Source organism: Actinomadura chibensis NBRC 106107, assembly GCF_001552135.1.
Classification (GTDB): domain Bacteria; phylum Actinomycetota; class Actinomycetes; order Streptosporangiales; family Streptosporangiaceae; genus Spirillospora; species Spirillospora chibensis.
In genome coordinates this window covers 1-42,927 of record NZ_BCQP01000033.1, presented here as the reverse complement: position 1 = coordinate 42,927, position 42,927 = coordinate 1, and the positions used below count along the sequence as shown (strand labels likewise).

Below are 42,927 nucleotides of genomic sequence, written 5' to 3'. Positions count from 1 at the left end.
GGCCGCCGCTGGCTGGACGACCTGCCCCGGACCGCCGCCGCCGTCGCCCGCGACTGGGACCTGCGCGTCGGCGCGCCCTTCGCGCTCAGCTACCACTGGGTCGCGGAGGCGACCACGGGCGACGGCGCCCCTGCGGTCCTCAAGCTGGGCCCGCCCCAGCCGGGCCACCTCGCGCACGAGGCGGCGGCGCTCACGATCTTCGCCGGGCGCGGCGCGGTCCGGCTGCTCGCGCACGACGCCGAGCGGGGCGCGCTGCTGCTGGAACGCGCCACGCCGGGGACGCTCGCGCGCGACCTCGTCCCGCAACAAGACGAAAAGGCCACCGCCGCCGTCATCGAGGTGATCCGCCGCCTCCACCGGAAGCCGCCGCCTGACTGCGCCCTCCCCGACCTGGCGGAGACGGAGGGCCCGTCGTTCGCCGAGCACCTGGCCCGCTTCCCCGGCGACGACCCGCTCCCCCGGCATCTGGTCGAACGGGCGGCGGGACTCTTCGCCGAGCTGTGCGCGGACGGCGAGCGGGTCGTCCTGCACGGCGACCTGCACCACGACAACGTCCTGCGGGCCGAGCGCGAGCCGTGGCTCGCCATCGACCCGCACGGCTACGTCGGCGACCCCGGCTACGACACCGGCGCGCTCCTCTACAACCCCGACCCCGGCGACGGCGGCGAGGAGAAGCTGAAACCGCTCCCGGCCAGGATCGAGCAGCTCGCGGACGGACTCGGCATGCCGAGGGAGCGGGTCGAGGCGTGGGGGTTCGTCGTGTCCGTCCTGTCCGAGGTGTGGACGACCGAGGACGGCGGCGCCCCGGACGGCGGTCCGCTCGCCGTCGCGTTCCACCTTCTCCCCCGGCTGACCTGAGGAAACGTCCCGGGACGACCGGGCGAAGGTCAACCCCCGGGGCGGCGCGGACTCTGGAACGGTCCGTCCCGGGCAAGCGGCGTTTCAAGAAGTCCATACCTGGGCCAGAGTTTCTTTAGTGCCGGTCCGGACGATCTTCTGGGGGTGATCATTGAATCGCCCTGGAGCTTCGACGAGCACGACGCCGCGCTCGACCGGCTGGCGGCGCGGGAGAACTTCCCGGTCGCGGCGCGGCTGCTCCCCGCACGGCACCGGGCCGGGCTGCGCGCCCTCTACGGGTTCGCGCGGCTCGTCGACGACATCGGCGACGAGGCGCCGCCGGAGCAGCGCGCGAAACTGCTCGGCCTCGTGGACGACGACCTCGACCGGGTGTACGCCGGCCGGACGCCGGCCCTGCCGCAGCTCCGCCGGCTGGCGCCGGTGGTGCGGGCGCACCGGATCCCGGCGGACCCGTTCCGCGACCTGATCCGCGCCAACCGGCAGGACCAGGCCGTCCACCGGTACGAGACGTTCGAGGAGCTGATCGGGTACTGCGCCCTGTCGGCCGCCCCGGTCGGGCGCGTCGTGCTGCGGCTGTTCGGCGCCGACCGGCCGGGCCTCGTGGCGGCGTCCGACGACGTGTGCGCCGCGTTACAGATCATCGAGCACTGCCAGGACGTCGGCGAGGACCACCGGGCCGGGCGGACCTACCTGCCCGCCGAGGACCTGCGCCGGTTCGGCTGCGCCGAGGACGACCTCGGCCGCCCGGTCACGCCGACGCGGCTGCGCGGCGTCCTCGCGCTGGAGGCGGGCCGCGCCCGCGCCCTGCTGGACGGCGGGTCCGCGCCGCTGATGGCCGGGCTGACCGGGTGGGCCCGGGTCGCCGTCGCGGGCTACGTGGCCGGGGGGCACGCGGCGCTGGACGCGCTGGAGCGCGGCCGCTACGACGTCCTCGCGCACCGGCTCCGGCCCCGCCGGGCCGGGCTCCTCGCCGGATGGGCGCGGGGGTTGGGAAGGGGATGGCGATGACGGTTTCGGAGGTCCGCGCGGGCGCCGACGGGGTCCAGGACGCCTATCGGCACTGCGAGCGGGTGGTCCGCGAGGAGGCCCGCAACTTCTCCTACGGGATCCGGCTGATGCCGGGCCCGAAGCGGCGGGCGATGAGCGCGGTCTACGCGTTCGCGCGCGGCGTCGACGACATCGGGGACGGCCCCGAGCCCGCGTGCGTCCGGCTCGACCTGCTGGACCGGTCGCGGCGGCGCCTCGCGACCGTCCAGGACGTGCTGCGCTCGCGCGCGGACGCCCGGGCGCTGGAGGGCCACCCGGTGCTGATCGCGCTGGCGGACGCGGCGGCCCGCTACCCGATCCCGCTGGAGGCGTTCGACGAGCTGATCGACGGCTGCGAGGACGACGTCCGCGGCGCCGACTACAAGACGTTCGACGACCTGCTGCGCTACTGCCAGCGCGTCGCCGGGACGGTCGGCCGCCTCTCGCTCGGCGTGTTCGGCTCGGACGGCAGGCAGCGCGCGGAGGGCCTCGCCGACTCGCTCGGCGTCGCGCTCCAGCTCACCAACATCCTGCGCGACCTGCGCGAGGACCGGCTCGCCGGGCGGATCTACCTGCCCGCCGAGGACCTGGAGCGGTTCGGCTGCACGCTCGCCCTGGACGACTCCGGCCGGTTCACCGACCCGCCCCGGCGGCTGGACGAGCTGGTCGCCTACCAGGCGGACCGGGCGCGGGCCTGGTACGCCGAGGGGCTGCGGCTGCTGCCGCTGCTCGACCGGCGCAGCGCCGCCTGCACGGCGGCGATGGCGGGCATCTACCGGCGGCTGCTGGAGAACATCGCGGCCCGCCCGTCCGCCGCGCTGAACACCCGGCTGTCGCTGCCGACGTGGCAGAAGGCCGTGGTGGCGGCGCGGGCGATGTCGGGGGTGGAGCGGTGAGCGTCGTGATCGTGGGCGGCGGCCTCGCCGGGATCAGCGCGGCCGTCGCGCTCCAGGAGTCGGGCGTGCCGGTGACGCTGGTGGAGTCGCGGCCGTGGCTCGGCGGCGCCACCCATTCGTTCGCGCGCGGCGACCTGCGGGTCGACAACGGGCAGCACGTGTTCCTCCGGTGCTGCACCGCCTACCAGGGGCTGCTGCGCAGGCTGCGCGCCGAGCACCTGGTGGAGGTGCAGGAGCGGTTCGACGTCCCGGTGCTGCGCCCCGGGACCGAGCCGGGGCGGCTGCGCCGCTCCAACCTGCCGAGCCCGCTGCACCTGCTGCCCGCCCTCGCGCGGTACGCGCCGCTGCCGGTCACCGACCGGGCGCGGGCCGTCCGCGCGGCGGCGGCGCTGCGCCGGCTCGACCCGGACGACCCGGACCTCGACGGCGTCGCGGCCGGGACGTGGCTCGCCGGGCGCGGCCAGCGGGCGTGGGCCCGGCAGGCGCTGTGGGGGCTGTTCCTCACGTCCGCGCTGAACGCCGAGGTCGACGACGCCGCGCTCGGGCTGTCGGCGATGGTGTGCCGGCGGGCGCTGTTCGGCCGTCCGGACGCCGCCGACATCGGGGTGCCGCTCGTCCCGCTGGACGAGCTGCACGGCGGGCCCGCGCTGCGCCGCATCGCCGAGATGGGCGGGACGGTCCGGCTGAAGGCGAAGGTCGAGGCCGTCACGACCGACCCGAAGGTCGTCGTGGACGGCGTCCCGATGGCCGCCGACGCGGTGGTGCTGGCGGTGCCGCACGAGGCGGCGGCGCGGCTGCTGCCCGCGCAGGCGCTGCCCGACCCGCTGCGCTGGGACGAGCTGGACGCCAGCCCGATCGTGAACGTCCACGTCGTCTACGACCGCAAGGTGCTGCACGGCCCGGCGATCGGCAGGGCCCGCGTCCCGAGGCACGCCCCGTTCGCCGCCGCCGTCGGCTCGCCCGTGCAGTGGGTGTTCGACCGGACGGCCGTGAGCGGCCTGCACTCCGGCCAGTACCTCGCGGTGTCGCTGTCGGCGGCGGACCGCTGGATCGACATGCCCGCCGCCGAGCTGCGCGCCCGGTTCCTGCCGGAGTTGCGGCGGCTGCTGCCCGCCGCGCGGGACGCGAAGGTCCGGGAGGTGTTCGTGACGCGGGAGCGCCGGGCGACGTTCCGGCAGCGTCCCGGCACGGCCGCGGCCCGGCCGGGCGCGGCGACGCGGGCGCCCGGACTGTTCCTCGCCGGCGCGTGGACCGACACGGGCTGGCCCGACACGATGGAGGGAGCAGTGCGCAGCGGCCTGACCGCCGCGCGGCTGGTCCGTCGCCACCTGGAAGGGGTGAGGGACCGATGACCGCCGTTCCGGTCTCGATGACCGATGTCCGCGAGCTGGTCGACGGGGCGCTGCGCGCCGCCGTCGGACGGCTCGACCCGCGCACCTACCGCGTCGCCGCCTACCACCTCGGCTGGACCGACGAGGAGGGGCACCCGCGCGACGCGCCCGCCGGGAAGGCGCTGCGCCCCGCGCTGGCGCTGCTGTCCGCGCGGGCCGCGCTGGCGCCGCCGGAGAGCGGCCTGCCCGGCGCGGTCGCGGTCGAGCTGGTGCACGCGTTCTCGCTGCTGCACGACGACATCATGGACCGCGACCGGACGCGGCGGCACCGGCCCGCCGCGTGGACCGTGTTCGGCGAGCCGTCGGCGATCCTCGCCGGGGACGCGCTGCTCGCGCTCGCGCTGGAGGTGCTGCTCGAAGCGCCCGGCCAGGGCTCGTCGCGGGCGGCGCGGGCGGTGGCGGTGACGACCCGGCGGCTCATCGCGGGCCAGTCGCTCGACATGGACTTCGAGACGCGCCGGCAGATCGGCGTGGACGAGTGCGTCGCGATGTCGTCGGACAAGACGGCCGCGCTGATCGCCTGCTCGTGCTCGATCGGGGCCGTCCTGGACGGCGCGCCCGACCCGCTGGCGGCGGCGCTGGAGGCGTTCGGCGCCGACCTCGGCATCGCGTTCCAGCTCGTCGACGACCTGCTCGGCCTGTGGGGCGACCCGGCGGCCACGGGCAAGCCCGCGCTGTCGGACGTCCGGTCCCGCAAGATGTCGCTGCCGGTCGTCGCGGCGCTGAACGCGGACGGCCCGGAGGCGAAGCGGCTCGCCGAGCTGTACGCGCAGCCGGAGCGGACCGAGGACGAGCTCGCCGCGATCCCGCCGCTGGTCGAGGCGGCGGGCGGGCGCGCGTGGGCCGAGCTGGAGGCCGAGCGCCGGATCCAGCGGGCCGCCGAGCACCTCGTCACCGCGCGGCTGCCGGACGCCGTCCGCGCCGAGTTCCTGCACATCGCCGACTTCATCACCCGCCGGGACCACTGAATGACAGCGACCGAGCAGACACCCGACACCTCCGAGAGCACCGCGCCCCGGACGGCGGCGAACGCGCTGGACGCCGCCCGCGAGCACCTTCTCCTCCTCCAGTCGCCGCAGGGCTGGTGGAAGGGCGAGCTCCAGACCAACGTCACGATGGACGCCGAGGACATGCTCCTCCGCGAGTTCCTCGGCATCCGCACCGAGGACGACACCCGCGAGGCGGCCCGCTGGATCAGGTCGCAGCAGGCCGCGGACGGCGCCTGGGCCAACTTCCACGACGGCCCGCCCGACCTGTCGACGACGGTCGAGGCGTACGTGGCGCTGCGGCTCGCGGGCGACCCGCCGGACGCCGACCACATGCTCCGCGCCGCCGCGCACGTCCGGAGCGCGGGCGGCATCCCCGCGACGCGGGTGTTCACCCGGTTCTGGCTGGCGATGTTCGGCCGCTGGCCCTGGGACGAGCTGCCCGTCGTGCCCCCCGAGATGATCTTCCTGCCGCGCTGGTTCCCGCTGAACGTGTACGACTTCGCGTGCTGGGCGCGGCAGACGATCGTGCCGCTGACCGTGGTGGCGGCGCTGCGTCCCGTCCGGCCGCTGCCGTTCGCGCTGGACGAGCTGTACCCCGGCTACGACGCGCCGCGCCCGCGCGCCCGCGTCCGGCCCGGCTGGGACATGGCGTTCCAGACCCTCGACCGGGCGCTGCGCGGGTACGAGCGGCGCCCGGTGAAGGGGCTGCGGCGGGCCGCGCTGCGCCGCGCCGCCGAGTGGATCGTCGCGCGCCAGGAGCGGGACGGCTCGTGGGGCGGCATCCAGCCGCCGTGGGTGTACTCGCTGCTCGCGCTGCACCTGCTCGGCTACGGCGTGGACCACCCCGTCATCCAGCGCGGGCTGGACGGCCTCGAACGGTTCACGATCAGGGACGACCGGGGCCGCCGCCTCGAAGCGTGCCAGTCGCCGGTGTGGGACACCGTCCTCGCGATGACCGCGCTGTCCGACGCGGGCCTGCCCGCCGGGCACCCGGCGCTGGAGCGGGCCGCGGGCTGGGTGATCGGCGAGGAGGTCAGGGGGCCCGGCGACTGGTCGGTGCGGCGTCCCGGCCTGCCGCCCGGCGGGTGGGCGTTCGAGTTCGACAACGACGTCTACCCCGACGTCGACGACACCGCCGAGGCGGTGATCGCGCTGAACCGCGTCCGGCATCCGCTGGCCGAGCCCGCGATCGAGCGGGGCGTGCGCTGGATGGCCGGGATGGCGTCGAAGGACGGCGGGTTCGCCGCGTTCGACGCCGACAACACCCGCGCGCTGTGCCGCAGGCTGCCGTTCTGCGACTTCGGCGAGGTGATCGACCCGCCGTCCGCGGACGTCACCGCGCACGTCGTGGAGGCGATGGCGCACCGCGGCATGGCCGACTCGCTGCTCGTCAAGCGGGCCGTCGTGTGGCTGCTCAAGGCGCAGGAGCCGGACGGCTCGTGGTTCGGCCGGTGGGGCGCGAACCACGTGTACGGGACGGGCAGCGTCGTCCCCGCGCTGGTCGCGGCCGGGGTGCGCCCCGACAAGCCGGCGATCAGGGACGCGGTCGGCTGGCTGGAGCGCCACCAGCGCGACGACGGCGGCTGGGGCGAGGACCTGCGGTCCTACCGCGACCGGTCGTGGGTGGGGCACGGCGCGTCCACGGCGTCGCAGACGGCGTGGGCGCTGCTGGCGCTGCTCGCCGCGGGCGAGCGCGGGGAGGCCACCGAGCGCGGCGTCCGCTGGCTCGTCGACCACCAGCGCCCGGACGGGACCTGGGACGAGGACCACTTCACCGGCACCGGGTTCCCCGGCGACTTCTACATCAACTACCACCTGTACCGCCTGGTGTTCCCCCTCAGCGCGCTGGGCCGCTACCTGAAGGGGTCGTGAGAGATGGCGATGCCACTGCGCCAGAGCCTCCGCATCGGCGCGTACGTGCTGCGCAACCGGCTGGCCGGGCGCAAGCGGTTCCCGCTGCTCGTCGAGCTGGAACCGCTCTACGCGTGCAACCTGGCGTGCGCGGGCTGCGGGAAGATCCAGCACCCGGCGGACGTGCTCAAGCAGCGGATGCCGGTGGAGCAGGCCGTCGCCGCGATCCGCGAGTGCGGCGCGCCGATGGTGTCGATCGCGGGCGGCGAGCCGCTCATGCACCCGCGGATCGGCGAACTGGTCGCCGAGCTGGTCAAGATGAAGCGGTACGTGTTCCTCTGCACGAACGCGGCGCTGATCCCGAAGAAGATCGACATGTTCGAGCCGTCGCGGTACTTCGCCTGGGCCGTCCACCTGGACGGGCTGCGCGAGCGGCACGACGCGTCCGTCTGCAAGGACGGCGTGTTCGACCAGGCCGTCGCGGCGATCAGGACGTGCCGCGAGCGCGGCTTCCGGGTGACGACGAACACGACCGTGTTCAACACCGACACCCCGAAGACCGTGATCGACGTGCTCGACTTCCTGAACGACGACCTGCGCGTCGACCAGATGATGATCTCGCCCGCGTACGCCTACGAGAAGGCGCCCGACCAGGAGCACTTCCTCGGCGTCCAGGAGACGCGGGAGCTGTTCCGCAAGGCGTTCGCCGACGGCCGCCGCAAGAAGTGGCGCTTCAACCACTCGCCCCTGTTCCTGGACTTCCTTGAGGGGAAGGTCGACTTCCCCTGCACGGCGTGGGCGATCCCGTCGTACTCGCTGAAGGGCTGGCAGCGTCCCTGCTACCTGATGGACGACGGCTACACCGCCACCTACCAGGAGCTCCTCGACACCACCGACTGGGACTCCTACGGGCGCGGCAAGGACGACCGCTGCGCCAACTGCATGGCGCACTGCGGCTACGAGCCCACCGCCGTCTTCGCGACGATGGGCTCGCTCAAGGAGTCGCTGCGCGCCGTCCGGAGCATCTGACCGCTCTCCGGTCACCGCGGGTCACTCGGGTTCGTCCCTCAGTTCCTCGATGATGTCGCGGACGGCGTCCATCAGCGCGTCCGCGTCGTCGGTGAGGCCCGGGTCGAGCGAGAGTCCGAAGCACAGGTCGCGGTCGACGCCGAGGCCCGCGATGGCGAGCGGCGCGCCGGGCGCCAGCGGGACGATCGGGAACACGGCGGTGAGCGGCGCGCCCGCCAGCCAGAGCTGCTTGTCCGGGCCGGGGAGGCTCGACACCGTCCCCTGGAGGAACCGGCCGCTGTAGGACATCCGGGCGAAGCGGGCGTGCAGCGGGGCGGGCATGACCCGTCCGGCCTGCCACATCACGAACCAGGCGGCCTGCGCGCGGGTGCCGGAGCGCAGCACCCGGCCGCGCCGCGCGATCTCCGCGAGCCGGTCGGGCTCGGTCATCTTCCCGATCGGCAGGTCCACCATGACGGCCGTCGTGTGGTTGCCGACCATGGCGCTGCCCGGCGGCCGCATCATCAGCGGGACGGCGACGCGGCACGTGCCGGGCCTGCCGTCCTCCTCGCTGACGACCCGGTTCAGCGCGCCCGCGACCGCGCACAGCACGACGTCGGTGACGCGGGCGCCGTAGCGGCGGCCCACGTCCCGCACGGTCTTCAGCGGGAGCTGCATCGTGCCGTAGCGGCGGTCGGACGTCCCGCTCGCGGGCAGCGGCTCCGGCTTCGACACGGCGGTGGCGAGCTGGCCGAGCCCCACCACGGTCGCTAGCGCCTTCTGGAACGGCTTGCGCGGGAACTTCGCGCCGAGGTTGTCGGGCGGGGGCTCCATCAGGTACATCGCCTGCGCGACGATCCCGACGCCGTCGGCGACGACGTGGTGCATCAGGTACACGACGGCGGTGCGGCCGGGCTCGGCGCCCTGCACGACGACCATCCGCCACGGCGGCCGGTCGAGCGGCAGCGCCTCGGACTGGATCTCCGCGACCAGCGCGCGCAGCCCGGCCATGCCGTCGACGTGCCGCTCGGGGACGTGCCACTCCCAGTCCACCGTGTCGTGGTCGGCCCAGACGGGACGGCGCCAGCGCCCCCGTCGGACGAGCCGCTGCCGGAACCGGGGCAGCCCGTCCAGCCGCTCCTGGATCACGCGGATGAGATCGTCCCGATGGACGGGTCCGCGCTCGGTGTCCAGCATGATCACGCCACCGGCCTGCTGCGGCGCGGCGGGGGTCTCCACGGCGAGGAAGAACGCGTCCGGGCCCTGGACGCGGGCGGACGGCGCGCGGCCGATGCGGTCGGCCGCGTACACGGCGGCGGCGACGAACGGGACGGCGGCGGCCGCGTCCAGGATGTAGTGGTTGGCGGTCGCGAGGATCACGTACAGCGTGACGAGGACGTGCGCCGCGTTCACCACCTGCACCCAGCGGCGCGCGTTCACCCGGGCCAGCTCGACGCCGACCCACAGCGTCCAGCCCATGTGCAGGGACGGGACGGCGGCGAACTTGTCGGCGTGCTCGACCAGCGGCGAGCCCCACGACCCCCACGTCCTTCCGAGCAGGACCGTGTCGACGAACCCGAGGTCGGGCATCAGGCGCGGCGGCATGACCGGGTACAACGCGAAGCAGGTCAGCCCGCCGAGGTTGAGCAGGATGAACCCGTTGCGTGCCGTCCGGTACCGCTCGGGATGGCGGAGGAACAGCCACACCAGCAGGGCCAGCGCGCTCGCGATGTAGGTGATCGCGTACTCGTAGTTCGCGAGGACGCGGAGCACCGACTGGTCGGCGAGCCACCCGTTGAGCGTGGGCTCGACGTCGAGGTGGAGCGACTTCTCCAGCCGGAAGATCGCCTCGCCGTGGGCTCGGGCCGCCGCCGTCCTGCCCTGCTCGGGGAGCCGCGTGACCAGCGCGTACAGCGAGAACAGCAGCAGTCCGGCGAGCAGTTCCCGGCGGACGCGGAGCGGGCGGCGCGCCGCGTCCGCCGGGGCCAGCACCGCGTCGCGCGCGGTCACCGCTTCGTGTGTGCCCATGGCCCTCCCTTTACCGCTGTTACCCAGGATTCCTGGCGATCAGACGGCGATGACGGGATTTATGGATCATGCCCGGGTCCGGCGCGCGGCCCCGGACCCGGCTACGAGACAGCATCCGGCAGGGACGGGCCCGGTGGGAACCATCTGGCGCGACAGTACGTCTTCGATATATCGTTGTCGTATCGCGAGAACTCATAGAGAGATCTCAGAAGGCAGGTGGAGAACATGGGGCACATGCACGGCCGGGGCCCCTGGCGCGACTTCCCGTTCGGCGCCCTGTTCGGCGGCGGACCCGGCACCCACGGGCCCGGCGGGCCCGGTCCCGGCGGGCCGTGGGGGCCGTCGTCCTTCGGCTTCGGGCCGCGGCCGCCGTGGGCGCGCGGGCGCGGCGGCCCGTGGGGGCGCGGCGCCAAGGCGCGCAAGGGCAACGTGCGGGCGGCGATCCTCGTCCTGCTCGCCGAGGAGCCGCGCAACGGCTACCAGATCATCCAGGAGATCAACGAGCGCAGCGGCGGGGCCTGGAAGCCCAGCCCCGGCGCGGTCTACCCGGCGCTCCAGCAGCTCGCCGACGAGGGCCTCATCGCGGGCGAGGAGTCCGGCGGGCGCCGCTCGTTCCGCCTCACCGACGAGGGCCGCGGCTACGTCGAGGAGCACGCCGACCGGCTGGCCGAGCCGTGGGCCGAGATGACGCCCGAGTTCGGCGAGGGGGTTCCCGAGCTGTTCAAGCAGGCCGCGCAGACGGGGGCCGCGGTGATGCAGATCGTCCACTCCGGCTCCGCCGAGCAGGTCGAGCAGGCGCGGATCGTCCTGTCTGGGGCGCGCCGCGACCTCTACCGCATCCTCGCCGACGACGCGCCCGACGACGCCGACGACGGCGGCGGGCCGACCGACGCCGGGCCGACCACCAGGGAGTGAGCAATGGCACGCCAGGATGACATCCGCGTCGGGGACGCCGAACGCGACGCGGTCACGCTCGCCCTGCACGACCACTTCGCCGCGGGCCGCCTCGACCGCGCCGAACTCGACGAGCGGCTGGAGGCCGTGCTGTCCGCCCGGACGCGCGGCGACCTGCGGGCGCTCGTCCGCGACCTGCCGTCCCCCACCGGCCTGCCCGATCCCGAACCGGCGCCCGCCGTGTCCTGGGAGCAGGGCGCGGCGGTGATGTTCGGCGGGCCGGGGCACCCCGCGTGGAAGCGCCATCACCGGCACCTGTCCCGGCGCCACCGGCACGGGCCGCACTTCCCGGTGTTCCCGCTCATGCTCGGGGTGTTCCTGGTGCTCGCCTTCACGGTCGGGCCGGGCGCGGGGGTCCTCGCCGTCCTGCAGATCGCGCTCGTGATCTGGGTGGTGAAGGCGGTCGTGCTGGCGTTCGGGACGCGGCGGTCGCGGCACCGCGCGTGACCACGGCGCCCGCGCCGTGACCGCCGTGGCGGGCGGGCTCAGCGCAGGCCGGCGTCCCGGGCGAGGAGGCCGGCCTGCGTCCGGTTGGCGCAGCCGAGCTTGTCGAGGAGGCGGGAAACGTGGCCCTTCACGGTGGCCTCGCTGAGGTGGAGGCGGCCCGCGATCTGCGCGTTCGACAGCCCCTCGCCGAGGCAGCCGAGCACCTCGGTCTCGCGTCCGGTGAGGCCGCCGAGCAGGTCGCGGGTCCGGGCGCGGCCGTCCGCGCGGGCGCCCGCCGTGCCGAGCAGCCGCGTCGTCGCGGCGGCCGACAGCACCGTGTGCCCGTCGGCGGCGACCCGGACGAGCTTCACGAGGTCCTCCGGCGGCGTCGACTTCAGCAGGAACCCCGCCGCGCCCGCGCGCAGGGCCCGGATGACGTACTCGTCCGCGTCGAACGTCGTCAGCGCGACGACCACGGGCGGGGAGCGCAGCGCGGCGACGCGCTCGATGGCGGCGAGGCCGTCCACGCCGGGCATGCGCAGGTCCATGAGCACCACGTGCGGCCGGTACCGGACGACCGCCTCGACGCCCGCCGCCCCGTCGTGCGCCTCCCCGACGACCTCGACGTCGTCGGCCGCCCCGAGGATCGTGCGCAGGTGCGCGCAGACCATGGGCTCGTCGTCCACCAGCAGCACCGTGATCACGGAGCGCCCACCGGCAGGTAGGCGGGCAGGGACGCCTCGACGCGGAAGCCGTCCGGGTCGGGGCCCGCCGCGAAGGTCCCGCCGATCAGCTCGACGCGCTCGCGGAGCCCGGCGAGGCCCGTCCCGGAGCCGCTGGCGGCGAGGTCGGCGTCCGGCGCGCCGGACGGCGCCGTGTTCCGGACGGTCAGCGTCACCCCGTCGGTGCGGTAGCGGACGTCCACCCGGACGGCCGCGCCCGGCGCGTGCTTGCGCGCGTTGGTGAGCGCCTCCTGGACGACCCGGTACGCGGTGCGCCCCACGGCGGGCGACGCCGACGGCGGGTCGCCGTGCTCGGCCAGCTCGACCCGGACGCCGACCGACGCCGACTCCGCGACCAGCGCGGCCAGGTCCGGCAGCGGCCCGTGCGCGGCGGCGGGCGGCTCGCCGGGGCCGCGCCGCAGCAGGCCGATGACGTCGCGCAGCTCCTCGAGCGCCTGGCACCCGGCGCCGCGCAGCTCCTCGGCCGCCGCGCGGGTCGCCTCGTCCGGGGCGCGGACGCGCAGCGCGCCCGCCTGCAGCACCATCAGCGTCACCCGGTGCGCGACGACGTCGTGCATCTCGGCGGCGAGCCGGGCGCGCTCCTCCGCGCGGGCCCGCTCGGCGAGCAGGTGCCGCTCCCGCTCGGCGCGCTCGGCCCGCTCGGTGAGGCCCTGCACGGCGCGGCGGCGCGCCGCCGCGTACATGCCGAGCAGCGCGGCGCCCACCACGATCGCGACGCTGCGGAACACGAGGGCGTTCACGGTGCCGGTCTCGGCGGCGGCGAACCGCCGCATCGCCGCGTCGGGGAGGACGTCGTCCAGGCAGCCGATCGGGACGAGCAGCGCCGCGACCGGCAGCCCGCGGACCCAGACGGGCCGCCCGCCCTCGCGCGGGAACGCCATCGCCGCGTAGGCCGCGAGCGGCGCGGTCGGCGGCCACCACACGGCCGCGCTGAGGGCGTGGTCGGCGTGGACGCGCAGCAGCGTGCCGGGCGCGGCCAGCTCGACGAGCCAGTAGAGCGCGGCGAGCGCGGCGGTCAGCGCCGCGACGGTCATCGGGGCGCGGCGGCGGAACGCCAGCGCCAGCGCGGGGACCAGCATCAGCGCGAGGGTCGCGCCGCCGTGCCAGCGGACGATGGAGCCCGGCGCGGCGACCGTCCACCAGGTCACGTAGATCCCGGCGAGCACGACGGCGGCGTCGGCGGCCAGGTCGCGGGGGCGGCCGTCCGGGCGGAGCCGCCCGGGCAGCCGCGCGAGGACGGGACGCGGCGATCGCATGACCACACCGTACGCACCCGTCCGCGCGCGGGCACCCCTACGAAAGTCGCGTCCGGGGGCCGTTCGTCGCGGGCGGACGCGACGTTCCGCGCTGCCGCCGCCCGGCCCGCGCGGGCTGGAATCGGCGGCATGATGCTGAAGCTCGTCCTGCGCGGCCTCGCCGCGCACCGCGCCCGGCTACTGCTGTCCGGGGTCGCGGTGGTCGCCGGGGTCGCGTTCGTCGCCGGCACGCTGATCTTCTCCGCCACACTGGACCGCTCGTTCGACCGGGCCTTCGCCGACCTCGGCCGCGGCACGGACGTGGTCGTCCGGGCGCACCGGGCGTTCGAGCCGGGGCTCGGCGAGCGGGCGGCGGAGCGGCCCGTCCCGGCGGCGGTGCTGGACGCCGTCCGGCGGGCGGACGGCGTCGCCAAGGCGCACGGGGTCGTCACCGGGTTCGCCGCCGTCCTCGACCGGCGCGGGCGGATCGCGGGCGCGGAGCCGCAGACCGGCGTCGCGTGGGACGGCGACCCCGACCTGTCGCTGCCGCGCCTCACCGCCGGGGCGCCGCCCGCCGCCGCCGACGAGGTCGCCGTGGACGTCACCACCGCCCGCGCGGCCGGGTACCGCGTCGGCGACCAGGTCGCGGTCGCGCTGGCGTCCGGGACGCGGACGTTCCGGCTCACCGGCCTGTTCGAGGTCGGCGACTCGGCGCTGAGCGACCAGCTCTCGATGACCGCTTTCGCGCCGGACGCCGCGGGCCGCCTGCTGTCGGACCACCCGGGGGCGTACGCGCGGATCGTCGTCCACGCGGACGGCGGCGTCCCGCAGGAGCGGGTCCGCGACGCGGTCGCCGCGACGCTCCCGCCCGGGTTCGAGGCGATCACCGGGCGGCAGGCGATCGCCGAGCAGTCCGACTCCTTCAAGGACATCCTCACGGCGCTGCGGACGTTCCTGCTGGCCTTCGCCGTGATCGCGGTGTTCGTCGGGTCGTTCATCATCTTCAACACCTTCGCGATGCTGGTCGGCGGGCGGGTGCGGGAGCTCGCGCTGCTGCGCGCGGTCGGCGCGTCGCGCGGGCAGGTGACGCGGTCGGTGCTCGGCGAGGCGGCCGGGGTCGGGCTGGCCGGGTCGACGCTCGGCCTCGCGGCGGGCGCGGGCGTCGCGGCCGGGCTGGCGCGGCTGACCTCCCTCCTCACCGGCGGGGAGCCGCTGCCGTTCGGGACGCTGGTCGTGCCGCCGTCCGCCGTCGTCGCCTCGTACGCGGTGGGGACGCTCGTCACGCTGGCCGCCGCCGTCGTCCCGGCGCGCCGCGCGGCGGGGGTGCCGCCGGTCGCCGCCCTCCGCGAGGGGGCGGTCGCGCCCCGTCCGCTGCGCGCCCGGACGCTCGCGGGCGCGGCGGCGCTCGCCACGGGCGGCGGCCTGATCGCGGCCGGGCTCGCCGCGCACGACAAGGCCGCGCTGACCCTCGCGGGGGCGGGGTCCCTGGCCGTGTTCGCCGGGACGGTCGCCGTCTCGCCGGCGCTGAGCCGTCCGGCCGTCCGGGCGCTGGCGTGGCCGGTCGCGCGGTTCGGCGGGAGCACCGGCCGGCTCGGCGGGCGCAACGCGCTGCGCGACCCGCGCCGGACGGCGGCGACCGCGTCCGCGCTGACGATCGGGCTCGCGCTGATCGCGGCGGTGTCGGTGCTCGTCCAGTCGATGGCGGCGTCGGCGGACCGGCAGCTCGCCGCCGGGCTCACCGCCGACTACCAGGTCACCGGGCGGAGCCAGATCACGCCGATCCCGGCGGGGGCGACCGGCGCGGTCGCGGGGGTCGGCGGCGTGCGGGCGGCGATCCCGATCCGCACCGCCCGGCTCAGGCTGGGCGGCGCCGTGCGGACGGCGGCGGCGGGCGACCCCGGCGAGCTGCTCGGCCACTTCCGCCTCCCGTTCCAGGAGGGCACGCGCGCCCCGCGCGGGGACGAGCTGCTCGTCGGCCGCAGCGTCGCGAAGGCCCAGGGCTGGCGCGTCGGGACGGCGGTCCCCGGCCAGTACCAGGACGGGACGCGGCGCACCTTCCGCGTCGCGGGCGTCTACGCGGACCGCCCGTCGGTGACCCCGTCCGCGCCCAGCATGATCATCGGGTGGGACGGCTACCGCGCGCACGACCCCGACGCCCCGATCGACCGCATCGAGATCGACGGCGCGGGCGCCGACCGGGCCGCCCTGGAGCGGGCGCTCGCCCCCTGGCCGAACCTCGAACTGAAGGACCGCGCCCAGGTCAGGGCCGACGCCGCCGGGCAGATCGACCTGTTCCTCGACCTCGTCCTCGGGCTGCTCGTGCTGTCGGTCCTCGTCGCCGCGCTCGGCATCGTCAACACGCTCGCGCTCGCCGTGTCCGAGCGCACGCGGGAGATCGGCATGCTCCGTGCGGTCGGGATGCAGCGCGGCCAGCTCCGCCGGATGATCCGGTACGAGGCGGTCGTCGTCTCGCTGTTCGGCGGGGTCCTCGGCGTCGGGACGGGGATCGTGCTGGGGATCGTCCTGCAGCGGGCGCTGGCCAGGGGCGACGGCGGCATGGAGGTGCTCGACGTCCCCTACGCGCGGCTCGCCGCCTACGTCGCTGCGGCGGCGGTGCTCGGCGTCGCCGCCGCCGTGTGGCCCGCCCGCCGGGCCGCGCGGATGGACGTCCTGCGGGCGATCGGGACGCAGTGACGCGGCGTCAGGCGGCGACGAGCGCGCAGCGGTCCGGGACGGCGGCGCGCAGCGCGCCCAGCCCGCGCGCGATCAGCGGGTCGTCCCGGCTGCCCCGCCGCACGCAGGTCAGCACCCGCCGCTTCGGGACGCCGTCCCCCGACAGCGGCACCCGGACCACCGGCTGGTCGGACGGCCCGGCGGCCAGCCGGGGCACGAGCGACACGCCGAGCCCGTTCGCGACCAGCGCCCAGATCACCGACCAGGTGGTGGCGTTGTGCGCGATCCGCGGCGTGAACCCGGCGGCCGCGCAGTACGTCATCACCTGCTGGTGGTGGGCGCAGGCCTCCGGCTGGACGCTGATCCACGCCTCGTCCGCCGCGTCCTCCAGCCGGACGCCGGTCCGCGGCGCGAGGGGGTGCCCGACCGGGACGATCAGGTCGAGCGCCTCCTCCAGCAGCGGCTCCCGGTCGAAGCGCGGGTCGCCGGGCGGGGGCGCGTCGGGGGTCGGCTCGATGACCGCGATGTCGGTCTCCCCGGCGGCGAGCAGGCCCATGGCCACGTCGGTGTCGCACTCGCGGACCTCGACGACGAGGGCCGGGTCCGCGCGGCGGAGCGCGCCCGCGGCCGGGGCGATCAGCCCGCCGACGGCCGTCGTGAACCCGCACATGCGCAGCGGGCCGGTGACCCCGGCGCGGTGCGACTCCAGGTCGGCGAGGGTCTCCTCCCACTTGGCGAGCAGCCCGTCGGCGTGGACGATGAGCAGCTGCGCCGCCGGGGTGAGCCGCACCTTGCGGCCCTGCGGCTCCAGCAGCGGCACCCGCAGCTCCCGCGCCAGCTCGCGCAGGTGGTGGGACACCGCCGACGGGGTGAGGTGCATCGCCTCCGCCGCGGACGTGACCGTCCCGTACTGGTGGACGAGCCGGAGCATGTGCAGCCGCCGCAGGTCAATCATGTAACCATCTTGCACGGTCGGATGAGGAAATCTGAAATGGACGGCAACGGTCGACCGGCCGCAGACTGCTCCCATGAGCGAGCAGAACACGATCCTGTCCCGGCACCTGACCAGCGACGGCGTCGTCGTCTGGGTCCGCTGCGCCTGCGGGCGGCTCCGGATGGAGCTCCTCCCGAACGCGGGCGGGCGGCCCCTCACCGCCGGCCCCTGCCCGCACTGCGCCGTCAGTCCCGGTCGAGCGTGACCTCGTAGTGGAGCGTCCGGTAGCCCTTCATCCGGTGGAACAGCGGGACCGCGAACCCCTGCAGGAACGGGTGCTTGCGCGCCAGCATCCCCCGGACCGGCCGGGCCTCCTCCTCGCTGAGCAGCCGGACGCGCCCCCGCACCGCCCGGCCGGTCACCTTGCCCCTGGTGGTGCTCGGCGCGATCTCCACCTCCGGGTTGCGCGCCAGGCGCTTCGCCTTGAACGCCTTGTCGTAGGTGCGGAAGTAGGCGTGCTCGCCGCGCACGACGATGCTGACGGGAGTGCCGACCGGCGTCCCGTCCCTGCGGTAGGACGTCAGCATGACGGCGCGCTGCCTCCGCAGGCCGTCAAGCGTCGATGTGGTGGTCATGCCCTTGAGACGGGACGGCCCGCGCGGTTTGTGACATCGGGCCGCGGTCGGTGACATCAGGCAGGGCGGAGCGCGGCGGCCTCGGCGGCGAGCGCGCGGACGCGGTCGAAGTCGCCCGCGCGGACCGCGTCCCGCGGGGTGAGCCACGTCCCGCCGACGCAGCCGACGTTGTCCAGGGCGAGGTACTCGGCGGCGTTCCGGGGCGTCACGCCGCCGGTCGGGCAGAACCTCGCGCGGGGCAGCGGCCCGGCGAGCGCCTTCAGGTACGCGGGCCCGCCCGCGGGCCCGGCGGGGAAGAACTTCATCGCGGTGACGCCGTCCTCCAGCAGGGCGATCGCCTCGGACGCGGTCGCGACCCCCGGCAGGAACGGCAGGCGGGTCGCGAGCATCGCGGCCCGCAGCCGCTCGGTGCAGCCGGGGCTGACGAGGAACCGGGCCCCGGCGGCGGCGGACCGCTCCGCGTCCTCGGGCCGGACGACCGTGCCCGCGCCGACCACCGCGTCCGGGACCTCGGCGGCGATCAGCGCGATCGCCTCCAGCGCCGCCGGGGTGCGCAGCGTGACCTCGATGGCGGGCAGCCCGCCGGCGAGGAGCGCGCGGGCGAGCGGGACGGCGGCGTCCGCGTCGTCCAGCACCACGACCGGGATCACGGGCGCGAGGTCGAACAGCTCATCGGCGATCATGCGGGCTCCAGGTCGGTCGGATGCGAGGTGGCCGTGGCGGGCGGGGCTTGCGGGTCGGGCAGGCTCTGCGCGAGCCGGGCGGCGGCCCCGGCGAGCGCCGGGGCCGGATGGACGATCAGCGCGGTCGGGATGCCGCGCATGTACTCCTCCAGGGGTGGCTTCCCCTCGAAGCGCTCGCGGAACGCGCTGCCGCCGAGCACGTCGGCGACGCGCGGCAGGATCCCGCCGCCGAGGTAGACGCCGCCGCGGGCGCCGAGCGTCAGCGCGACGTTCCCGGCGAGCGAGCCGAGCAGCGCGCAGAACATCCCGAGGGCCTCGGCGCAGCGCGGGTCGTCGCGGCGCTCGGTGATCTCCTCGGCGGTGAGGCCGGGGGCGTCCGCGCCGTCGAGCGCGGCGAGGTAGCGGTGGATGCGGGCCAGGCCCGCCCCGGACAGCAGGTACTCGGCGGTCGCCGTGCCCTTCACCTTGCGGAGGAGGCGCGCGACGTCCAGTTCCCGGTCGGTCGCGGCGGGGACGTCGACCTGCCCGCCCTCCCCGGCCAGCGGCACCCACCCGGACGGCGTCGGGACGAGCCCCGCGACGCCCAGCCCGGTGCCCGGCCCGACGACGGCCTTCGGCGCGTCCGGGCTCGGGCTCCCGCCGCCGATCGGGACCAGGTCGTCCCCGCCCAGGCGCGGCAGGGCGAGGGCGAGCGCCTCGAAGTCGTTGAGGACGTCCAGGTACGGGACGCCGAGCCGGGCCCGCACCTCCTCCGGCGTGCCCTTGGGCCAGCCCGCGTTGGTGAGGTGGAACGTCCCGCCGGCGACCGGTCCGGCGACCGCGAGGCACGCGGCGGTCGGCCGGACGTCCGGCGCGTACCGGGCGAGGTAGGCGGCGGCCGCCTCGGCGAGCCCGGCGTGCTCGCGGGTCGGCAGCGACCTGATCCGGTAGGGGGCGCCGTCCGGGCCGTCGACCAGCGCGAACCGGGCGTTGGTGCCGCCGACGTCGGCGATCAGCCAGGCGCCGCGCGGCCCGGTCACGCGAAGACCCCCGCGCCGCGCTCCGCCGGGCCGACGGCGTGGCGGAAGGCGCGGAACAGCTCGCGTCCCGTCCCCCAGGTGTCGGACGCGGTGTCGGACAGGGTGTCGGACGCGGGTTCGCGGGCGGCGAACTCCTCGTCCGGGACGAGGACCTCCAGCACCCCCGCGTCGGCGTCGAGCCGGACGAGGTCCCCGTCGCGGACGCGGGCGAGCGGCCCGCCCGCCGCCGCCTCCGGCGACACGTGGATCGCGGCCGGGACCGCCCCGGACGCGCCGGACATGCGGCCGTCCGTCACCAGCGCGACGCGGTGTCCGCGGTCTTGAAGGACGGACAGCGGCGGCGTCAGCCGGTGCAGCTCGGGCATGCCGTTGGCGCGCGGCCCCTGGTTGCGGACGACCGCGACGACGTCCCGGTCCAGCTCCCCGGCGGCGAACGCGCGCTGGAGGTGTTCCTGCGAGTCGAACACGCGGGCCGGGGCCTCGATCGTCCGGTGCTCGGGGCGCACCGCCGACACCTTGACGACGGCCCGGCCGAGGTTGCCCCGGACGGTGTGCAGTCCGCCGTGGGTGTCGAACGGGTCCGCGACCGGGCGCAGGACGTTCCGGTCGCCCGACTCGCCGGGGGCCTCCCGCCATTCGACCGTGCCGCCCGCGAACTCCGGCACCCGGCGGTAGGCGGCGAGGGTGGCGCCGCCGACCGTGCGGGCGTCCTCGTGCAGGAGCCCGGCGTCGATCAGCTCGCCGATGAGGAACGCCGTGCCGCCCGCCGCGTGGAAGTGGTTCACATCGGCCGTCCCGTTCGGGTAGAGGCGGGTCAGCAGCGGCGTCACGGCGGACAGCTCGTCGAAGTCGTCCCAGGTCAGCTCGATCCCGGCGGCCGCGGCCATCGCGACGAGATGCAGCGTGTGGTTCGTCGACCCGCCCGTGGCGAGCAGCGCGACGACGCCGTTGACGAAGGCGCGCTCGTCCAGCAGCTCGCCGACCGGGGTGTACTCCTCGGCCAGGTTCGTGAGCTTCAGGACGCGCCGTCCGGCCGCCTCGGTCAGCGCCTCCCGCAGCTTCGTGTCCGGCGGGACGAAGCTCGCCCCCGGCAGGTGCAGGCCCATGACCTCCATGAGGAGCTGGTTGGAGTTGGCCGTCCCGTAGAAGGTGCAGGTGCCGGGCGAGTGGTAGGACGCGGCCTCGGCCGCGAGCAACTGCTCGCGGCCGATCTCGCCCGCCGCGAACCGCTTGCGGACCTTCGCCTTCTCCCCGTTCGGCAGCCCGGACGCCATCGGCCCGGCGGGCACCAGGATCACCGGCAGGTGCCCGAACGACAGCGCCCCGATCACCAGCCCCGGGACGATCTTGTCGCACACGCCGAGCAGCAGCGCCCCGTCGAACATGTCGTGGGACAGCGCCACCGCCGTCGCCATCGCCACCACGTCCCGGCTGAACAGCGACAGCTCCATGCCCGCGCGGCCCTGCGTGATCCCGTCGCACATCGCGGGGACGCCGCCCGCGAACTGCGCCGTCCCGCCCGCCGCGCGGATCGCGCCCTTCAGGACGTCCGGGTAGTCCTTCAGCGGCTGGTGCGCGGACAGCATGTCGTTGTACGCCGACACGATCGCGATGTTGGGCGTGACGTCGCCGCGCAGCCACAGCTTGTCCTGGACGCCGCAGGCCGCGAAGCCGTGGGCGAGGTTCGCGCAGCCCATGCCGCCGCGCGCGGGGCCCTGCGTCCGGGCGTCCCGGATCCGGGCCAGGTAGGCGCCGCGCGACCCGGCGCTCCGCGCGGCGACGCGCCGGGTCACTTCCGCCACCACGGGATGGACAGCCATAGAACGCTCCAGACCAGGGGGTTCGCTTCTCCGGATGGTCAAGCTACCGAGACATACGTAACGCACACAAGCCGACTTTTGAATATCTGCTTACAAAAGCCTGGCAGTTGCGCGACCTGGACGTACTGAATACGGGCGTGCTTGACTGGCCGGATGCCGCGCCCCGTCACGCGTCCGTCCACCGCAGGCGACCTGCTCCGGCTGATCCGGGAGGACGGCGTCGCCACCCGCGCCGAGCTGGGGCGGATCACCGGGCTGTCCCGCCCGGCGGTCGCGTCCCGCGTCGCCGCCCTCATCGCGCGCGGCCTCGTCGTGGAGCGCGCCGACGGGCCGTCCACCGGCGGGCGGCCCCCGGCCCGGCTGGAGTTCAACGCGGCGGGCGGGACCGTCCTCGTCGCGAACCTCGGCCAGTCGCGCGGCCAGCTCGCAGTGTGCGACCTCGCCGGGACGGTCCTCGCCCGCGCCGACGGGCCCCCGGCCGACACGTCCCCCGGCAAGACGCTCCCCCGCCTGCTGGACGAGTGGGAGGCGCTGCTCGCCGCGTCCGGGATCGGCGCGGCGACGGTGCGGGGCGTCGGGCTCGGCGTCCCCGACGCCGTCGAGCACGCCCCGGGACGCTGGGACGGCGTCGAGGTCGGCCCCCCGATCGCCGCCCGCTTCGGCGTCCCCGCCTACCTGGACAACGAGGTCAACGCCGCCGCCCTCGGCGAGCACCGCGCCCACCCCGGCGTCGACGACCTGCTGTTCGTCAAGGTGTCCACCGGCATCGGCGCGGGGCTGATCGCGGGCGGCCGGATCCAGCGGGGCGCGCTCGGCGCGGCGGGCGAGCTCGGCCACGTGCCGGTCTCCGCGCCCGTCCAGGCGCCGTGCCGCTGCGGCAACGTCAACTGCGTCGAGGCGATCGCCGGGGGCGGCGCCCTGCTCGCCCGCTCCCCCGCCGACGACCTGGCCGGGCTCGCCGCGCTGGCCCGCGCCGGCGACCCCGCCACCGTCGCCCTCCTCCGCGACGCCGGACGCCGCATCGGCGAGGTCGTCGCCACCGCCGTCAACCTCCTCAACCCGGCGGTCGTCGTCCTCGGCGGCGACCTGGTCGGCGCGGACGAGCCGCTGATCGCGGGCCTGCGCGAGGTCGTCTACCAGCGCTCCACGGCCCTCGCCACCCGCAGCCTCCGCATCGAGCCCAGCCGCCTCGGCGAGCAAGCGGGCCTCACCGGCTGCGCCGCCATGGCCCTAACCCACCTCCTCTCCCCCGCCGCCATCGACGCCGCCGTCTGACCCATGCCCGGCGCTTGCCGTCCGGCGATGGAGCCGGGATACCGCCGGGGCCGCTTGACCTCAAGTTTGGTTGAGGAAGAAGACTGGGCGTCCGATGAAGGGGGGACCCGGCATGCGGGTGATCGAAGTCAGGGAGTTCGGCGGGCCTCGGGTGCTGGAGGTCCGGGACGCGCCGGATCCGGCGGCCGGCCCCGGGCGGGTCGTGGTCGGCATGGACGCCGTGGACACCCTGTTCGTGGAGACGCGCATCCGCGCGGGCCTCGCCAAGGAGTTCTTCGACGTGCGGCCGCCGTACGTGCCGGGGGGTGGCGGGGCCGGTGTCGTGACCGCCGCCGGTCCGGACGTGGACCCCGCCTGGGTCGGACGGCGCGTCGTGGTCTCCGTCGATGGCGGCGCCTACGCCGAGCGGGTCGCCGTCCCGCTGGACGCCGTGGTTCCCGTCCCGGACGGGGTGGGCCAGAACGAGGCGGCGGCGCTGCTGCACGACGGCGTCACCGCGCTGTGCGTCTTCGAGGCCGCCGGGGTCAAGGCCGGGGAGACCGTCCTCGTGGTGGGCGCGACCGGCGGGATGGGCGTGCTGCTCGTCCGGCTCGCGCACGCGGTGGGCGCCCGGGTCGCCGCCGCGGCGCGCGGCGCGCGCAAGCTGGAACTGGCCCGCGAACTGGGCGCGGACATCGTCCTCGACTACTCCGAGCCCGGCTGGGCGGACGAGATCCGCGGGCAGGCCGACACCGTCTTCGACGGGGTCGGCGACCGGATCGGCCTCGCCGCGTTCGGCGCGACCGCCGACGGCGGCACGTTCTCCGCCCACGGCGCGACCCTGGGCGGCTTCACCGCGGCCGACCCGGAAGAGGCCGGACGCCGAGGCATCACGCTCCGCGGCATCCAGGACGTCCAGATCGGCAGGGACGAACGGATCCGCCTCCTCCGCAAGGCCCTGGCGAAGGCCGCCGAAGGCGTCCTCGGCCCCGTCATCGGCCAGACCTTCCCCCTCGAACGCGCCGCCGACGCGCACACGGCGATCGAGAACCGGACCGTCCTCGCCAAGACCCTCCTGCTCCCCTAGCCCATCGGGACCAACCCGTAGGGAGCCCGCTGACCTGGGCGGCGTGATCTCGAAGCGCGAAAGGGTGGGGTTAGCTCCACCTTCGGATGGGGGTTTTCCCTTCGGGCGAGGGGTGGTTGGGGCCAGTGCTTCCTGGAATGTCGGACGCGAAGGTTGTCATGGACGGCGAGGCGACCGATACGGGGAGGACGAATGGCGAGCGTGGCGATGCGGGCGGGCAGGGCGCGGCCGCTGCTGACCGAGGTGGGGCTGCTGCTGGCCTTGTTCGCGTTCTACAAATGGGGGCGGACGCTCGTCCAGCACGGTCCGGGTGAGGCCCTGTCGAACGCGAAGTGGCTGTGGGGGTTCGAGCGCGGGTGGCTGCCGAGCGAGGTCGGCTTCCAGCATTGGGCGCTCGGGTGGGACCACACCGCGTTCTTGGCGAACGTGTACTACGTGAGCGTGCACTTCCCCGGGACGGCGCTGCTGCTGGTCTGGGTCTACGCGCGGCACCGGTCGTCCTACCGGAGGGTGCGGAACGAGCTGGTGGTGCTGACGGCGGCGGGGCTCGTCGTGCACATGCTGTTCCCGCTGGCGCCGCCGCGGCTCGCCGGGGTGGGGGCCGTCGACACGATGCTGACGGTGGGGCCGTCGGCGTATCCGGCGGCGGCGGACGGGATCGCGAACCAGTACGCGGCGATGCCGTCGCTGCACATCGGGTGGGCGGTCCTGGTCGCGGTGACGGTGCTGCGGGTGTCGCGGAGCCGGTGGCGCTGGGCGGTCGCGCTCCACGCGCCGGTCACGGTGTTCGTGGTCGTGGTGACGGCCAACCACTACTGGACGGACGGCCTCGTCGCCGCCGTCCTGCTGGCCGGGGCGATGGCGCTGGTCGCGGTCGCGGAGCGGATGCGGCAGGGTGGTGGACATGCTGCCGACGCACACGAGCTCGGAGGTTCCGGACGTCCCGGTGGCGGTGCTGCCGGTCGGGAGCCACGAGCAGCACGGCCCGTTCCTGCCGCTGGCGACGGACACGGTGATCGCCTGCACGATCGCGGCGGAGATCGCGAAGGCGCACCCGGTGCGGACGCTCCCGCCCGTGACGATCTCGTGCTCGCATGAGCACGCGGCCTGGCCCGGAACGGTGAGCATCTCGGCGGCGACCCTGCACGCGCTCGTGCGGGACGTCGCCGAGTCGCTGCGCCGGGCCGGGGTCCCGAAGCTCGTGCTGGTGAACGGGCACGGCGGCAACTACGTCCTCGGGAACGCGGTGCAGGAGGCGCACGGCGACATGGCCCTGTTCCCCGGCCTGGACGAGTGGGAGGACGCCCGGAGAGCGGCGGGCATGGAGACCGGCGGCGACGCCGACATGCACGCCGGCGAGCTGGAGACGTCGATCCTGCTGCACGCCCATCCCGAGCTGGTGCGGGACGGCTACGAGACCGCCGATCACCTGGCCGGTGACCGGCGGTCCCTGCTGACCCTGGGGATGGCCCCCTACACCGCCTCCGGGGTCATCGGGCGCCCGTCACTGGCGAGCGCCGGCAAGGGCCGGGACGCGCTCGGCAGCCTCGTCGCGGCGTTCGGGGGGTGCCTGGCGGCGCTTCAGGGGCAGGACGGCCGCGCCCGGCAGGCACGCGACGAAGGTCAGCACGCCGTAGACGACGGCGACGGTCAGCCCCTGCGCTGAGCCGAGCCCGGCGGCCCCGAACGCGACGGCGAGGACGGCCTCCCGCGGCCCCCAGCCGCCGACGTTCACCGGCAGCATCATCACGAGCAGCGCCAGCAGCAGCAGGGGCAGCAGGTCCAGGAGCGGCGCGGTCGCCCCGGCGAGGCGGGCGGCGACGACGAACAGCGTCAGGTGCCCGGCGAGGGCGGCGGCCGACAGCGCGGCGACGGCGGGCCAGGCGTCCAGGACGGACCGGGCGTCGGCGAGCGTCGCGGCGAGGGCCCGGTGCCGCCAGCGGGCGAGGGCGAGCAGCACGCTCAGCACGACCCCGATCCCGATCAGCACGGGCGTCATCACCGACAGCACGGCGGGCTGCGTGAACAGGACGACGACCCCCACCAGCACCGGGACGGCCTGCCCCATCACCCGTTCGAGAAACACGGCGCGCACTCCGCCTGCGCCCGACCACCGCCCCTGGTTCACGGCCCGGTGGACGTCCCCGAGGACCCCGGCGGGCAGTACCGCGTTGAGGAACTGGGCCTTGTAGTAGTCCGCGACGGCCCAGCCGAGGGGCAGCCGGACGCCGAGCCGCCCGGCGACCAGGCGCCAGCGCGCCGCGCTCAGCACGGTGGTCGCCAGCCCGATGCCGAGGGCGATGAGCAGGGAGCGCCCGTCGATGGCGCGGAGGGCGTCCAGGAAGGCGCCGGTGCTGTGCCACCAGACCAGCCCGCCGAGGATGCCGACGCCCGCGAGCAGGCGCAGCCGGGGCCAGAGCTTCTTCACGACGCGCCTCCGGGGAGTGCGAGCAGGTCGATGTGGTGGACCTCGGCGGTGAGGCGGCCGGACGCGCATTCGGCGAGCCTCCGGTCCAGGTAGGCGGCCGCGGCGGAGGCCAGGTCGGGGCGCTGCTCCACGGCGGCGCCGACCCAGCCGCGCAGCCACACCCGGGTCAGCGCGGCCTGCCCGGGACCGAGCCGCCACGTGCTCGGCCGGGTCACGACGGACGCGCCGCGCCGCTCGAACGCCCGGGCCGCGACGGTCCCGGCGTCCGGTCCGAGGAGACCGTCGCGGCGCTGGTGGGCGTCGAACGCGTCCGCGATCTCCGCGTCGAGCGGGTCGGACGGCGACAGCCACACGCGTCCGACGACGGACAGGGTCAGCAGCGCCGGGCAGGCGACGGCCGCCGCGACGGCCTCGACCTCGTCCGCGGTCAGCACGTCCAGCAGCGCGGACGCGGTGACGAGCGACGCGCCGACGAGGTCGGAGGCGCGCAGCGCGCCGACGTCGCCGACGCGGGTCTCGATGGTGGCGGGCAGGTCGTCCACGGAGGTGTAGACGTTGCCGCGGGCCCGTTCGAGCAGGGCGGGGTCGCTGTCGTGCAGGACCCAGTGCTGCGGCCCGCGCAGCCGCCCGGACAGCCAGCGGCCGAGCGAGCCGGTGCCGCAGCCGAGGTCCCAGATGACGAGCGGGCCGGTGGGCGGCAGCGCGGCGCGCAGCGGCCCGATCAGCTCGGCCGCCCGCGCGGCCGCGTCCGCCCCCTCCCGCAGCGCCAGCCACGCGGGGTCGAATCCCGGCTCGTCGACGGTCGGCGTGTTCATCGGGTCTCCCGGCGAAGTCTGGAAAGGACGGCTGACATGCGGCGGGCCGTATCGTCCCAGCCGGGCAGGGCGGTGCGGCGGAGCCGCGCCGACGCGCGCAGCCGGGTCCGGGTGGCGGGCTCGACGAGCCAGCGGCGCAGCGCCCCGGCGAGCGCGGCCGGGTCGTCCGGCGGGACGAGCAGCCCCGGCACGCCGCCGGACGCGTCGAAGCCGAGCGTGTCGGGGACGGCGTCCACCGACGTGGCCACGACCGGGATCCCGCGCGCGAGCGCCTCGGTCACGACCATCCCGTACGTCTCGGCCCGGGACGCGAGGACGACCAGGTCGGCGGCGGCGTAGGCGTCGTCCAGCCGCTTGCCGGTGAGCGGCCCGGCCAGCACGACGCGCTCGTCCAGCCGGTGCCGGGCGATCCGCTGCCGCAGCCGCGCCACGTGGTCGGGGTCGCGGCGCAGCGGACCGGCGCACTCGCACCGCCACGGCAGGTGCGCGAGGCCGGAGAGCGCCTCGACGAGGACGTCGTGCCCCTTGCGCGGCGTCACCGACGCGACGCACAGCAGCCCGGTCGCCCCGTCCGTGCCGGTGGCGAGCGGCGCCGGGTCCGTCCCCGGCGGGACGGCGTGGACGCGCGACGGTTCGAGCCCGTGGTGGGCGATCAAATGGTCGCGGGCCCAGGGGCTGGTCGCGACGACGGCCCCGGCCGCCTCCAGCACCTCGCGCTCGCCCGCGTTGAGGTCGTCCTGGCCGGGCTCGTCCGCGAGCGGCAGGTGGACGAGGACCGCGAGCCGCAGCCGCGCCGCCTCCGGCACGACGATCTCCGGGACGCCGCACGCGACGAGTCCGTCCAGCAGGACGACGGAGCCGTCGGGCAGCGCGCCGAGCATCCGGGCCAGCCCCGCGCGGGCCCGCTCGTCGGGCCGCGGCCACCCGCCGGGCGCGGCCAGTTCCCGGAGGGGACGCCCGGACGCGGCGAGCGCCTCGCACAGCCGCCGGTCGTAGCGGTTGCCGCCGCTCGGCGCGGCCGCGTCGTCGATGTCGGCCGGGACGACCACGCACACCTCCGTGTTCATGGCGCCAGGTCCCGCTCGTAGGTGGCCCACGCGACGTGGGACTCGCGCAGTGTGACGGCGATGCCGGACAGGCCGCGCGCGTGCTCGCCCAGCGCCCCCGCGTTCACCCGGTCGGCGAGCCGGTCGGCGACGACCTTGGCGAGGAACTCGGTCGAGGTGTTGACCCCCGCGAACTCCGGCTCGTCGTCGAGGTTGCGGTAGTTGAGGGCGCCCAGCACCTCGCCCAGCTCGCGGGTGGCGAGGCCGATGTCGACGACGATGCCGTCCGGGTCGAGTTCGGCGCGGCGGAACGTCGCGTCCACCACGAAGGTGGCGCCGTGGAGCCGCTGCGCGGGCCCGAACACCTCACCCTGGAAACTGTGGGCGATCATGATGTGGTCCCGGACGGTGATCGCGAACAACGTGCCAACTCCAGTCGGTCGGGGTCTCAATAGGTGATTCGGTGGCAGAGCGCGGGAAGTTCACCGGACGCGAGACGCGGCATGACCCGGGGCAGGTCGGCGAAGCCGCTCTCCCCCGTGATCAGCGCGTCGAACGCCGGATCGGCGAGCAGGCCCAGCGCGACCGCCAGCCGGTCGGCGAACGTCCGCCGGGACCGCCGGGCCGGGGCCACCGCGCCGACCTGGCTGCTCCGCACGGTCAGCCGCCGCGAGTGGAAGAACTCCCCCAGCGGCACGGCGACCCGCCGGTCGCCGTACCAGCTCAGCTCGACGACCTCGCCGTCCGGGGCGAGCAGTTCCAGCGACCGCGCGAGCCCCGCCTCGGTGGCGCTCGCGTGGATCACGATGTCGCAGCCTTCTTCGGCGTCCTCGGGGCGGGCGAAGCCGACGCCGAACGCGCGGGCGACATCCGCGCGGGACGGGTCGGTGTCGACGAGCTGCACCCGGCACCCCGGGAACCCGGCGAGGACCCCGGCGACCGAGCACCCCACCATCCCGCCGCCGACGACCGCGATGCGGTCGCCTACCAGCGGCGCGGCGTCCCACAGGGCGTTGACGGCGGTCTCGACCGTCCCGGCGAGGACGGCGCGCTCGGGCGGCACCCCGTCCGGGACGGGCGTGACCGCGCCCGCCGGGACGACGTACCGGGTCTGGTGCGGGTAGAGGCAGAACACCGTGCGGCCGAGGAGGTCCGGCGGGCCGTGCTCGACCGCGCCGACGTTCAGGTAGCCGTACTTGACCGGGCCGGGGAACTCGCCCTCCTGGAAGGGCGCCCGCATGATCGCGTGCTGGCTCGGCGGGACGCCGCCGCGGAACACGATCGCCTCCGTGCCCCGGCTGACGCCGGAGAACAGCGTCCTGACCAGCACGTCGCCGGGTCCCGGCGCGGGCAGGGCGACGTCGCGGACCTCGCCCTCACCTGGCGACCGGATCCAGAAGGCGCGGGCCTCGCGCTCCATCCGTGCTCCTCCCCCGGTTCCCCCGGCCGTCCCGCCGCTCCCGGCGGACGAACAGCCATACGACGTCGCGTCCGAACGACCACAGCAGCAGCGCGAGCGCCGCCGCGACCAGCGCCGCCGGGTACGGGACGACGCCCGCCGCCGCCACGACCAGCGTCACCCCCTGCACCACCGCGACGGCCTTGCGCGCCACGCTCGGCGGCAGGTCCGCGCGCAGCCACGGCGCCGCGAAGGCCGCCGCGCCGAACGCGTACCGCATCGCGCCGATCGCGAGCACCCACCACCCGACCGTCCACGCGACCTCCAGGCTCAGCACGAGGACGAGGAACGCGTCGGTCTCCATGTCGAACCGCGCGCCGAGCCGGGACGCCGTCCCGGTGCGGCGGGCGACCCGGCCGTCCACCCCGTCCAGGACGAGCGCGGCGGACGCGACCGCGACCAGCGTCCAGGTGTGCCCGCCGCCGAGGAGATGCCCCGCGACCAGCGCCGCGACACCCCCGGTGAGGACGACCCTGGCCAGCGTCACGTGGTCGGCCGGGCCGAGGGCCGCGCGGGCGCGGAACGCCGCGCTGAGGACCGCCCAGGACGCCAGCGCGTACACGGCGCCGACGACCAGGCCCGCGAGGCCGGGGCGGACCGCCGCCGCCAGCCCGGCCTCGGCCGCCGCCGCGGCGGCCAGCTCGCCCGCCCGTCCCGGCCGGGGAAGGCGGCGCGGCACCGGCGGCGCCAGCGGCAGCGGCAGGGTCGCGGGCCGGGTCATCCGCGCACCTCGCTCACCGGCGCCTCGCCGAGCCGGACCGGGCCGTCGAGCTGCGGCAGGTCGTGCCCCAGCCGGTCGCGCTTCGCCGTCAGGTACCGGACGTTGTCCGCGCTGACCGGCACGAGCAGCGGGACGCGGGACGACACCCGCACCCCGTACGCCTCCAGGGCGCTGACCTTGTCCGGGTTGTTCGACATCAGCCGCACCGACCGGACCCCGAGGTGGCGCAGCACGCGGGCCGCCGGGCCGTAGTCGCGGACGTCCACCGGCAGCCCGATCGCGGTGGCCGAGTCGACGGTGTCGAGGCCCTGGTCGTCCTGCAGGATGTGCGTGCGGACCTTCGCCACGAGGCCGATCCCCCGCCCCTCGTGGCCGCGCAGGTAGACGAGGACACCGGCGCCCTCGCGGACGACGGCGTCCAGCGCCGCGCCGAGCTGGTCCCCGCACTCGCAGCGCGTGGCGGCGAAGATGTCGCCGGTCATGCATTCGGAGTGCGTCCGGACGAGCACGTCCTCCCGCCCCCGGACGTCGCCGCGCACGAGCGCCATGTGCTCGTGCCCGTCGACCGGGTCCCGGAACGCGACGGCGCGGAACACGCCCCGGCGGGTCCGCAGATCCGCCTCCGCGATGTCGTTTCGGTCGATGCCCTGATCGCGCATCGCTCCCCTTCCTCGGCTCCGCAGTCGTCCCTGGTACGTGGCGGACGCACCGGGCGGTTGCGTTCGAACGGTTCGTATGTCCGGTGGCACGGAGGGGAGGCGCCCCAGGGTTCAGCGCAGCCGGGCGGTCACCACCAAATCGTGGACGGCTCGCCGATTCGACGGGAGTTCCGGCAACTCAGAGCGCTCCCGCTCGGCCTCAAGCCGGGCGGTGAGGGCGGCCACGTCCGCCTCGATCCGGGACGCGCCCGGCGCGTCCGCGGGCAGCGCGCCGTGCTCGGCGCCCCGCTTCGCCTCGATCAGCTCGGCCAGGTAGGACGGGCCGTCCCCGGCGAGGCGCGTCAGATCGGCCTCGACCTCGCCCGTCCGCATCAGATGGATCCCCGTCAGCAGCGCGTTCACCGGGCCACGCTCCTTCGTCGGATGGAGATCAGCAGGTCCTCGACCGCCGCGCGGTCGGGCTCGGCGGGCAGCGGGCTGCGGTCGAGCGCCTCGTCCACGGCGGCGGTGAGGGCGGCGCGCCAGGCGGCGATCTCGTCCCAGCCGACCTCGCCGCGCCGCACGGCGAGCAGCCGGTCGCGCTGGTCGCCGACGTCCACGCGCGGCTCGCCGTGCCGGACGAGGTGCAGCCCGCACTCCAGCAGCCGCAGCGTGTGCATGACGTGCTTCCAGCGCGGCGCGCCGCCGTTGCGCAGGTCGCCGTCCAGCTTGCGGAACTGCGCGTCGGCGTAGCGGAGGAACGTGCGGTGCGCGCGGCGCGACAGGAACGCCCCGCGGACGGCCAGCAGCTCCTCGCCCGCCGGGGTGGCCTTCTCGACCAGCGGCGACCACAGGCACTCAAGGACGGTCGGGTTCGCCGCGAGCGCCAGTTCGCAGAACCGCTCCAGCTCCCAGGAGAACTGCTCGGGCAGCGGGCCGTCCACGTGCGTCGGCGGCTTGGCGAACCGCCAGAACAGCGGCGCGGGCGCGGCGTAGACGCCGCGCCGGTCGACGTCGCTGGCCCGCGTCGCGAGGCCGTAGGCGCGCGACCCGGCCACCACCGACAGGATCGTGTGGTCGCGGACGAGGCCGAGCGCGTCCTCGTCGTCGGAGATCGTCACGCGGGCAGCCTGGCGCAGCGCGTCCGGCGTGTCGACTCGATAACCGGGGCCCGCGAACGCACGGCGATCGTCCACGGCGACTGGGCGGGCGTGTTCCCTATCCTGTGCTCGATGCGCGTTCGTCCTCGTCGCGGCCCCCGGCGAGCAGGCCCCTCCAGCGGAAGGACGTTCATGAGCGAGGACATCCTGGCCGTCGCCTCGTCCGGTCGCGCGGCGGAGGGCGGCGGGTGGTGGCGCGACGCCGTCATCTACCAGGTGTACGTCCGCAGCTTCGCCGACTCCGACGGCGACGGCGTCGGCGACCTGCCGGGCGTCCGGTCCCGGCTGCCCTACCTCGCCTCGCTCGGCGTGGACGCGCTGTGGCTGACCCCGTTCTACGTCTCCCCAATGGCCGACTTCGGCTACGACGTGGCCGACTACCGCGACGTCGACCCCCTGTTCGGCACCCTCGACGACGCCCGCGCGCTGATCGCGGAGGCGCACGCGCGCGGTCTGCGGATCATCGTGGACGTCGTCCCGAACCACACCTCCGACCGGCACGCCTGGTTCCGCGCGGCGCTCGCCGCGCCGCCGGGCTCCGCCGAGCGCGCCCGCTACGTGTTCCGGGACGGGCGCGGCCCGGACGGCGCCGACCCGCCGAACGACTGGGAGTCGGTGTTCGGCGGCCCCGCTTGGACGCGCGTCCCGGACGGCCAGTGGTACCTGCACCTGTTCGCCGCCGAGCAACCGGACCTGAACTGGGAGAACCCCGAGGTCCACGACGAGTTCGCGAGCATCCTGCGGTTCTGGCTCGACCTCGGCGTGGACGGCTTCCGCGTCGACGTCGCGCACGGCATGGCCAAGGCCCCCGGCCTCCCCGACGTCGGGCACGGGAACCAGACGGAGATGCTCGGCACGGCCGTCCTCCCCTACTTCGACCAGGACCCCGTCCACGAGATCCACCGCGAGTGGCGCCGCCTCCTGGACACCTACGGCGGGGAGCGGATCGCGGTCGCCGAGGCGTGGGCGCCGACGCCCGAGCGGCTCGCCGCCTACACCCGTCCGGACGAGCTGCACCAGGCGTTCAACTTCCACTACCTGACCGCGCCGTGGGACGCGGCCCGGATGCGGGAGGTGATCGCGGAGTCGCTGCGCACGGCGGACGCGGTCGGCGCGCCCGCCACCTGGGTCCTGTCGAACCACGACGTGAAACGGCACGTCACCCGGTACGGCGGCGGCGAGGCCGGGCTGCGGCGGGCGCGCGCGGCGGCGCTGCTGACGCTCGCGCTGCCCGGGTCGTCCTACGTCTACCAGGGCGAGGAGCTGGGCCTGCCCGAGGTGCTCGACCTGCCGGAGGAGTTCCAGCAGGACCCGCAGCGGCGGCGCGGCGGGGGCGACGGGCGCGACGGCTGCCGCGTCCCGCTGCCGTGGGACGGCGAGGAGCCGCCGTTCGGGTTCGGCGCGGGCCCCGCGTCGTGGCTGCCGATGCCGACCGCGTGGCGCGACCTCACGGTGGCGGCGCAGCGCGGCGACCCCGGCTCGATGCTCGCCCTCTACCGGGCGGCGCTGCGCGTCCGGCGGGATCATCCGGCGCTCGGCGGCGGGCGGCTGCGCTGGCTGGACGGCCCGCCCGGCACGCTGTCCTTCGTCCGGACGGGCACGGGCGGCGGACGGCGGCTCGGATGCGCCGTCAACCTGGGCGAACACGCCGCCCGCGTCCCCCTGCCCGGCACGCCGCTGCTGGCGAGCGGGCCCTACCGGGCGGACGGCGGCACCGCCGAGCTTCCCGCCGACACGGCCCTGTGGTGGGACGTCCCCGCGGACGGCTGACCGGGTGACCGCCAGGTAACGGTTTCATTTCGGCACATTGACAGCACACCCGGTCACGGTCTTTTATCCGTGGGAGCGCTCCCACCACCGGTAGTCACAACCTGAGAGGGGTCCGCGATGAGGGCCATCATGCGGCGCGGGCTGGGCACGGCGATGGCGGCCGTGCTCGTCGGCGCCCTCGCCGTCGCCTGCGGCGGCGACGACAAGGGCGGCGAGGGCGGCGCCGAGTCCGGGCCGGTCGAGCTCACCGTCGACGTCTTCGGCGAGCCCGGCTACGACGCGCTCTACAAGCAGTACGAGCAGTCCCATCCCAACGTCAGGATCAAGCAGCGCAAGGTCTCCAGCCTGGACGAGTACAAGCCCCGCATCCAGCAGTGGATGGCCACCGGCAGCGGCGCGGGCGACGTCGTCATGCTGGAGGAGGGCATCCTCCCCCTCTACATGCAGCAGCGCGCGAAGTTCCTCAACCTGTTCGACTACGGCGGCCGGGCGCTGGAGAAGAACTTCCTGCCGTGGAAGTGGCAGATGGGCGTCAGCCCGGACGGCAAGCAGCTCGTCGGGCTCGGCACCGACGTCGGCCCGCTCGCCATGTGCTACCGCACCGACCTGTTCAAGAAGGCGGGCCTGCCGACCGGCCGCGACGAGGTCGGCAAGCTCTGGCCGACGTGGGACGCGTTCCTCGCCACCGGCCAGAAGTTCGAGAGCAAGGTGCCCGGCACCAAGTGGCTGGACGGCCCCACCGCCGTGTTCCGCGCGACCGTCCTGCAGAACGCCGGGAACGGTCCAGGCCACAGCTTCTTCGACAAGGACGACACCCTCGTCTACGACACCAACCCGGCCGTGAAGCAGGCGTTCGACACGGCCCTGAAGTTCGAGCAGGGCAAGCTCACCGCCGACATGTCGGTCTTCACCCCGCCGTGGCAGACCGCCCTCAAGCGGGACTCGTTCGCCACCGTGCCGTGCCCGTCCTGGATGCTCGGCGGCATCGAGGACTTCTCCGGGTCCTACGGCAAGGGCAAGTGGGACGTGGCGACCACGCCCGGCGGGTCCGGGTACTGGGGCGGGTCGTGGCTCGCCGTCCCGAAGCAGACGAAGCACGCCAAGGCCGCCGCCGCGCTGGCCCAGTTCCTGACCTCGCCCGAGGGGCAGGTGGGCGCGTTCAAGGAGAAGAACGTCTTCCCGTCCTCGCCGCAGGCCGCGCAGGACCCGGCGGTCGCCGGGGCGAAGAGCGCCTACTTCAACGACGCGCCGATCGGCCAGATCTTCGGGCAGCTCGTGTCCGCGGTGAAGCCGGTGCACCTCGGGCCGAAGAACGAGGACGTGCGGGCGGCGGTGGAGAACGTCCTGATCTCCGTCGGGCAGGGGCGGCGCAAGCCCGCGGACGCCTGGGCCAAGTCCGTCGAGGAGGCGAAGAAGGCGGCCCGGTAGAGCCGGCGGCCGTCCGCGAACCGGGACGGCGGCGGTGCGCGCCGCGCCGGCGCCGCCGCCGTCCCCCGTCCTTCGACCAGTCCTCGGAAAGGAGGCGCACCGCGATGACCATCGAGCTGCGCCCCGGCCGGAACGGCCCGCCGCCCGCGCCGCCTGGGCCCGCGCCCCGCCGCGTCTGGCGGGCCCGGCTCGCCAGGCTCGACCTGCGGGGCGCGCCCTACGCCTTCATCTCGCCGTTCTACCTCGTCTTCCTCGTGTTCGGCGCGTTCCCGCTCGGCTACACCCTCTGGGTCTCGCTGCACGACTGGGAGCTCGCGTCCGGGACGCGGAGGTTCGTCGGCCTCGACAACTACGACTACCTGCTGACCGACGCGGACTTCTGGCACGCGACCGTCAACACGCTCGGGATCTTCGTCGTGGCGACCGTCCCGCAGCTCCTGCTCGCGCTGCTCGCCGCGAACGCGCTGAACCGGCGGATGCGGATGCCGACGCTGTTCCGGATCGGGATGGTCGCGCCGCTCGTCACCTCGACCGCCGCCGTCGCGATCGTGTTCACCCAGATGTTCGACAAGGACTGGGGCATGGTCAACTGGGCGCTCGGCCTGGCCGGGATCGACCCGGTCGCCTGGACGAGCAGCCGCGGCTGGTCGTGGGTCGCCATCGCGACGATGGTCGACTGGCGCTGGACCGGCTACAACGCGCTCATCTACCTCGCCGCCATGCAGGCGATCCCGAAGGACCTCTACGAGGCGGCGGCGATCGACGGCGCGTCCAGGATCCGGCAGTTCTGGCAGATCACCGTGCCGATGCTGCGGCCGACGATCCTCTTCACGGTGATCATCTCGACCATCGGCGGGCTGCAGCTGTTCACCGAGCCCGTCCTGTTCAGCGTCGGCACCCCCAACAAGATGGACGGCGGCCCGATGCACCAGTTCCAGACGATCACGATGTACATGTACGACAACGCCTTCGGCCACGACCGGTACGGCTACGGCGCGACCGTCGCGTGGGCGCTGTTCCTGATGATCATCGTGTTCTCGCTGCTCAACTTCCTGGCCGTGCGGCGCGCGGGAGGCACGCGATGACGACCCTTCTCGCCGGGCGCCAGGCCGGGCGCCCCGGACGGTTCCGCGGCCTGTGGAACGCCAGTCCCCTCACCTACGTCACGCTGGTCGCCGCGCTGGCGCTGTCGGTCTTCCCGATCTACTGGATGATCATCGTGGCGACGCGGACGAACAGCGTCGTCGCCGACGTCCCGCCGCCGCTGCTGCCCGGCGGGCAGGGCGCCGACAACGTCGGACGCCTCTTCGACAACCCGGAGGCCTACTTCGCGAAGGGGCTGCTGAACTCGGCCATCGCGTCCGGCGCGGTGACGGTCTCGACGGTGTTCTTCGCCTCGCTCGCCGGGTTCGCGTTCGCCAAGCTGCGCTTCCGCGGCCGGAACGCGCTGCTGCTCACGATCGTCGCGACGATGATGGTCCCGGTGCAGATGGGCATCATCCCGCTCTACATGATCATGGTGAAGCTGGGCTGGCAGAACCATCTGCAGGCGGTGATCGTCCCGTTCCTGGTCACCGGGTTCGGCGTGTTCATGATGCGGCAGTACGCCGACCAGGCCGTCCCGGACGAGCTGATCGAGGCGGCCCGCGTCGACGGGTGCAGCACGTTCGGCATCTACTGGCGCGTGGTGCTGCCCGCGCTGCGTCCCGCCGCGGGCGTGCTCGGCCTGTTCACGTTCATGCAGACCTGGAACGAGTTCATGTGGCCGCTCGCCGTGCTGAGCCCGGACAACCCGACGGTGCAGCTCTCGATCAACAACCTGGCGAACGCCTACTTCAAGGACTACACGCTCATGTTCGCCGGGACGTCCGTGGCGATCCTGCCGCTGCTCGTCGTGTTCGTCGTTTTCGGCCGCCAGATCATCGGCGGAATCATGGAAGGTGCAGTGAAGGCGTGACCTCCATTCAGGATGAGACCGGCGCGGCTCCCGTCGCGGCGTTCCCGGCGGGGTTCCGCTGGGGCGCCGCCACCGCCGCCTACCAGATCGAGGGCGCCGCGCGGGAGGGCGGGCGCGGCCCGTCCATCTGGGACACCTTCAGCCGCGTGCCCGGCAAGGTCCTCGGCGGCGACACCGGCGACGTCGCGGTCGACCACTACCACCGGTTCGCCGACGACGTGGCGCTGATGGCGGACCTCGGCCTCACCGCCTACCGGTTCTCGATCTCCTGGCCGCGGGTGCTGCCGTCCGGGAGCGGGGCCGTCAACCAGGAGGGCCTCGACTTCTACCGGCGGCTCGTGGACGCGCTGCTCGCGGCGGGTGTCGAGCCCTGGCCGACGCTCTACCACTGGGACCTGCCGCAGCCGCTGGAGGACGCGGGCGGCTGGCCGGAGCGCGACACCGCGCACCGGTTCGCCGAGTACGCGGCGCTGGTCCACGGCGCGCTCGGCGACCGCGTCCGGCACTGGACGACGGTGAACGAGCCGTGGTGCGCGGCGTTCCTCGGCTACGCCTCCGGGGAGCACGCGCCGGGCCGCCGCGACCCGGCCGCCGCGCTGGCGGCCGCGCACCACCTGATGCTCGGCCACGGCCTCGCCGCCGGCGCCATGCGGGCGGCGAACGCCGACACCCTGGTCGGCGCGGCCGTGAACCTCTACGCGGTGTCGCCCGCGACCGACCACCCCGCCGACGTGGACGCCGCGCGCCGCGTCGACGGCCTGCAGAACCGGCTGTTCCTCGACCCGCTGCTGCTCGGCCGCTACCCGGCGGACGTCCTGGAGGACACCGAGCGGCTCGGGTTCGTCCCGGCGGGCGCGGACCTCGGCGCCGACCTGGAGGTCATCGGCCGCCCGCTCGACCACCTCGGCATCAACTACTACTCGCGGCACACCGTCGCCGGGACGCCCGGCGAGGCGAGCCAGACCGCGTCGTCGCCGTTCGCCACGCACTCCCCCTGGGTGGGCAGCGAGCACGTCCGGTTCGTGCCGGGCGGGCGCCCGGTCACCGGGATGGGCTGGGAGATCGACGCGGGCGGGCTGCACGAGGTGCTGACCCGGGTGCACCGCGAGTACCCGCCCGTCCCGCTGTACGTCACGGAGAACGGCGCGGGCTACGACGAGGCGCCGGACGAGAATGGCACGGTCCAAGACGCCGCGCGCATCGCCTACCTCGACGCGCACCTGCGGGCGTGCCACGACGCCGTCGCGGACGGTGTCCCGCTTCGCGGCTACTTCACGTGGTCCCTGCTGGATAATTTCGAGTGGGCCTGGGGCTACTCGAAACGCTTCGGCCTGGTTCACGTCGACTACGCGACGCAGCGCCGCGCGCCCAAGGAGAGCGCTCGCTGGTACGCCGGGGTGATCCGGCGCGGCGGGCTGCCCGGACGGCCCTGACCGCCCGGACGGTACGGACTGAGGGGGCCAGATGACGGGTAGGGGCGGGCGGCCGACCCTGGAGGAGGTCGCGGCGCGGGCCGGGGTCGGGCGCGGCACGGTGTCCCGGGTGGTGAACGGCTCGCCGCGGGTCAGCGCGCAGGCGCGCGCGGCGGTGCTGAAGGCGATCGACGAGCTCGGCTACGTGCCGAACCGCGCGGCGCGCCAGCTCGTCACCCGCCGCACCGACACGGTGGCGCTCGTCGTCGCCGAGTCCGACCAGCGGCTGTTCCACGAGCCGTACTTCGCCGGGATCATCCGCGGGATCAGCAACGGGCTCGGCGACACCGGGCTGCAGCTCCTGCTCGCGCTCGCCCGCTCCCCCGCCGAGTACGACCGGCTGGAGGACTACCTCACCGCCCAGCACGTGGACGGCGTGCTCCTCACGTCCCTGCACGCCGAGGACCCGCTGCCCGCCAAGCTGGAGGCGGGCGGCGTGCCGACCGTGCTCGGCGGGCGGCCGCCCGGCCTGCACCCGGTCAGCTACGTCGACGTCGACAACCGCAGCGGCGCCCGGGAGGCGGTGGCCCACCTCGTCGCGCAGGGGCGGCGGCGGATCGCGACCATCGCCGGGCCGCAGGACATGGGCGTCGGCATCGACCGGCTGGCGGGCTACCGGGACGCGCTCGCCGCCGCCGGGCTGCCCGAGCGCGTCGAGTACGGCGACTTCGGCGAGGCCAGCGGGGTCGCGGCGGCGGAGCGGCTGCTCGCCGCCGACCCCGGCCTCGACGCGGTGTTCGCCGCCGACGACCCGATGGCGCTCGGCGCGCTGCGGGCGCTGCACCGGCACGGCCGCGGCGTCCCGGACGACGTGGCGGTGATCGGGTTCGACGATTCGGCCGCCGCGCCGCTCGCCGACCCGCCGCTGACGACCGTCCACCAGTCGCCGGAGGAGATGGGCGTGGAGATGGCGCGGCTGCTGGTGTCGCGGATCCGCGGCGAGACGGTCCCCGACCCGGTGGTGATCCTGCGCCCTCACCTGGTCCTGCGCGAGTCCGCCTGACATGATCCGGGCATGGCATACGAACCGACCGACGCCGAGCTCGTCCATCTGAAGCGCTGCGTCGAGCTGGCCGCCGAGGCGCTGGAGGCGTCCGACGAGCCGTTTGGAACGGTCCTCGCGGGACCGGACGGGAAGGCCCTGTTCGAGGACCGCAACCGCACGGCGGGCGGCGACCACACCCGGCACCCCGAGTTCGAGGCCGCGCGCTGGGCGGCCAACAACATGTCCGAGGCGGACCGGGCGGCGGCGACCGTGTTCACCTCCGGGGAGCACTGCCCGATGTGCTCGGCGGCGCACGGGTGGGTCGGGCTCGGACGCATCGTCTACATCCTGTCGGCCGCGCAGCTCGCGGCGTGGCGGGCGGACCTCGGCGTCCCGCCCGGCCCGGTCACGGCCTTCCCGATCCAGGAGGTCGTGCCCGGCGTCCGGGTGGACGGGCCGGTGCCGTCCCTGGAGTCCGCGATGCGCGACCTGCACACCCGCGCGGCCGCCCGCCGCTGAGCGGAGCCGCCGAAGGCGCGCCGTCCCCTTCCGGTGGACGGCGCGCCTTTCCGGTCGGACGGTCAGCGCACGAGCAGCGCGTCCAGCCGCTCGACCGCCGCCCGCCAGTCCGGCGGGACCTGGCAGCGCGTCGCGCGGCGCCCGCGATAGGTGAGCGTGTAGGTGAAGTGATCGGCGACCTGGCATCCCGCCGACGACGATCGCATGGTCGTGATCCCGGCGAGCGCGGCGCGCAGGTCGCGCATTTCACCGTCGCGCAGCATGATCTTCCGGTCGCGGACGACCGCCGTCCCCGAATCGTCGACGGCCACGCGGTCGGCGAGCCCGGCGAATCCGCCGGTCCGCTCATAGGTCACCAGGACGTCCTGTCCCGTGTAGGCCAGCATTACGTCGAAGCCCTTCATTTCGGGCGGGCCGCCGGAAAGCGGGTCGAATCCCGTGCGGCGGCCCGCGGGTGCGCGGTCCGCGCCCTTACCGGAAAAGGATTCCGCCGGTCTCCCGCACCGCCGCGCACCGGTTGCCGTAGCTGCGGGCGAAACGCCGGGGCGCGCCGTGCCAGCGGCCCTCGGCGCGGACCCGGACCGGCGCGTACTCCAATGTGCACACGCCGTCCTGCGCGGGAATGCGCGACACCTCTCCGCGCACGGAATCCAGCTGGTCACAGGCTCGGGCCGCGTCCTCGTGGGTGCCTCCGTCCGGATCGCACGACAGCGTGCGGACGGTGCCGTGCCCGCTCTCGGGCGTCACCCACAGCCGGTAGAAGGCGGCCGGTTCGCGCGCCTGCGCGGGCGCCGCCTGCGCGAGGAACGCCATTCCCGCGGCCAATGCGGCCCAGCGGAGACGGGCACGCGACTTGTGCATGTCTTCCTCCCAGTTTCTGCCCGCCGCGTTCCGCGGCGTCGGCCGCCCGGACGCCGAATCGCCCTGGCGCCCCCTCATTGGGCGCGCCACAAACTCCCCCAAATAAGGTCAATTCCGGTCTCGGATCGGCCATCGGTAAACTCCGGAATCGAGTCTGCCCATTGTCGCGGCGCCGTAGCGGCGAAATGCGCCGGACGGCCGCGGTATCGCCCGCGAGCCGGTACATACCGCGCTAGGCTCGCATGTCATGACCGACCTGTTGAATTCGCCCTTCCTGAAGATCGAACAGCAGTCGTCGCAGCTCGACTACCGGATCGAGGGCGAGAACGACGTCCCCCTCGGTCACGCGACGCAGGTCGCGGGCCCGAAACCGCGCAAGGGGCTGCTCGGCGTGTTCGGCTCGGGGCTCAAGAACGCGAGGGTCGTCGTCCAGGTCGGCGGGCTCGACGGCGCGCCGCTGTTCTACGTCGACCACCAGGACGGCGCGCCGGTCGCGGTGGTGGCGCCCGGCGGCGCGGTGATCGGCCGGTTCCAGTACGACCTGCAGGGCGTGGCGCGGCAGATGGCGGCGGGCGGCATGATGGGCGCGATGTTCGGCCGCGCGCCCGCGATGCGGCACCGCCTGCTCGACGGCGCCGACCGCCCGCTGTGCGAGCTGGCGTGGGAGATGCGGCAGGTCGGCACGCCCGGCGACAACACGCTGCGGTGGATCCCGGTCGGCTGCGACTACACCGACATGAACGGGCAGCTGATCGCGCACGCCGACGTCCGGGAGGCGACCTTCAAGGACCGCTACGTCCTGCAGCTCATGTACCAGCTCCCCGAGCCGCTGCGAACGATGGTCATCGCCTCGCCCCTCGCCTTCGACCTGACCCGGAGCTGACGTGCCCTCCCTGTACGAAGCGCTCACCTGGACGATCGACGAGCCGCGGCGGCCGCGCGAGTACGTCGTCCACGACGGCGGGGAGCTGCTCGCCAACGTCACCCGCGTCCCCGTCCGGCGGCAGGACGACGCCGCGATGCCCTACGCCAACCCGCACGCCCAGTACGACGAGACGCGCACGGTGGTCTGCGTCGCCGGGCCCGACGGGACGCCGTACTTCTACGTCGACCGGACCAACGACCCGATGCGCCCGCAGCCCGCCTACGTGGTCGCGCCGAACGGCGGCCTGATCGGCTCGGTCGCGGTCATGACGGGCGGGCTGGGCGGCGTCGTCAAGCTGATGTCCGGCAAGCGGGGCGGCCGCTACGGGCTCCTCGACGCGCAGCGCGACGAGGTCGCGTTCGTGACCGGCCCCGGCATGCGGAACCCGAACGAGGAGGGCACGATCACCGATCCCGGCGGCACGCGGATCGGCTCGTATCTGACCGCCCACTCCCCCTACAACGACCGGCGGCGGCGCCACACCGTGCGGGTGTTCGCGCCGCTGCCCGAGCCGCAGCGGACGCTGGTGCTCGCCTCGCTCATCGGCGTCGAGCTGATGACCCCGGCGAGCTGACGGTCAGCCGCGGCACTCGCCGCCGTTCAGGGTGAAGCGGGACGGCGCGCCGTTCGCGCCGTCCTGGCGACCGAGGAAGCCGAACTCGGCTGTCCCGCCCGGCGGGATCGACCGGTTCCAGCCCGCCGCGGTGACGGTGACGGCGGCGCCCTCCTGGGTGCGGCTGCCGTTCCAGAGCTGGACGATCGACTGCCCGTCCGGGAACTCGAAGCCGAGCGTCCAGCCGTCGATCGCCCGGTCGCCGAGGTTCGTGATGCGGACGGACGCCTGGAAGCCCCGCGGCCACGTCCCCTGCAGGGTGTAGGTCACCGCGCAGGCGACGGACGGCGCCGTGGCGGTCGCGGACGGCGGACCCGGCCGTCCCGCGCCCGCCTTGTCGGACGAGTCGGGCGACAGCGCGGCCAGCAGCAGCGCCAGGAGGGCGAGGGCCCCGGCGGCGGCGCCGCCGATGAGCAGCGGTTTCCGGAAGGAGCGCGGCGCGGGCGGCGGGTCCTGCGGCGGCGGCTCGGCGAGGACGCGCGTCGGGTTCGGCGCGGGCTCGGGCGGGACGGGCGGACCGGCCAGGACGCCGGTCGCGGCCGCCGGCTCCGGAGGGCCCGGCGTCCAGCGGCCGTGCTCGGCGGGACGGGCGTCGTCCCCGCCGTGCCGCGTCGCGAGCT

The 42,927-nt window shown here is 75.1% G+C and carries 42 protein-coding genes and 2 pseudogenes; 24 read left to right on the top strand and 20 right to left on the bottom strand.

Annotated features, from left to right (window positions below; all coding sequences use genetic code 11):
* The 7 genes from ACH01S_RS19785 to hpnH form a co-directional block, all read left to right on the top strand.
* Nucleotides 1-858, top strand: an 858-nt coding sequence (locus tag ACH01S_RS19785) for an aminoglycoside phosphotransferase family protein (protein ID WP_067893316.1), incomplete at its 5' end; no start/stop codon positions are given.
* Nucleotides 859-1,002: 144 nt separating this feature from the next.
* Complete coding sequence (hpnC, locus tag ACH01S_RS19780) at nt 1,003-1,866, top strand: squalene synthase HpnC (RefSeq protein ID WP_148344614.1); 864 nt, start codon at nt 1,003-1,005, stop codon at nt 1,864-1,866.
* Nucleotides 1,863-2,780, top strand: coding sequence for a presqualene diphosphate synthase HpnD (gene hpnD / locus ACH01S_RS19775; protein WP_067893328.1), 918 nt, complete (start codon nt 1,863-1,865; stop codon nt 2,778-2,780). Before hpnC ends, hpnD begins: the two co-directional genes overlap by 4 nt.
* The gene (hpnE, locus tag ACH01S_RS19770) at nt 2,777-4,132 is read left to right on the top strand and encodes a hydroxysqualene dehydroxylase HpnE (protein ID WP_281289224.1); all 1,356 of its coding nucleotides are present in this window, start codon (nt 2,777-2,779) and stop codon (nt 4,130-4,132) included. Before hpnD ends, hpnE begins: the two co-directional genes overlap by 4 nt.
* Nucleotides 4,129-5,139 carry a polyprenyl synthetase family protein gene (locus ACH01S_RS19765; RefSeq protein WP_067893314.1) on the top strand — a complete coding sequence of 337 codons (1,011 nt, stop codon included), beginning with the start codon at nt 4,129-4,131 and terminating at the stop codon, nt 5,137-5,139. The genes hpnE and ACH01S_RS19765 overlap by 4 nt, the downstream gene beginning before the upstream one ends.
* Nucleotides 5,140-7,032 (top strand): squalene--hopene cyclase, encoded by a 1,893-nt coding sequence (shc, locus tag ACH01S_RS19760; RefSeq protein WP_067893312.1) that lies wholly within the window; start codon nt 5,140-5,142, stop codon nt 7,030-7,032.
* Between the two features lie 3 nt (nt 7,033-7,035).
* Entirely contained in the window at nt 7,036-8,040 is a 1,005-nt protein-coding gene (gene hpnH, locus ACH01S_RS19755; protein WP_067893310.1) for an adenosyl-hopene transferase HpnH, read from the top strand.
* Between the two features lie 21 nt (nt 8,041-8,061).
* Here the strand turns inward: hpnH and ACH01S_RS19750 are convergent, their stop codons facing one another.
* Complete coding sequence (locus ACH01S_RS19750; RefSeq protein ID WP_083980888.1) at nt 8,062-10,047, bottom strand: bifunctional phosphatase PAP2/O-acyltransferase family protein; 1,986 nt, start codon at nt 10,045-10,047, stop codon at nt 8,062-8,064.
* Nucleotides 10,048-10,272: 225 nt separating this feature from the next.
* On the opposite strand from ACH01S_RS19750, the gene ACH01S_RS19745 reads away from it, so the two are divergent.
* Nucleotides 10,273-10,962, top strand: a complete 690-nt coding sequence (locus tag ACH01S_RS19745) for a PadR family transcriptional regulator (RefSeq protein WP_148344615.1) — start codon at nt 10,273-10,275, stop codon at nt 10,960-10,962.
* Nucleotides 10,963-10,965: 3 nt separating this feature from the next.
* A complete protein-coding gene (locus tag ACH01S_RS19740; RefSeq protein WP_067893306.1) occupies nt 10,966-11,448 on the top strand; it encodes a DUF1707 SHOCT-like domain-containing protein in 483 nt (160 codons plus the stop codon).
* 38 nt (nt 11,449-11,486) lie between these two features.
* Here the strand turns inward: ACH01S_RS19740 and ACH01S_RS19735 are convergent, their stop codons facing one another.
* Both ACH01S_RS19735 and ACH01S_RS19730 read right to left on the bottom strand, forming a co-directional pair.
* Nucleotides 11,487-12,131, bottom strand: a complete 645-nt coding sequence (locus ACH01S_RS19735) for a response regulator (RefSeq protein ID WP_067893304.1) — start codon at nt 12,129-12,131, stop codon at nt 11,487-11,489.
* Nucleotides 12,128-13,426 (bottom strand): sensor histidine kinase, encoded by a 1,299-nt coding sequence (locus tag ACH01S_RS19730; protein ID WP_083980889.1) that lies wholly within the window; start codon nt 13,424-13,426, stop codon nt 12,128-12,130. The genes ACH01S_RS19735 and ACH01S_RS19730 overlap by 4 nt, the downstream gene beginning before the upstream one ends.
* A gap of 129 nt (nt 13,427-13,555) precedes the next feature.
* On the opposite strand from ACH01S_RS19730, the gene ACH01S_RS19725 reads away from it, so the two are divergent.
* Nucleotides 13,556-16,099 carry an ABC transporter permease gene (locus ACH01S_RS19725; protein ID WP_083980887.1) on the top strand — a complete coding sequence of 848 codons (2,544 nt, stop codon included), beginning with the start codon at nt 13,556-13,558 and terminating at the stop codon, nt 16,097-16,099.
* A 7-nt stretch (nt 16,100-16,106) separates the two neighbouring features.
* Here the strand turns inward: ACH01S_RS19725 and ACH01S_RS19720 are convergent, their stop codons facing one another.
* On the bottom strand, nt 16,107-17,033 hold the full coding sequence (locus ACH01S_RS19720) for a LysR family transcriptional regulator (protein ID WP_246237006.1): 927 nt from the start codon (nt 17,031-17,033) through the stop codon (nt 16,107-16,109).
* A 73-nt stretch (nt 17,034-17,106) separates the two neighbouring features.
* Here ACH01S_RS19720 and ACH01S_RS44490 point away from each other — a divergent pair, with 73 nt between their 5' ends.
* The gene (locus tag ACH01S_RS44490) at nt 17,107-17,277 is read left to right on the top strand and encodes a hypothetical protein (RefSeq protein ID WP_169809308.1); all 171 of its coding nucleotides are present in this window, start codon (nt 17,107-17,109) and stop codon (nt 17,275-17,277) included.
* On the opposite strand, the gene ACH01S_RS19715 is transcribed toward ACH01S_RS44490, so the two are convergent.
* From ACH01S_RS19715 to edd, 4 genes are read right to left on the bottom strand one after another with little or no spacing between them, the layout of a single operon-like run.
* Complete coding sequence (locus tag ACH01S_RS19715) at nt 17,258-17,647, bottom strand: PPOX class F420-dependent oxidoreductase (protein ID WP_067893303.1); 390 nt, start codon at nt 17,645-17,647, stop codon at nt 17,258-17,260. The genes ACH01S_RS44490 and ACH01S_RS19715 overlap by 20 nt on opposite strands.
* Nucleotides 17,648-17,703: 56 nt before the next feature.
* On the bottom strand, nt 17,704-18,330 hold the full coding sequence (eda, locus tag ACH01S_RS19710) for a bifunctional 4-hydroxy-2-oxoglutarate aldolase/2-dehydro-3-deoxy-phosphogluconate aldolase (protein ID WP_067893301.1): 627 nt from the start codon (nt 18,328-18,330) through the stop codon (nt 17,704-17,706).
* Nucleotides 18,327-19,349 (bottom strand): glucokinase, encoded by a 1,023-nt coding sequence (glk, locus tag ACH01S_RS19705; RefSeq protein WP_067893299.1) that lies wholly within the window; start codon nt 19,347-19,349, stop codon nt 18,327-18,329. The genes eda and glk overlap by 4 nt, the downstream gene beginning before the upstream one ends.
* Nucleotides 19,346-21,169, bottom strand: a complete 1,824-nt coding sequence (gene edd, locus ACH01S_RS19700) for a phosphogluconate dehydratase (protein WP_067893297.1) — start codon at nt 21,167-21,169, stop codon at nt 19,346-19,348. The genes glk and edd overlap by 4 nt, the downstream gene beginning before the upstream one ends.
* A gap of 153 nt (nt 21,170-21,322) precedes the next feature.
* On the opposite strand from edd, the gene ACH01S_RS19695 reads away from it, so the two are divergent.
* The 4 genes and pseudogenes from ACH01S_RS19695 (at nt 21,323) to ACH01S_RS19685 (ending at nt 25,176) form a co-directional block, all read left to right on the top strand.
* Nucleotides 21,323-22,444, top strand: coding sequence for an ROK family transcriptional regulator (locus ACH01S_RS19695; protein ID WP_067893295.1), 1,122 nt, complete (start codon nt 21,323-21,325; stop codon nt 22,442-22,444).
* Between the two features lie 112 nt (nt 22,445-22,556).
* Entirely contained in the window at nt 22,557-23,510 is a 954-nt protein-coding gene (locus ACH01S_RS19690; RefSeq protein ID WP_067893293.1) for a zinc-binding dehydrogenase, read from the top strand.
* A gap of 192 nt (nt 23,511-23,702) precedes the next feature.
* Nucleotides 23,703-24,362, top strand: a pseudogene (locus tag ACH01S_RS46080) (phosphatase PAP2 family protein); the annotation flags it as partial.
* A gap of 52 nt (nt 24,363-24,414) precedes the next feature.
* Nucleotides 24,415-25,176 (top strand): creatininase family protein, encoded by a 762-nt coding sequence (locus ACH01S_RS19685; protein ID WP_083980886.1) that lies wholly within the window; start codon nt 24,415-24,417, stop codon nt 25,174-25,176.
* A gap of 3 nt (nt 25,177-25,179) precedes the next feature.
* Here ACH01S_RS19685 and ACH01S_RS19680 read toward each other — a convergent pair.
* The 9 genes and pseudogenes from ACH01S_RS19680 to ACH01S_RS19640 form a co-directional block, all read right to left on the bottom strand.
* Nucleotides 25,180-26,007, bottom strand: a pseudogene (locus ACH01S_RS19680) (lysylphosphatidylglycerol synthase transmembrane domain-containing protein); the annotation flags it as partial.
* On the bottom strand, nt 25,935-26,753 hold the full coding sequence (locus ACH01S_RS19675) for a methyltransferase domain-containing protein (protein WP_067893289.1): 819 nt from the start codon (nt 26,751-26,753) through the stop codon (nt 25,935-25,937). The pseudogene ACH01S_RS19680 and the gene ACH01S_RS19675, both read right to left, overlap by 73 nt.
* On the bottom strand, nt 26,750-27,820 hold the full coding sequence (locus ACH01S_RS19670) for a glycosyltransferase family 4 protein (protein WP_067893287.1): 1,071 nt from the start codon (nt 27,818-27,820) through the stop codon (nt 26,750-26,752). The genes ACH01S_RS19675 and ACH01S_RS19670 overlap by 4 nt, the downstream gene beginning before the upstream one ends.
* Nucleotides 27,817-28,221, bottom strand: a complete 405-nt coding sequence (locus tag ACH01S_RS19665) for a 6-pyruvoyl trahydropterin synthase family protein (protein ID WP_067893285.1) — start codon at nt 28,219-28,221, stop codon at nt 27,817-27,819. The genes ACH01S_RS19670 and ACH01S_RS19665 overlap by 4 nt, the downstream gene beginning before the upstream one ends.
* 26 nt (nt 28,222-28,247) lie before the next feature.
* Nucleotides 28,248-29,219: a zinc-dependent alcohol dehydrogenase gene (locus ACH01S_RS19660; RefSeq protein WP_067893283.1), complete on the bottom strand. Its 972-nt coding sequence runs from the start codon at nt 29,217-29,219 to the stop codon at nt 28,248-28,250.
* Nucleotides 29,176-29,979, bottom strand: coding sequence for a CDP-alcohol phosphatidyltransferase family protein (locus ACH01S_RS19655; protein ID WP_067893281.1), 804 nt, complete (start codon nt 29,977-29,979; stop codon nt 29,176-29,178). The genes ACH01S_RS19660 and ACH01S_RS19655 overlap by 44 nt, the downstream gene beginning before the upstream one ends.
* Nucleotides 29,976-30,638, bottom strand: a complete 663-nt coding sequence (locus ACH01S_RS19650; protein ID WP_067893279.1) for a GTP cyclohydrolase II — start codon at nt 30,636-30,638, stop codon at nt 29,976-29,978. The genes ACH01S_RS19655 and ACH01S_RS19650 overlap by 4 nt, the downstream gene beginning before the upstream one ends.
* A gap of 111 nt (nt 30,639-30,749) precedes the next feature.
* Nucleotides 30,750-31,040, bottom strand: coding sequence for a nucleotidyltransferase domain-containing protein (locus ACH01S_RS19645; protein WP_067893277.1), 291 nt, complete (start codon nt 31,038-31,040; stop codon nt 30,750-30,752).
* On the bottom strand, nt 31,037-31,738 hold the full coding sequence (locus ACH01S_RS19640; RefSeq protein ID WP_067893275.1) for a nucleotidyltransferase domain-containing protein: 702 nt from the start codon (nt 31,736-31,738) through the stop codon (nt 31,037-31,039). Before ACH01S_RS19640 ends, ACH01S_RS19645 begins: the two co-directional genes overlap by 4 nt.
* 171 nt (nt 31,739-31,909) lie before the next feature.
* Here ACH01S_RS19640 and ACH01S_RS19635 point away from each other — a divergent pair, with 171 nt between their 5' ends.
* The 7 genes from ACH01S_RS19635 to ACH01S_RS19605 all read left to right on the top strand — a co-directional run bounded on the left by ACH01S_RS19635 (nt 31,910) and on the right by ACH01S_RS19605 (nt 39,908).
* Entirely contained in the window at nt 31,910-33,547 is a 1,638-nt protein-coding gene (locus tag ACH01S_RS19635) for a glycoside hydrolase family 13 protein (RefSeq protein WP_067893273.1), read from the top strand.
* 117 nt (nt 33,548-33,664) lie between these two features.
* On the top strand, nt 33,665-34,975 hold the full coding sequence (locus ACH01S_RS19630; protein ID WP_067893271.1) for an ABC transporter substrate-binding protein: 1,311 nt from the start codon (nt 33,665-33,667) through the stop codon (nt 34,973-34,975).
* A gap of 104 nt (nt 34,976-35,079) precedes the next feature.
* The gene (locus tag ACH01S_RS19625; RefSeq protein WP_067893269.1) at nt 35,080-36,060 is read left to right on the top strand and encodes a carbohydrate ABC transporter permease; all 981 of its coding nucleotides are present in this window, start codon (nt 35,080-35,082) and stop codon (nt 36,058-36,060) included.
* A complete protein-coding gene (locus tag ACH01S_RS19620; RefSeq protein ID WP_067893267.1) occupies nt 36,057-36,932 on the top strand; it encodes a carbohydrate ABC transporter permease in 876 nt (291 codons plus the stop codon). The genes ACH01S_RS19625 and ACH01S_RS19620 overlap by 4 nt, the downstream gene beginning before the upstream one ends.
* Entirely contained in the window at nt 36,929-38,365 is a 1,437-nt protein-coding gene (locus ACH01S_RS19615) for a GH1 family beta-glucosidase (protein ID WP_174564897.1), read from the top strand. The genes ACH01S_RS19620 and ACH01S_RS19615 overlap by 4 nt, the downstream gene beginning before the upstream one ends.
* A 31-nt stretch (nt 38,366-38,396) precedes the next feature.
* Nucleotides 38,397-39,407 carry a LacI family DNA-binding transcriptional regulator gene (locus ACH01S_RS19610; RefSeq protein WP_067893265.1) on the top strand — a complete coding sequence of 337 codons (1,011 nt, stop codon included), beginning with the start codon at nt 38,397-38,399 and terminating at the stop codon, nt 39,405-39,407.
* Between the two features lie 12 nt (nt 39,408-39,419).
* On the top strand, nt 39,420-39,908 hold the full coding sequence (locus ACH01S_RS19605) for a nucleoside deaminase (RefSeq protein WP_067893263.1): 489 nt from the start codon (nt 39,420-39,422) through the stop codon (nt 39,906-39,908).
* A gap of 62 nt (nt 39,909-39,970) precedes the next feature.
* Here ACH01S_RS19605 and ACH01S_RS44485 read toward each other — a convergent pair whose 3' ends face one another.
* Entirely contained in the window at nt 39,971-40,312 is a 342-nt protein-coding gene (locus tag ACH01S_RS44485) for a hypothetical protein (RefSeq protein WP_169809306.1), read from the bottom strand.
* A 67-nt stretch (nt 40,313-40,379) separates the two neighbouring features.
* Nucleotides 40,380-40,769, bottom strand: a complete 390-nt coding sequence (locus tag ACH01S_RS19595; RefSeq protein WP_169809307.1) for an SSI family serine proteinase inhibitor — start codon at nt 40,767-40,769, stop codon at nt 40,380-40,382.
* Between the two features lie 247 nt (nt 40,770-41,016).
* Between ACH01S_RS19595 and ACH01S_RS19590 the strand changes: the two genes are divergently transcribed.
* Nucleotides 41,017-41,652, top strand: a complete 636-nt coding sequence (locus tag ACH01S_RS19590) for a hypothetical protein (protein WP_067893257.1) — start codon at nt 41,017-41,019, stop codon at nt 41,650-41,652.
* A gap of 1 nt (nt 41,653) precedes the next feature.
* Nucleotides 41,654-42,268, top strand: a complete 615-nt coding sequence (locus ACH01S_RS19585) for a hypothetical protein (protein ID WP_067893255.1) — start codon at nt 41,654-41,656, stop codon at nt 42,266-42,268.
* 3 nt (nt 42,269-42,271) lie between these two features.
* On the opposite strand, the gene ACH01S_RS45415 is transcribed toward ACH01S_RS19585, so the two are convergent.
* The coding region (locus tag ACH01S_RS45415; RefSeq protein ID WP_218010325.1) for a cellulose-binding domain-containing protein at nt 42,272-42,927 on the bottom strand (656 nt) is incomplete at its 5' end.

What these genes read in the sequence shown, in the direction of transcription:
- ACH01S_RS44490 (WP_169809308.1), top strand. Translation starts at nt 17,107, where the DNA reads ATGAGCGAGCAGAACACGATCCTGTCCCGGCACCTGACCAGCGACGGC.
- ACH01S_RS19685 (WP_083980886.1), top strand. Translation starts at nt 24,415, where the DNA reads ATGCTGCCGACGCACACGAGCTCGGAGGTTCCGGACGTCCCGGTGGCG.
- ACH01S_RS19590 (WP_067893257.1), top strand. Translation starts at nt 41,017, where the DNA reads ATGACCGACCTGTTGAATTCGCCCTTCCTGAAGATCGAACAGCAGTCG.
- ACH01S_RS19620 (WP_067893267.1), top strand. Translation starts at nt 36,057, where the DNA reads ATGACGACCCTTCTCGCCGGGCGCCAGGCCGGGCGCCCCGGACGGTTC.
- ACH01S_RS19745 (WP_148344615.1), top strand. Translation starts at nt 10,273, where the DNA reads ATGGGGCACATGCACGGCCGGGGCCCCTGGCGCGACTTCCCGTTCGGC.
- edd (WP_067893297.1), bottom strand. Translation starts at nt 21,169, where the DNA reads ATGGCTGTCCATCCCGTGGTGGCGGAAGTGACCCGGCGCGTCGCCGCG.
- ACH01S_RS19690 (WP_067893293.1), top strand. Translation starts at nt 22,557, where the DNA reads ATGCGGGTGATCGAAGTCAGGGAGTTCGGCGGGCCTCGGGTGCTGGAG.
- ACH01S_RS19625 (WP_067893269.1), top strand. Translation starts at nt 35,080, where the DNA reads ATGACCATCGAGCTGCGCCCCGGCCGGAACGGCCCGCCGCCCGCGCCG.
- hpnH (WP_067893310.1), top strand. Translation starts at nt 7,036, where the DNA reads ATGGCGATGCCACTGCGCCAGAGCCTCCGCATCGGCGCGTACGTGCTG.
- ACH01S_RS19595 (WP_169809307.1), bottom strand. Translation starts at nt 40,769, where the DNA reads ATGCACAAGTCGCGTGCCCGTCTCCGCTGGGCCGCATTGGCCGCGGGA.
- ACH01S_RS19605 (WP_067893263.1), top strand. Translation starts at nt 39,420, where the DNA reads ATGGCATACGAACCGACCGACGCCGAGCTCGTCCATCTGAAGCGCTGC.
- ACH01S_RS19715 (WP_067893303.1), bottom strand. Translation starts at nt 17,647, where the DNA reads ATGACCACCACATCGACGCTTGACGGCCTGCGGAGGCAGCGCGCCGTC.
- ACH01S_RS19655 (WP_067893281.1), bottom strand. Translation starts at nt 29,979, where the DNA reads ATGACCCGGCCCGCGACCCTGCCGCTGCCGCTGGCGCCGCCGGTGCCG.
- ACH01S_RS19720 (WP_246237006.1), bottom strand. Translation starts at nt 17,033, where the DNA reads ATGATTGACCTGCGGCGGCTGCACATGCTCCGGCTCGTCCACCAGTAC.
- ACH01S_RS19650 (WP_067893279.1), bottom strand. Translation starts at nt 30,638, where the DNA reads ATGCGCGATCAGGGCATCGACCGAAACGACATCGCGGAGGCGGATCTG.
- shc (WP_067893312.1), top strand. Translation starts at nt 5,140, where the DNA reads ATGACAGCGACCGAGCAGACACCCGACACCTCCGAGAGCACCGCGCCC.
- ACH01S_RS19725 (WP_083980887.1), top strand. Translation starts at nt 13,556, where the DNA reads ATGATGCTGAAGCTCGTCCTGCGCGGCCTCGCCGCGCACCGCGCCCGG.
- ACH01S_RS19670 (WP_067893287.1), bottom strand. Translation starts at nt 27,820, where the DNA reads ATGAACACGGAGGTGTGCGTGGTCGTCCCGGCCGACATCGACGACGCG.
- ACH01S_RS19740 (WP_067893306.1), top strand. Translation starts at nt 10,966, where the DNA reads ATGGCACGCCAGGATGACATCCGCGTCGGGGACGCCGAACGCGACGCG.
- ACH01S_RS19730 (WP_083980889.1), bottom strand. Translation starts at nt 13,426, where the DNA reads ATGCGATCGCCGCGTCCCGTCCTCGCGCGGCTGCCCGGGCGGCTCCGC.
- ACH01S_RS44485 (WP_169809306.1), bottom strand. Translation starts at nt 40,312, where the DNA reads ATGAAGGGCTTCGACGTAATGCTGGCCTACACGGGACAGGACGTCCTG.
- ACH01S_RS19610 (WP_067893265.1), top strand. Translation starts at nt 38,397, where the DNA reads ATGACGGGTAGGGGCGGGCGGCCGACCCTGGAGGAGGTCGCGGCGCGG.
- ACH01S_RS19675 (WP_067893289.1), bottom strand. Translation starts at nt 26,753, where the DNA reads ATGAACACGCCGACCGTCGACGAGCCGGGATTCGACCCCGCGTGGCTG.
- eda (WP_067893301.1), bottom strand. Translation starts at nt 18,330, where the DNA reads ATGATCGCCGATGAGCTGTTCGACCTCGCGCCCGTGATCCCGGTCGTG.
- ACH01S_RS19660 (WP_067893283.1), bottom strand. Translation starts at nt 29,219, where the DNA reads ATGGAGCGCGAGGCCCGCGCCTTCTGGATCCGGTCGCCAGGTGAGGGC.
- ACH01S_RS19750 (WP_083980888.1), bottom strand. Translation starts at nt 10,047, where the DNA reads ATGGGCACACACGAAGCGGTGACCGCGCGCGACGCGGTGCTGGCCCCG.
- ACH01S_RS19635 (WP_067893273.1), top strand. Translation starts at nt 31,910, where the DNA reads ATGAGCGAGGACATCCTGGCCGTCGCCTCGTCCGGTCGCGCGGCGGAG.
- ACH01S_RS19630 (WP_067893271.1), top strand. Translation starts at nt 33,665, where the DNA reads ATGAGGGCCATCATGCGGCGCGGGCTGGGCACGGCGATGGCGGCCGTG.
- ACH01S_RS19695 (WP_067893295.1), top strand. Translation starts at nt 21,323, where the DNA reads ATGCCGCGCCCCGTCACGCGTCCGTCCACCGCAGGCGACCTGCTCCGG.
- ACH01S_RS19765 (WP_067893314.1), top strand. Translation starts at nt 4,129, where the DNA reads ATGACCGCCGTTCCGGTCTCGATGACCGATGTCCGCGAGCTGGTCGAC.
- hpnD (WP_067893328.1), top strand. Translation starts at nt 1,863, where the DNA reads ATGACGGTTTCGGAGGTCCGCGCGGGCGCCGACGGGGTCCAGGACGCC.